Source organism: Streptomyces sp. NPDC111520 (assembly GCF_055635295.1).
The window spans coordinates 116,302-173,002 of sequence record NZ_JBVKBW010000013.1 but is presented as its reverse complement, the minus strand read 5'-3'; the positions used below and the strand labels follow the sequence as shown (position 1 = coordinate 173,002).

The window sequence follows — 56,701 nt, the reverse complement described above, 5'->3', positions numbered from 1 at the left end:
GACGGCCGCGGCGGTGTCGACCCAGAGCCAGGTGGACTCCTCGCGGGTGAGCAGCGCGGCGACGTCCTCGGGGTCCGCCCCCTCGTGCTCGGCGAGCCACAGCAGCGCGTAGGGCCGCAGGCCGGCCTCGTCGACGACGGCGCGGACGGACGGCTCCGCGGGGCCGCCGACGACGCGCAGCGCCTCGAAGGCCAGGGCGCGCAGCAGTGCGTCGTCACCGCGGGCCACGTCCAGGAACTCGCCCACGGCCTGGGCCACCGGGCGGGCGGCCAGCCAGGCCTTGTACTCGTCGCGGGCGGCGCCGGGCGGCATCCCGATGCAGGCCTTGAGCATCTCCTCGGCGGAGTGCTCGAAGTGCCCGGCGGGGCCCTGCGCGGCCACGCAGATCTGCTCCAGCTTCACCCACACCGCCCAGCTGCCGAGCGCGGTGATGGTGACCTCGCCGGGGCGGGCCGGGTCACGGGGCCGCAGGGCGCCGACGCGGGCGAGCGCGTCCAGCGTCCAGTCCAGCAGCGCGGGCAGCTCGTCGCGGCCCCCGCCGGCCGGGGGCTCGTGGCGCTCCGCGCGTAGCTCGGCCACACGCTGCCGCAACAGGTCCAGCAGTACGGCCACGGCGACCGGACCGGAGGAGAGGTGGAGCAGGGAGAGCAGTTGAGGAGCGGCCTCGACGACCTCGGCGACGAGCGAGGGGTCGGCGTCGGCGCACTCCGGCTCGAGCGCCGCGGGGTGCGCCAGCGACCAGGCGTCGAAGAGCGCGACCCAGCCGCGCAGCACGGCGGTGTCGTCGCGGTCCCAGGCGCGCAGTCGCCAGCCGGGCCGGGCGGCGCCTCCTTTGTGCAGCTCGATCAGGCCGGTCAGCCGGGCCCGGTCCCAGGCGGCGCGCACCTTCCGCTCCGTCAGGCCCAGGGCGGCGACGGCCCGCAGCACGTCGGGGTCCCGTAGTATCCCGGCGGTCCCGGGGGCGGCGGCGCCGGTCTCCGCCTCGGCCCAGCGGGCCAGCCGTACGGCGTCCGAGAGTTCGGTGCGCGCCCTGCGGGCGAGCTCGGGCAGTGCCGGGATTCCCTCCGGCGGCCGCGGCGGGCGGCTTCGCCGCGTGGTGGCGGCACGGCGCGCGGTGGCGAGTGGCCTGCGCGGGACAAGACGCAGCGGAGTGTCTCGCGGGATACGGGACGTCACGGGAGCAGTCTTGCGGGTGAGCACCCGGAAACCCAAACGAGCGTCCCCGTAGCGTGATGGACGGCGCCCGAATTGGGGGGAGAGATGCGCTTTTGTCGAGACATAAGGACCACGTAGGGAAGGCCTCAGAGGAGGGGGGTGAGGAAGCGCCGGAGGGCCTCCTCGTATGTTGAGGGGTTCGCGTTCCACATGGCCGCGTGCGAGGCGCCGCCGACGGCGTGCAGCGTGACCAGGTCCGGGCGCTCCCGGGCCAGTTGGCGGGACGGACCCCACGGCGCGAGCGAGTCGTCGGGCCCGTGGAAGACGAGCGCGGGCACGTCCAGCCGTTCCGGGTGGGCGGCCTCGGCGATCCGCTCCGCGTGCAGGCCCGTGCGGCCCTCGGTGGCGCGCACGCCCAGCGGCAGCAGCGCGCGGGGCACGCCCCGCGCGGTGGCGGCGGCGCGGACCGTGTCCTGCCAGTCGAGCACCGGGGAGTCCAGGACCATCCCGGACACCAGGGCGCGCAGCGGGGAGTGGCAGGCGGCCCGGAGCGCCATCGTCGCCCCGGTCGACCAGCCGTGCAGCACCAGCCGGCGCGCGCCGTGCCGGACCGCGTAGCGCATCGCCGCGTCGAGGTCGCGCCATTCGGAGTCGCCGAGGTGGCCGATGCCGTCCCAGGATGCGGGCGCCCCGGCGTCGTTGCGGTAGGAGAACGCCAGGACGGGCAGCCGCAGTTTGGCCAGGAACGCCATGAGGTTCATGCCGAGCTCGCGGGAGGTACCGAGGCCGTGCGCGAGCACCACCCAGGTGTCACGGGCGCCGGGCACGAACCAGGCGGGCAGCAAGCCGAGTTCGGCGGGGATCTCGGCGTCCCGGTACTCCAGGCCGAGGGCTGAGCCCGGGGTGCCGATGTGCACTTGCGGGGTGAGCCGCACCTGGTCGCCCGGCGCGACGCCGCCGCGGTTGATGCGCACCAGACGGCGGGTCACCGAGTCGGGGGCCGTGGAGAGCACCTCGCCGACGGTGACGTGCACCCCGGCGGCGATCAGGCCGTGCACACCGCGCCGGGCCGTGCCGAGGGTCCGGGTGAGGGTGATGTCCCGCCCGGTCACGGCGTGGACGGTGAGCGGGTCCGGGTCGATGCCGTAGGCGGTCGGCCGCAGGGCAAGCTCGGAGACGTGCCGCCCGGCCGCCACGGCGGCCGCCCCGGCACCGAACGCTGTCGTGGCGGCAAGGGCCGCCGCGGTGGTGAGGCGCATCCCCTCCAGTGTCCGCGCGCGCACCCGGGGCGGCCAGTGGGCGGGACCGTCCGGGCTCAGTCGCGCTCGTCCTCGTGGGCCTCGCGGGGCCGCGGGACGTCGGCGCGGGCGGCCCGGTGCCCGGCGCGCTCCCCCCGGGCCTCATGGGCGTCGTGCTCGTCCTGGAGCTCGTACGCGTCGCCGGCCCCGCGGACCCCGTGCCCCTCGGGCTCCTCCGCCGCCTCGTCCCCGGGCTGGCCGTACTGGCGCAGCCTCTCGGCGACGCGGGCGAGTTCGCGCTTGGAGAGCAGCGACGGCGAGAACCCGGCCACCGAGCGGGCGGCGAGCCAGACCTGGCACATCCACTCCAGCTGGGCGGTGCGGTCGTAGGCCTGCTCGAGGTCGTCGCCGTAGACGATGGTGCCGTGGTTGCGCAGCAGGCAGCCCGTACGGTCGCGGAGCGCGCGCAGGACGTTGGCGGCCAGTTCCTCGCTGCCGTAGGTCGCGTAGTCGGCGACGCGTATCCGGCCGCCCAGCGCCGCGGCCATGTAGTGGATGGCGGGCAGTTCGTAGAGGAGCGTGGAGACGGCGGTGGCGTGCACGGCGTGGGTGTGCACGACGGCGCCCGCGTCGGTGTGGCGGTAGATCGCCAGGTGCATCGCCAGCTCGCTGGTCGGGCGCAGCGCGCCGAGCACCTGCTTGCCGTCCAGGCCGACCCCGACCGTGTCCTCCGGGCCGAGGCGGTGGTAGGGCACCCCGCTGGGGGTGACGAGCACGAGGTCGTCGCCCACCCGCACCGAGACGTTGCCGGACGTGCCGACCACGAGGCCGTCGTCGACGGAGCGGCGGGCCGTGTCCACCAGCTCCGTCCAGGCCCGCGCCACCGTGTTCCGCACCGACATCCGTGCCACCTCCGAGCGCTGATCCTGACAGGTTGGCCGTTGCCGCCCGCTCTCGGGGCACAGTAACGTCCCGGCACACCCTTACGGACCGATCACGCATACGAATTGCAGGGGCACCATGACCACCGTCAACGGCGGCATCTCCTTCTGGTACGCGAAGTCAGGGCTCCCGGTGCCGCGTGAGCCGCTGCCCGGGGACACCACGGCCGACGTGTGCATCGTCGGGGGCGGCTACACGGGGCTGTGGACCGCCTACTACCTGAAGAAGGCCGTGCCCTTCCTGCGGATCGTCGTCCTGGAGCAGCGCTTCTGCGGCTACGGCGCCTCGGGGCGCAACGGCGGCTGGCTGTACAACGGCATCGCCGGCCGCGACCGCTACGCCGCGCTCCACGGCCGTGAGGCCGCCGTGGCGTTGCAGCGCGCGATGAACGGGACCGTGGACGAGGTGATCCGGGTCGCCGCCGAGGAGGGCATCGACGCGGACGTCCACAAGGGCGGGGTGCTGGAGGTCGCCCACTCCCCCGCGCAGTTGGCCCGGCTCAGGGCGTTCCACGAGACCGAGGTCGCGTTCGGCGAGAAGGACCGCGTGCTGCTGGGTGCGGCCGAGTCCGCCGCGCGGATCCGGGTCGCCGGGACAGCCGGCGGCACGTGGACGCCGCACGGGGCGCGCGTCCACCCCGTGAAGCTGGTGCAGGGGCTGGCCCGGACGGTGGAGGCGCTCGGTGTCGTCGTCCACGAGTCGACCCCGGTGACCGAGATCCGGCCGAAGCACGCGGTCACGCCGTTCGGGACCGTGCGCGCCCCCTACGTGCTGCGCTGCACGGAGGGCTTCACCGCCTCCATCAAGGGCCAGAAGCGGGCGTGGCTGCCGATGAACTCGTCGATGATCGTGACGGAGCCACTGCCCGCGGAGGTCTGGGACACCATCGGCTGGGAGGGCCGGGAGGCGCTCGGCGACATGGCGCACGCGTACATGTACGCGCAGCGCACCGCCGACGACCGGATCGCCATCGGCGGCCGGGGGGTGCCGTACCGCTTCGGTTCGCGCACGGACAACGACGGCCGCACACAGGCGGCGACGGTGGAGGCGCTGCGCGAGATCCTGGTGCGCTTCTTCCCGGCGACGGGACGGGTGGCGGTCGACCACGCCTGGTCCGGGGTGCTCGGCGTACCGCGCGACTGGTGTGCGACCGTCGAGCTGGACCGCTCGACGGGCCTCGGCTGGGCGGGCGGCTACGTCGGCAGCGGCGTCGCGACGGCGAACCTCGCGGCGCGGACGCTACGGGACCTCGTCCAGCTGGACTCCGGCCAGGCGCACGGCACGGAGCTGACGGCCCTGCCCTGGGTGCACCACCGCGTGCGCCGCTGGGAGCCCGAGCCCTTCCGGTGGATCGGGGTGCACGGGCTGTACGCGGCCTACCGCGCCGCCGACCGCCGCGAGCAGGCCGGGCGCAGCGCGGAGACCGACCGGGTGGCGCGTATCGCGGACCGCATCTCGGGCCGCCACTAAGGGGATTCGGCCGGTGGGTGCGGCGCCGGTGGGTGCGGCGCTGGTGAGTGGTGCGCCGGTTCTTAGGCTGTCCCGCCGTCTCGCGCCCTGCGGGCGCTGTGCGCCCGAAGGGCGCGAGACGAACCCGCACCCACCCACCCACCCACCGCGTCAGATCCCTCGTGACCAGGATCTCTTCCGCCGCACCGGGAAGGCGCGGCCAAAAGGTCACAGAAGCATCGATTACCGGACGAAGCACGGTCCGCCCCACACCCCCCGCACCCACCGGCACCGCCACGCCGTTCCGCGTTCACCTTCCGTTCATCCAGACTCCGTACGGTCGCCACCGCCACTGTCCGATCGAACGAATGCCTGGGTCAATGGAACACATCACGCTCCTGATCGGAATCGTGATCATTACCGCACTCGTGTTCGACTTCACGAACGGTTTCCACGACACCGCCAATGCGATGGCGACCACCATCTCCACTGGCGCACTCAAGCCCAAGACGGCGGTGGCCATGTCCGCCGTGCTCAACCTCGTCGGCGCCTTCCTCTCCGTCGAGGTGGCGAAGACGATCTCCGGCGGCATCCTCGACGAGAGCACGGGCATCAAGCCCGAGGTCATCTTCGCGGGGCTCGTCGGCGCGATCGTCTGGAACCTGCTGACCTGGCTGGCGGGTCTCCCCTCCAGCTCCTCCCACGCCCTCTTCGGCGGCCTCATCGGCGCCTCCGTCGCCTCGGCCGGGTTCGGCTCGATCAACGGCGACGCGGTCGTCATGAAGGTCCTGATCCCGGCCGTCTGCGCCCCGGTGGTCGCCGGTGTCGCCGCGATGCTGGCGACCCGCCTGACCTACCGCATCGGCCGCAACGCCGACCCGGCCGCCACCGCCAAGGGCTACCGGGCCGGGCAGATCGCCTCGGCCGGTCTGGTCTCCCTCGCGCACGGCACCAACGACGCGCAGAAGACCATGGGTGTCATCACCCTCGCCCTGATCGCCGGCAACGTCGTCGCCCCCGACTCCGACCCGCCGCTGTGGGTCATCGTCTCGGCCGGCCTCGCCATCGCGCTCGGCACCTTCATCGGTGGGTGGCGGATCATCCGCACCATGGGCAAGGGCATCACCGACATCCAGCCGCCGCAGGGCTTCGCCGCCCAGACCGGCGCCGCCACCGTCATCCTGGCCTCCTCGCACCTCGGCTTCTCGCTCTCCACCACGCAGGTCTGCTCCGGCTCCGTCATGGGCGCCGGCGTCGGCCGCAAGGGCGGCGTCGTCCGCTGGAGCACCGCGGGACGGATGTTCGCCGCGTGGGGGCTCACCCTGCCGGCCGCGGGACTGGTCGCCGCCGGCGCCGCGCTCCTGGCCGACCAGGGCGACTGGGGCGTCACGGCGGTCGCCGTCCTGGCGCTGGCCGCCTGCACCACGATCTGGATCGCCTCCCGCCGCAAGCCCGTCGACCACACCAACGTCAACGCCGCCCACGACGACCAGGAGCCGGGCGTCATCACGACGGCCATCGCCGCCGTGATCCCGCCGCCCGCGGGCCTGACCGCGACCGCCGCCGACACCGACCCCGCCAAGGCCTCCGCCTGACGGCGGCGCCGCACCGGCCCCGGAAGGAACCAGCACCATGCACATCGACTGGGCTGCCCTCGGCTCCGTCTTCGGCGTCAGCCTCGCCGTGACCGTCGGACTCGTCGGCCTGTTCACCCTCGGCATCGTCGGCCTGTCCAAGCAGGGCACGGCCGGCGGCGAGACGGGCACCTCCACCACGGGCGGCTCCACCGCCCTCGCCCGCACCGGCGCCTACCTGTGCTTCGCGCTCTGCGCGGCGGCGGTGGCGTACGGGATCCACCTGATCGTCGCCTGACCCGCACGTCACCGCGCACCGCGGTGTGAAGTTGACCTCAGCTCCCGGCTTTCCGGCCGTGAGCTGGGGTTTCTTCTTTTCCACAGGCAGTGGCGGTGAGTTGACGGGCCGGAGCGGCCCGTGGTGGTATCGGAACCGCCAAACGGCGGCAGGAGAGGAAGTCCGGTGCGAATCCGGCGCGGTCCCGCCACTGTCACCGGGGAGCGGACCCCCGCCCATGGCCACGGCCCGAGGAAGGGCTGGAAGGCCGGGGGTCCCGCCGATCCGGGAGCCAGGAGACTCTCGTCGCCGGTCACGTCGAACCAGGGCGCGGACCCTGAGTGAGGACTCCTGCGATGCGCGGCTCCGGCCGTTCACCCGACACCGGCGCCGCGGCGCCGTGCGTGTTCGCCGCCGGTGCGGCCCTCGGCTGGCTCGCCGACCTCGGTTTCGCCGACCCGCGGCGCGGTCACCCCGTGGCGGTGTTCGGGAGTGCCGCCGCCCGCCTGGAACGCGCGTTGTGGCGCGACCACCGCGGCCGCGGCGCCCTCCACACCGTCCTGTGCGCGGGTGGCGCCGTGGCGGCCGCGGCGGGGCTGCAGCGTGCGGTGCGCCGTTCCGGCCCCGCGTCCGTCGCCCTGACGGCGGCGGCGACCTGGGCCGTGCTCGGCGGGACCTCCCTGGTCCGGGAGGCGCGTGCCATCGGCGCCGCCCTGTCCGCCGGCGACACGGAGGCGGCACGCGAGCGGCTGCCCCATCTGTGCGGCCGCGACCCTCAGGCGCTGGACGAGGCGCAGTTGGCGCGGGCGGTCGTGGAGTCCGTCGCGGAGAACACCTCGGACGCCGTCGTCGGCGCGCTGGTGTGGGGCGCGCTGGGCGGCGTGCCCGGGCTGGTGGGCTTCCGGGCGGTGAACACCCTCGACGCGATGGTGGGTCACAAGTCGCTGCGTCACCGGAGTTTCGGCTGGGCCGCGGCCCGGCTGGACGACGTGGCCGGCTACCCCGGCGCCCGGCTGACCGCCGCGCTCGCGGTGCTCGCCGGGCCCGACCCGCGGGGGGCGTGGCGTACCTGGCGCAGGGACGGCTCCCGGCACCCCAGCCCGAACGCGGGGCCCGTGGAGGCGTCGTTCGCGGGGGCGTTGGGCGTACGCCTCGGGGGGACGCTTGCCTATGGCGGGCGGGTGGAGCACCGGCCCGTGCTCGGGGCGGGGAACCGGCCGGTGGAGGCAGGGGACATCGAACGGGCGGCGCGCCTGTCGCGGCGGGTCGGCGCGCTGGCGCTGGCGGTCGCGGTGGGCGGACGCCTGGCGTGGGGCGCGGTCGCCCGGAGTCGGAGGAGGCACGCATGAGGGGCGGGGGCCTGCTGGTCGCGGGGACCACGTCGGACGCCGGCAAGAGCGTCGTCACGGCGGGGATCTGCCGGTGGCTGGCGCGGCAGGGCGTGTCCGTGGCGCCGTTCAAGGCGCAGAACATGTCGCTGAACTCGTACGTCACCCGTGAGGGCGCAGAGATCGGCCGGGCCCAGGCGATGCAGGCGCAGGCGGCCCGCGTGGAGCCCACGGCCCTGATGAACCCGGTGCTGCTCAAACCCGGCGGGGACCGGACGAGCCAGGTCGTCCTGCTGGGGCGCGCGGTGGGCGAGATGAGCGCGCGCGGCTACCACAACGGGAGCCGCGCGGAGCTGCTGCGGACCGTCACGGACTGCCTGGAGGAGCTGCGCGGCCGGTACGACGCGGTGATCTGCGAGGGCGCCGGCAGCCCGGCCGAGATCAACCTGCGGCGGGGCGACATCGTCAACATGGGCCTGGCGCGGGCCGCCCGGCTCCCGGTGGTCGTGGTCGGCGACATCGACCGGGGCGGGGTGTTCGCCTCGTTCTTCGGGACGACGGCGCTGCTCGCCCCCGAGGACCAGGAGCTGGTCTGCGGCTACCTGGTGAACAAGTTCCGCGGTGACCTGTCGCTGCTGGAGCCGGGGCTCGACATGCTGCGCGGGCTGACCGGGCGGCCCTTCTACGGGGTGCTGCCCTTCCGGCACGGCCTCGGCATCGACGAGGAGGACGGGCTGCGGATGTCGCTGCGCGGCACCGTCCGGGAGTCGGCCACGGCGCCGCCGCACGGCGAGGACGTCCTGCGGGTCGCCGTGGCGGCGGTCCCGCTGATGTCGAACTTCACCGACGTGGACGCGCTCGCCGCCGAGCCCGGTGTCGTCGTCCGCTTCGTCGACCGGCCGGAGGAGCTCGCCGACGCCGACCTCGTGGTGCTGCCCGGCACCCGCGGCACCGTCAAGGCCCTCCAGTGGCTGCGGCAGCGGGGCCTGGCCGACGCGGTCGTCCGCAGGGCCGCGGAGGGCCGTCCGGTGCTGGGCGTCTGCGGCGGCTTCCAGATGCTCGCCGAGACGATCGAGGACGACGTCGAGTCGCGGGCGGGCACGGTCCCCGGGCTCGGGCTGCTGCCGGTGCGGGTCCGCTTCGCCGTGCAGAAGACCCTGGCCCGCCCCGCCGGCAAGGCGTACGGCGAGCCGGTCGAGGGGTACGAGATCCACCACGGCGTCGCCGACGTCCGCGGCGGCGACGAGCCCTTCCTGGACGGCTGCCGCAGCGGCGCCGTCTGGGGCACCCACTGGCACGGCTCGCTGGAGAGCGACAGCTTCCGCCGTGCCTTCCTGCGGCGCGTCGCCCGGGCGGCGGGGCGGCGTTTCGTCCCCGCCCCCGACACCGCCTTCGGCGCGCTCCGCGAGGAGCAACTGGACCGGCTGGGCGATCTGGTCGAGGAGCACGCCGACACCGGCGCCCTGCTCCGCCTGATCGAGCAGGGGCCCCCTGCCGGCCTGCCCTTCGTGCCCCCGGGGGCACCGTGAACACCCCGTCGCGGCCCGTGCGCCGGGCCCTCCACTACGACCGCCGCAACCGCAACGACCGCTCGACCCAGGAGGACGCGTGAGCACCCCTTATCCCTTCACGGCGATCGTCGGGATGGCGGACCTGCGGCTGGCGCTGCTGCTGAACGCGGTCAGCCCGGCGGTGGGCGGTGTGCTGGTCCGCGGCGAGAAGGGCACCGCCAAGTCGACTGCCGTACGGGCGCTGTCGGCCCTGCTGCCGCCCGTGCACGTCGTGCCCGGCTGCCGCTTCGGCTGCGACCCGGCGGCTCCCGACCCGGCGTGCCCGGACGGGCCGCACGGACCGGACGCCGGCGCGGAGAGCCGCCCGGCGCGCATGGTGGAGCTGCCGGTCGGCGCGTCCGAGGACCGGCTCGTCGGCGCCCTCGACATCGAACGGGCCCTGGCGGAGGGCGTGAAGGCCTTCGAGCCGGGTCTGCTGGCGGACGCGCACCGCGGCGTGCTCTACGTGGACGAGGTCAACCTGCTCCACGACCACCTGGTGGACCTGCTGCTGGACGCGGCCGCCATGGGCGCTTCCTACGTCGAGCGGGAGGGCGTCTCGGTGCGCCACGCCGCGCGCTTCCTGCTCGTCGGCACGATGAACCCCGAGGAGGGCGAGCTGCGGCCGCAGTTGCTGGACCGCTTCGGCCTCACCGTGGAGGTCGCGGCCTCCCGGGACACCGACGAGCGGGTGTCGGTCGTCCGGCGGCGTCTGGCCTACGACGCGGACCCGGCGGGGTTCGCCGGCGCCTGGCAGGGCGAGGAGCGGGAGGTGCGGGAGCGGATCGCGGCGGCCCGCGCGCTGCTCCCGTCGGTGCGGCTCGGTGACGGGGCGCTCCGGCAGATCGCCGCGACCTGCGCGGCCTTCGAGGTGGACGGGATGCGCGCGGACATCGTCATGGCGCGCACGGCGACCGCGCTGGCGGCCTGGGCCGGACGTACCGAGGTGACCGACGCCGACGTGCGGCAGGCCGCGCTGCTCGCGTTGCCGCACCGGCGCCGCCGCAACCCCTTCGACGCACCGGGCCTGGACGAGGACAAGCTCGACGAGACCCTGGAGCGCAACCGGGGCGAGGACGACGACCCCGACCCCGATCCGGATCCGGGCCCGGACGGCGGCCCCGGCGGGGGCCGTCCGCCGCAGGGTGACGACGGCGCCCCGGACACCGGGCCCGACATCGCGCCGCCCAGGGAGCCGGCCGAGTCGCAGCCGCGGGCGGAGGGCGCGGACGCCGTTCCGGGCGGCGGGGAGCGCGCCGCGGTGCCCGCGGCGGAGCCGTTCAAGGCCCGTGCCCTGACCGTGCCCGGCCTCGGCGAGGGCGCCGCCGGCCGCCGTTCCCGGGCCCGTACCGCGCACGGCAGGACGACCGGCGCCCGGCGCCCCCGCGGCACCCTGTCCAAGCTGCACCTGGCCGCCACCGTGCAGGCGGCCGCCCCGCACCAGCGGGCGCGCGGGCGCGGCGGACCGGGCCTGGTGATCCGCCGGGACGACCTGCGCGAGGCGGTACGGGAGGGCCGCGAGGGCAACCTGGTGCTCTTCGTCGTCGACGCCTCCGGGTCGATGGCCGCCCGGCAGCGCATGAGCGCGGTCAAGGGCGCGGTGCTGTCGCTGCTGCTCGACGCCTACCAGCGGCGCGACAAGGTCGGCCTGATCACCTTCCGCGGCGCGACGGCGGAACTGGCGCTGCCGCCGACCTCGTCGGTCGACGCCGGCGCGGCGCGCCTGGAGAAGCTGCCCACCGGCGGCCGCACCCCGCTGGCCGCGGGGCTGCTGAAGGCGCACGACGTGCTGCGCGTGGAGCGGCTGCGGGACGCCTCGCGCCGCCCGCTGCTGGTCGTGGTCACCGACGGGCGGGCGACCGGCGGGCCCGAGCCGGTGCGCACGGCCGCGCGCGCGGCACGGCTGCTGGCGGCCGGGGGCACCGCCTCGGTGGTCGTCGACTGCGAGTCCGGCCCGGTGCGGCTGGGGCTCGCGGGCGAGCTGGCACGCGAACTGCACGGCACTGCCGTGACGTTGGACGAGCTGCGCGCGGACAGCGTCGCGGCACTGGTACGGGATGTACGGAGGGCCGCGTAATGCCACAGGGACAGCCGAGCGTCGTGCCGCAGGACGGCCTCACGACGCGTCAGCGCCGCAACCGGCCGCTGGTGATGGTGCACACCGGCACCGGCAAGGGGAAGTCCACCGCCGCCTTCGGGCTGGCGCTGCGGGCCTGGAACCAGGGCTGGCCGGTCGGGGTGTTCCAGTTCGTCAAGTCGGCGAAGTGGAAGGTCGGGGAGGAGCGGGCGCTGCGGGTGCTCGGTGCCTCCGGCGAGGGCGGCACCGTCGCCTGGCACAAGATGGGCGAGGGCTGGTCCTGGGTGCAGCGGGACATCTCCGAGAGCGAGGACGCGGCACGCGAGGGCTGGGAGCAGGTCAAGCGGGACCTCGCCGCCGAGACCTACCGGCTGTACGTGCTCGACGAGTTCGCCTACCCCCTGCACTGGGGGTGGATCGACACAGACGAGGTGGTCTCGGTGCTCCGCGACCGGCCCGGGACGCAGCACGTCGTCATCACCGGCCGCAACGCCCCGCAGCCGCTGCTGGACTTCGCGGACCTGGTCACCGAGATGGGCAAGGTCAAGCACCCGATGGACGCCGGCCAGAAGGGCCAGAAGGGCATCGAGTGGTAGCCAGACTCGTCGTCGCGGCCCCCGCCTCGGGGAGCGGCAAGACCGCCGTCGCCACGGGGCTGATGGCCGCCTTCGCGGAGGCGGGGCTCGCGGTGTCCCCGCACAAGGTGGGGCCCGACTACATCGACCCGGGCTACCACGCCCTGGCCACCGGCCGTCCGGGCCGCAACCTGGACGCGTACATGTGCGGCCCGGAGCGGATCGCGCCGCTGTTCCTGCACGGTGCGCGCGGCGCCGATCTCGCGGTCGTCGAGGGCGTGATGGGGCTCTTCGACGGGGCCTCGGGGATGGGCGAGCTGGCGTCCACCGCGCACGTGGCGAAGCTGCTGCGGGCGCCGGTGGTGCTGGTGGTGGACGCCTCGTCGCAGTCCCGTTCGGTGGCCGCGCTGGTGCACGGCTTCGCCTCCTGGGACCCGGAGGTCCGGGTCGCCGGCGTCATCCTCAACAAGGTCGGCTCCGACCGCCACGAGGAACTGCTGCGCGACGCCCTGGACGGCGCGGGCGTGCCCGTGCTGGGTGCGCTGCGACGTGACACGGCGGTCGGCACGCCCTCCCGGCACCTGGGTCTCGTCCCGGTCGCGGAGCGGCGCGCGGACGCCGTCGACGCGGTGCGGGCGCTGGCCGCCCGGGTGCGCGAGGGCTGCGACATGGACGCGCTGCTGGCCCTGGCCCGCAGCGCCCCGCCGCTCGCGGACGAGCCCTGGGACCCGCGGGCCGCGGCCGGCCCCGCGGAACCGGGCGCCGCACGGCCCAGGGTCGCCGTGGCGGGCGGCGCGGCGTTCACCTTCTCGTACGCGGAGCACCTGGAACTGCTGACCGCGGCGGGGGCGGAGGTCGTCACCTTCGACCCGCTTCGCGACGAGCGGCTGCCGGACGGGGCGGCAGGGCTGGTCATCGGGGGCGGCTTCCCCGAGATGTACGCCCACGAACTGTCCGCCAACGAGCCGCTGCGCACGGCCGTCGCCGCCTTCTCCGGGCCCGTGACCGCGGAGTGCGCGGGCCTGCTCTACCTCGGGCGGGAACTGGACGGGCGGCCCATGTGCGGGGTGCTGGACACCACGGCCCGCATGTCGGACCGGCTCACGCTGGGCTACCGCGAGGCGGTCGCGATCGCCGACAACGCGCTGGCGGCCGCCGGGACCCGGGTGCGCGGCCACGAGTTCCACCGCACCGTCGTGGAACCCGCCGCCGGGGCCACGCCCGCGTGGGGCCTGGTCCGGCCGGAACGGCGCGCGGAGGGCTTCGTGCGGGGCGGCGTCCACGCCTCGTACCTGCACGTGCACTGGGCCGCCGAGCCGTCCCTGGCGCGTCGGTTCGTCGCCTCCTGCGCGGCCGGGGCGGGCGCGCCCTCGTGAGCGTCCCCGGGGGCGTCGGCGTCGTCGTCGGCGTCGGGGCGGGACGCGGTGTGGCGGCGGCCGAAGTGCTCGCGCTCGTACGGTCCGTGCTCGCCGAGGCCGGGGTGCCGGAGGCGTCCGTCACGGCGCTGGCGACCGTCGCCGGCAAGGCTGGTGAGCCGGGCCTCGTCGAGGCGGCGGAGCGGCTGGGCGTGCCCTTGGTGACGTACGACGCGCGTACGCTGGCCGCGGTCGCCGTGCCCACCCCCTCGGGCGCCGCGCTGGCCTCGGTCGGCACGCCCTCCGTGGCGGAGGCCGCGGCACTGACGGCGGCGCCCGGCGGCGAACTGCTGGTACGGAAGAGGAAGTCCGCCCCCGGGGACGGTGGTGCGGCGAGGGCGACCGCCGCGGTGGCGCGGCGGCGTACGCCCGGGCACGGCACGCACGGCACGACGGAGGAGACGGCACCGTGATCAACCCCCCGCCCGCGGACGTGCTGGAGCGGCGCGTCGACGCCGCGCTCGGCGGCGGCCGCCGTACACCGCTGGACCGGGCGGCGACCATGGTGCTGCTGGTCGGCGCCGGCTCCCCCGAGGCCGCGGACAACGCCGAAGTGGCCCGTACCGCACGGCTGCTGTGGGAGGGCCGGGGCTACGCGGGCGTGGAGACCGCCTTCCTGACGACGGCCGCGCCGGACGTCCCCGCGGGCCTGGAACGCTGCGCACGGCTCGGCGCCCGGCGGATCGTCGTGCTGACCTGCTTCCCCGCCGACGCCGCCTCGGAGGCGCGGGTCGGGCAGCAGACGGAGGGCTGGGCCGAGGCGCGCCCCGAGGTCGACGTACGGCACGCACCGCCCGGCCACGGGGCCGTGCGGCGGGAACCCGGCGGGGGCGACGTCGACGGCGGCCACGACCTGCGGCACCACGGCGACGCGGAGGTCCGCGACGGCGGCGGGGACCTGACCGACCTGGCCGTCAACGTGCGCGCCGGGACGCCCCCGCGGTGGCTCAAGGAACGCCTCGCGGCCACCCTCGACGGGCTGGCCGCCTACCCCGACGACCGCGCCGCCCACCGGGCGGTCGCCGCCCGGCACGGCCGCCCGGTGGAGGAGGTGCTGCTCACGGCGGGTGCGGCGGAGGCGTTCGTCCTGCTGGCCCGCACCATCAGGGCCCGCCACGCGGTCGTCGTGCACCCGCAGTTCACGGAACCGGAAGCGGCGCTGCGCGACGCCGGGCACCCCGTCCACCGCGTCGTGCTGCGGGCGGAGGACGGCTTCCGCCTCGACCCGTGGGCGGTGCCCGAGGCGGCCGACCTGGTCGTCGTCGGCAATCCGACCAACCCCACCTCCGTACTGCACCCCGCCGCGGACCTCGCCCGACTGGCCCGGCCGGGCCGCACCCTCGTCGTCGACGAGGCCTTCATGGACGCGGTGCCCGGCGAGCCGGAGAGCCTCGCCGCCCGCCGCGACCTGCCCGGCCTGGTGGTGCTGCGCAGCCTGACCAAGACCTGGGGCCTGGCGGGCCTGCGCGTCGGCTACGTCCTCGGCGACCGCGAGTGCGTGGCGGCGCTGCGCCGCGCCCAGCCCCTGTGGGCGGTCTCCGCGCCCGGTCTCACCGCCGCCGAGGCCTGCAGCGCCCCCGCGGCCCTCGCGGAGGCTGAGGAGGCGGCCCGCCGGACCACCGCCGACCGGGCCCACCTGCTGCGCCGGCTCGTCGAGTTCGACGACGTCGAGGTCGCCGGCCCCGCACACGGCCCCTTCGTCCTCCTGCGCCTCCCGGACGCGGCCGCCGTCCGCGAGCGTCTGCGCGACCTCGGCTTCGCCGTCCGCCGCGCCGACACCTTCCCCGGCCTCTCCTCGGACTGGCTCCGCATCGCCGTCCGCGACCCCGCCACGACCGACCGCTTCGCGACCGCCCTCTCGAAGGCCCTCTCCACCTGACACCGCACAGGCCGGACGGCCCGTCGCGCCGGGCTCAGCCCTTGACGCCCAGGGCCTGGATGTCGAGGCCGCCCAGGGCCGGGTGGACGTAGGCGTTGGTCAGGCGGTCGGAGCGGTAGTTGAGGCGGCGGTCGTAGAGGAAGGGCAGGAGCGTGCCGCGGTCCTGGGCGGTGGAGTCGACGGTGCGCCAGAGGTTGTCGGCGGCGTTGCGGTTGGTCTCGGAGTCGGCCTCGTCCATCAGGGAGTTGATCTCCCGGTCGTCCAGCCCCGCGTAGTTGCTGGGGCTGCGCGGCAACAGCAGCGGGCGCAGGAATCCGGCCGGGGAGGGCCAGTCGGACTGCCAGGTGGTCAGGACGATGCCCCAGCCCTTGTCCTTGATCTGCTGCTGGTCGGTGAGGGCGGCGTAGAAGTCGGCGGCGTCGGGCGTCTGCACGGTCGCCTTGATGCCCACCTCGGCGAGCTGGCCGGCCAGGGACTGCGCCACCTTGCGGGCGTTCGGGTCGCTGCCGGAGACGGCGACGACCGTGCTGAACCCCTTGGCGTGGCCGCATTCGCCGAGGAAGCGCCGGGCCTGTTCGGGGTAGGAGCCGCCGCTCACCGTGCCGTAGGTGTCCAGGTGCCGGTCGTGGCCGCCGATGGTCGGCGGGAGCATGCCGCCGGCGACGTCGCCCGCGTCCTCGCCGCCGATCGCGGCGCGCAGCAGGCTGCGGTCGGCGGCGTACTGGACGGCCCAGCGGCAGCGGTAGTCGTCGAGCGGCGCGACGGCGGTCTGCAGGGAGAAGTAGCGGACGGCGCCGGTCTGGACGAGGTCCGTACGGGACCTGAGCGTGTCGTCGGCGAGGATCCGGCTCCGGGTGGCCGGCTGGACGCCGGTCTGGGCGAGGTCGAGGTCGGCGGTGCCGTTCATCAGGGCGGTGTCCACGGCGGCGGTGTCCGTGGCGACGGTGAGCTCCACCTCGTCGGGCAGCGCGGTGCGTATCGCGTCGGTCGCCGGGTCCCACCGGTCGTTGCGCACCAGGCGCAGCCCGTTCGCGGTGTCCCAGGAGGCGATGCGGTAGGGACCGCTGGCGACGGGCCGGTCCTGGTAGCGCTCCTTGGTGTCCTTCGCCTTCGGGACGGGTGAGGACATGGGCAGTGCCAGGACGTGCGGGAAGTCCGCGAAGGGCGCGTCGAGGTGGAAGACGACGGTGCGGTCGTCGGGGGTCTCGACGCTCTTCAGGCCGAGCCCGTCGGGGTCGGTGTCCTTGTACGGGCCGGGGTAGTCCTGCCCCTGGTCGAGCAGGTCGAGCAGGTGGGTGGGGCCGCCGGGGTAGAGGTCCCTGGCGAAGGTGCGCTCGATGCCGTACTTGACGTCCCGGGAGGTGATCGGCGTGCCGTCCTCGAAGGTGACGCCCTCCTTGAGGGTGTACGTGTAGGTGCGGCCGCCGTCGGAGATCTCGCCGGTGCTGGTCGCGAGGTCGGGGGCGAGACGGGTGCCCGCGGCGCCGGGCTGCGGGGCGAAGTCGACGAGTTTGCGCAGGTAGAGGCGGCCCAGGTTCCACACGATCGGGGAGTAGGTGCGGGCCGGGTCGAGGGAGTCGGGGTTGTAGGCGGTGATGAGCCTGAGGGTGCCGCCCTTGGCGGCGGACGGGTTGACGGCGCCGGTGAGGGCGCCGTTGTAGCCGCCGGCGGGCCTGCGGGCGGCGATCAGGTCCTGTGCGGTGCGGTCGACCGGCTTCTCCGGGTCGTCGCCGAAGGGGTCCACGAGGACCGTCACGGTGACCAGGAGGGCCACGACGGCCGCGGTCACCGCGGCCACCACGCCCCGGCGGCTCCGCCGGGGCGCCGGGACGGGGGTGTCCCAGGCGGGCCGGGTGGGGTAGGACGGCGGGCCGAACGAGGGCGGGTTGTACGCCGGGTGGGGCAGCGCGGGCGGCCGGCTCGGCGGCGGGGGCAGGGTGGGCGGGCCCGCGGGCGGGGTCCGCGAGGCCAGCCAGCCGTTCAGCGCGCCGCGCATCTCCGCGGCGCCGCGCGGACGCAGCGCCGGGTTCTTCGACAGGGCGGACAGCACGATCGAGTCGAGTTCCGGCGGCACCAGCGGGTTGCGTGCGGAGGGCGGGGCCGGCGTCTGGTGGACGTGGGCGTACATCACCGACAGCGGGGTGGCCCCGGCGAAGGGCACGGTGCCGGTGAGGAGTTCGGTGAGCATGCAGGCGACCGCGTACAGGTCGCTGCGGGCGTCGACGGCGTCGCCGGCGCACTGCTCGGGGGCCATGTAGCCCGGGGTGCCGATGGCGGAGCCGGTGCCGGTGATGCGGGACAGCGAGTGGACGACCCGGGCGATGCCGAAGTCGGCGACCTTGACCGCGCCCCCGGCGGTGATCAGGACGTTGGAGGGCTTCACGTCGCGGTGGACGAGGCCGCGGGCGTGGGCGTGGGCGAGCGCGTCCAGGATGTCGCAGGTGATGCGGACGGCCCGCTCGATCTCCATCGGGGCCTGTTCGCGGGCGAGTTCGGCGAGGGTGCGGCCCTCTATGTGCTCCATCACCAGGTACGGCACGACCGCGTCGTCCGTCGTCACCTCGTCCTGGTCGTGGACGGTGACGATGCCGGGGTGGTTGAGCCCGGCCGCCGCACGCGCCTCGCGGGCGAAGCGGCGCCGCGCCTCGGGGTCGCGGGCGAGCTCGGGCAGGAGGGTCTTGACGGCCACGGTCCGGCCGAGCCGGGTGTCGTAGGCGAGATGGACGCGGGCCATGCCGCCGGAGCCGAGCAGCGCCCGCAACTCGTACCGTCCCCCGAACATGCGACCCCCCGGCCCCGTCCGCGACGGGCGCGCGAACACTCCCAACAGGGTAGTGGAATTTGCCCTTTTCGGACGGCCGTGGACGGCGGGAGGGACGCACCGCGGTGACGGACGAGCGCGTGGAGGGCGGCTCCGGACACTCCGCCGCCCTCCACGTCCCCCCTCACCCCTGGTCCGCCCCCTGGGGTCACCCGGGTTCGTCAGTCCCGGGCGCTCTCGGCCGCCGGCTTGCGGCGGGTCTTGCGGATCACGAGGAATCCGGCGGCGAACAGCAGCACCGAACCGCCCGCGAGGTACGGGGTCATGGAGCTGCTGCCGGTCTCGGCGAGGTCACCGGTGGCCGCGGGAGCGGCCTGCGGCGACTGGTCGGCGCGCGCGGATTCCGAGGGCGCGGTCGACGGCGTGGGCTCCGCGGACTGAGAAGGCTGCTCGGACTCGCCGCCGGTCTGCGGCTCCTCGCCGCTGCCGTCGCCGCCGTCGTCGCCGCCGTCACCGTTTCCGCCGCCGTGGTGGCCACCGCCACCGCCGTGCCCGCCGCCGTCGTGCCCGCCCCGGCGGGGCGTCTCGCAGGTGGCCCCCGCGAGGGTGACGGTGCCGCTCACCTCGGCGACGCCGAGCTTGAGCGGGTTCACCTCCACCGACAGTTCCAGGGCGGTGGCGGCGGCGCCGCGCGAGGTGACGGTCCGCTCGGCGAGGTCGAGGCGGACCTCGCCCACGCCGGGCACCTTCACCTGCGTCGTGCCGCCGGCCGAGACGGCGACACGCTTGCCGAGGACGACGACGTGGCCGGGCATCTCGACCTCGGCGACCGGCTTCCGGCCGGCCACGCACGTGGCGCGGGCGGAGATCACGTCGGCCTTGATGAGCCCGAGGAGCGGCAGTCCCGGCAGGTTGACGCGGGCCTTGACGAGCTTGGCGTAGCCCTCCGCCTTGTGGCGGTCGGCGGTGGCCCGGGCGGTGGCGGCGTCGGCGCGCAGGACGCTGAACGGCTTGCCGTGGTCGACCCCGTCGAGGGTGGCGGTGAGCGCGGTCTCGTCGGCGCGGGCCGGTGCGTGGACCTCGTTGAGCGTCAGGTTCAGCGGCACGTCGACGGACTTGCGCAGGAGCGAGACCTCCAGGCCGGTCCGCAGGACGACCGCGCCGGCCTTGCCGGACGAGCCGTGGGTCCCCCCGGTCGCGGCGGCCGGGGTCGCGGGCCCCAGCGCGAGGGCGCCCGCCGCCAGCGCGACGGCGGCGCCCAGCGCGGCGGCGGGACGGCGCGCGGGCATGCTGAAGGGAGAGCTGGACACAGTGGAAAACCCCCAAATGGTCATGGAGTCGCCACGGCGCCGCTGAAGGGGACAGCGCGCTCGCCGGGCGACCTCGACCCCGTAATGATTTACGTACGGAGAGTGAACCGGCACCCGCCTGGGCCCGGTTCACTCCAAAGGGTGGTTTTCGTCCCCGTATTCGAAACCTGCGGCACATGCGTTCCCGTGCGTCACACCTGCGATCGCGTGTATTCGAGCAACTTGGCGAAGTCGAGGGCCCCGGGGTCCCCGTGGGAGTTCTCCGGCACGTGCTGGTGGCCGCAGACCCCCCGGAAGGCGTTCCACTCCCGTCCGGTCATCCGCTGGCCGCCCGCGTTCCCGTAAGAGCGGGGGTACGGCAGCCAGAGCTTCGGCCCCTTCAGCGGCACGCCGTGGTGGGTGTGCATCCAGGCCAGGAACTCGGCGAGTTCGCGCAGCGCCCACTGCGGGGCCTTGGGCCAGTAGAGGTGCCGGTTGGCGGTGCCCCAGTCCTCGTGCCGGTCGGGGTCGCAGGTGCCCACCAGCTCCACCTGGCACACGTTGAGGGTGTTGGTCTCCACCCCGCCGGCCCGGTTGACCAGGGCGCGCGAGGAGATGTCGATGTCGAAGTGCTGGTACCAGACCAGCTTCTCGTCCTCGAAGTCGGGTTTCGCCGTCAGGTTGGGCGCGCTGCTCCCGCCCCCGTACGTCGGCACGCTGCGGCCCTCGGTGGTGTGCAGCACGACGGCGTTGACCTCCATCGCGTCGCCGCCGTAGTCGTCCTGGTACCAGTACCTGCGCGAGGCCCCCGGGTACTTCTGCGGTCCCTGCCTGGTCATGGTGCTCCCCGTCCCGTTGTGGTGTCGGCCCGTAGGACCGATCGCAGCACGACGGAAAGGGATGGATCGACTCTTCCCGTACAGGATCACCCGAATCGGTGCTCCGGGATCATTCCGGGCGCACTGGTGGCGGCCCTCCGCTACGGTGGCTCCCCCGCGGCCGCCGGGTCACCCCACCACGCGACCGCGCAGCACGATGCGCCGGGGCGCGGACAGCACGCGGACGTCGACGCGCGGGTCCTCCGGGTAGACGACGAGGTCGGCGGAGGCCCCCTCGGTGAGGCCGTCGCGGCCGAGCCACTCACGGGCGGACCAGGTCGCGGCGGAGAGCGCGTCGAGCACGGGCAGGCCGGCGGTGACGAGTTCGGCGACCTCGCCGGCGACGAGCCCGTGGGCGAGGGAGCCGCCGGCGTCGGTGCCGGCGAAGATCCGGACGCCGGCCTCGTGGGCGGCGCGGACGGTGTCGTAGCGGCGGGCGTGCAGCCGGCGCATGTGGTCGGCCCAGCGCGGGAACCTGGCCTGGCCGCCGTCGGCGAGGTCCGGGAAGGTCGCGATGTTGACCAGCGTGGGGACGATGGCCACCCCGTGCTCGGCGAAGAGCGGGATGGTGTCCTCGGTGAGCCCGGTGGCGTGCTCGACGCAGTCGATCCCGGCCTCGACCAGGTCCCGCAGGGAGTCCTCCGCGAAGCAGTGGGCGGTGACGCGGGCGCCCTCCTCGTGTGCGGCGGCGATGGCGGCCTCGACGGCGCCGCGCGGCCAGCACGCGGTGAGGTCGCCGGCCTCGCGGTCGATCCAGTCGCCGACCAGCTTGACCCAGCCGTCGCCGCGGCGGGCCTCCCGGCGGACGTAGGCGACCAGGTCCTCGGGCTCGATCTCCCAGGCGTAGTTGCGGATGTAGCGGCGGGTGCGGGCGATGTGCCGGCCGGCCCTGATGATCCGCGGCAGGTCCTCGCGGTCGTCGATCCACCGGGTGTCGGAGGGCGAACCGGCGTCGCGGAGCAGCAGGGTGCCCGTGTCGCGGTCGGTGAGCGCCTGCTTCTCGGAGGTGCCCGGGTCAACGGGGCCGTGCTGGTCGAGGCCGACGTGGCAGTGGGCGTCCACCAGTCCGGGCAGCACCCAGCCCTCGACGGTGGTGACGTCGCGGAGGCCGGCGGGGCGCTCGTAGGTGACGCGTCCGCCGACCACCCAGAGCTCGTCCCGTACGTCCCGCGGCCCGGCCAGGATGCGGCCCTTGACGTGCAGTGCCTGCGGCGCCTCGCGATCAGCCATGTCTGCACTCTACGAGCCGCCGGTTACCCTCGGGCGGTACACCCCCCGACGAAGGAAGCAGCGCCGCCGTGTCCCACCCCCTGCTCGACCTGCCCCCGCTGACCGCCGAACGCTTCGCCGCGATCGAGCGGAGAGTCGCCGCGCTGCTGTACACCGGGCAGGACGTCGTGATCATGCAGGGCGAGGCCTTGCTGCCGCTGGAGGGCTGCATCCGCGGTGGCGCGCGCCCGGGTTCGACGGCGCTGAACATCGTCACCGGGCCGTACGGCCAGACCTTCGGCAACTGGCTGCGGGACGCGGGCGCCACCGTGGTCGACCTGGAGGTGCCCTTCCACGCCGCGGTGGACCCGGACGACGTCGCGCGGGCGCTGTCCGGGCACCCGGAGACCGACTTCGTGTCGCTGGTGCACGCGGAGGCGGCCACCGGCAACACCAACCCGGTCGCGGAGATCGGCGAGGTGGTCCGGGCGCACGGCGCGCTGTTCATGGTCGACGCGGTCGCGTCGGTGGCGGCCGAACCGCTGCTGGTGGACGCGTGGGGCGTGGACCTGTGCGTGATCGGCGCCCAGAAGGCGATGGGCGGGCCCGCGGGAGTGTCGGCGGTGTCCGTGAGCGAGCGCGCGTGGCGGCGCCTGGCGGACAACCCCGCCGCGCCGCGCCGCTCCTACCTGTCGTTGCTGGACTGGAAGGAGCGCTGGATCGACGCCGGGCGCAGGGCGCTGCCGCACGCGCCCGCGCAGCTGGAGATGCTGGCGCTGGAGGCCTGCCTGGAGCGTATCGAGGAGGCCGGGCCCGGCACGGTGGCCGCCCGGCACCGCGCCGCCGCGGCGGCGACCCGGGCCGGTGCGGCCGCGCTGGGCGCCGCCGTCGAGCCGTACGTGTACCGGGACGAGGACGCCGCGCCGGTCGCGACGACGCTGCGCACCCTGGACGGCCTCGCCGCCGACGAACTGGTCGCCCGCGCCCTGGCGCTGGAGCCGGGGCTCCCGCTGGTCGCCGGGGGCGGGGCGCTCGCCAAGGAGATGGTCCGGGTCAACCACTACGGCCGGGACGCGGACCCGGCCGTGGTCGTCCGTACGCTGCGCGCGCTGGCCGGCGCGCTGGGCACCGCCCCCGAGCCCGCCGTCGCGGCGGCGGAGGCCGCCCTGCGGGCCTGACGCCACCGCGCCCCGAGGGCCGCCCGGACCGTCGTGAACGGTGCGGGCGGCCCTTTCCGTTTCGGCACCCGGAATTTCGCACGCCTTGACCGCGGACAAATATCGGGGAATTATCCGGGACTTCGGCCGGGGTATTCCGCATTCAACTCCTGCCCCGCGAGAACGGCTTCAAACGCCAAGATTTCATCGACACGACGTGATGATTCCGAGGATGTGACCGAGCCCACAACCTCGCCCTTTCGCCCGGAATTATCCGGATAGGCCCCCCCTTTCCCGCGGCCTCCGCGCGCCTGATATCAGTGGCGTCCGCACGCCACAAGGCCCGCGCGGCATGCAGTCGAGAATTCCGCCCGCTACGTTCTTTCCGCATGACCGCCGCCAGTGAATTGCTGCTCGACACCCCGAGAATCGAGGACGGCGCCGCACTGTGGCGCATTGCCCGGGATTCCCGGACCCTGGACCTGAACTCCCCGTACAGCTACCTCCTGTGGTGCCGGGACTTCGCCGGCACCTCCGTGGTGGCGCGTACGGAGCGCGGCGAACCGATCGGCTTCGTGACCGGCTACGTCCGCCCGGAACGCCCTCGCACCCTCGTCGTCTGGCAGGTCGCCGTGGACGAGGCGCACCGCGGCCGGGGGCTCGCGGCCGCGATGCTCGACGACCTCGCGCAACGGGCCGCCGCGGCCGGCGTGCGGGAGGTCGAGACCACGATCACCCCGGACAACGAGGCCTCGCACCGCCTGTTCACGTCCTTCGGTGCCCGCCACGGAGCACGGACCGAGCGCGAGGTGCTGTTCGACGCGGCGCTGTTCCCCGACGGCCACCAGCCCGAAGTCCTGTACCGCATCGGTCCCCTCGTCTGACCCCGCATGACTCCTCCTCCCCCACAGAAGGAATGCACGGTGACCCTCTCCCCGCCCGCCACGTCCGTCTTCGAGACCCTCGAGTCCGAGGTCCGCAGCTACTGCCGCGGCTGGCCCGCCGTCTTCGACCGCGCGCAGGGCAGCCGCCTGTTCGACGAGGACGGCCACGACTACCTCGACTTCTTCTCCGGCGCCGGCGCCCTCAACTACGGGCACAACAACCCCGTCCTCAAACGCGCCCTGCTGGACTACCTGGAGCGCGACGGCATCACGCACGGCCTCGACATGAGCACCACCGCCAAGCGCGCCTTCCTGGAACGCTTCCAGGACGTCGTGCTGCGCCCGCGCGGGCTGGACCACAAGGTGATGTTCCCCGGCCCCACCGGCACCAACGCCGTCGAGGCGGCGCTGAAACTGGCCCGCAAGGTCAAGGGCCGCGAGTCGGTCGTCTCCTTCACCAACGCCTTCCACGGCATGTCGCTGGGCTCGCTCGCGGTCACCGGCAACTCGATGAAGCGGGCCGGCGCCGGCATCCCCCTGGTGCACGGCACCCCGATGCCCTTCGACAACTACCTCGACGGCCGCGTCCCCGACTTCCTGTGGTTCGAGCGGCTGCTGGAGGACCAGGGCTCCGGCCTCAACCAGCCCGCCGCCGTGATCGTCGAGACCATCCAGGGCGAGGGCGGCATCAACGTCGCCCGCCCGGAGTGGCTGCGCGGGCTCGCCGACCTGTGCCGGCGCCGCGACATGCTGCTGATCGTCGACGACATCCAGATGGGCTGCGGCCGCACCGGCCCGTTCTTCTCCTTCGAGGAGGCGGGCATCGTGCCGGACATCGTCACCCTCTCCAAGTCGATCGGCGGCTACGGCATGCCGATGGCGCTGACCCTCTTCCGGCCCGAACTCGACATCTGGGAGCCGGGCGAGCACAACGGCACCTTCCGCGGCCACAACCCCGCCTTCGTCACCGCCACCGCCGCCCTCGACACCTACTGGGCGGACGGCGGGAGCATGGAGAAGCAGACGCTGGCGCGCGGCGAGCAGACCGAGGCCGTGCTGCGCGAGATCCGCACCGAGCACGCGCGCTCCGGCGCCCGCCACCGGGGCCGCGGCCTCGTGTGGGGCCTGGAGTTCACCGACCCCGGCCGGGCCTCCCGGGTGTGCGCCCGCGCCTTCGAACTGGGCCTGCTGCTGGAGACCTCCGGCCCGCGCGGCGAGGTCGTCAAGCTGCTGCCCGCCCTGACCATCACGCCCGAGGAACTGGACGAGGGGCTGCGCACCCTCGCCCGCTCGGTCCGCGAGACCGCCTGACGAAAGGAACCGTCCCACCGTGATCGTGCGATCCCTGAAGGACATCGAGGGCACCGCCCGCGACGTCACCGCCGAGACCGGCACCTGGCGCAGCAAGCGCATCGTCCTGGCCGACGACCGCGTGGGCTTCTCGCTGCACGAGACCGTGATGTACGCGGGGACCGAGACCTCCATGTGGTACGCCCACCACGTCGAGGCGGTGCTGTGCGTCGAGGGCGAGGGCGAACTCACCGACGACGAGACCGGCGAGAAGCACCGGATCTCCCCCGGCACCCTCTACCTGCTCGACGGCCACGAACGGCACACCGTGCGCCCCGAGACCGACCTGCGCTTCGTCTGCGTCTTCAACCCGCCCGTCACCGGGCGCGAGGTGCACGACGAGAACGGCGTCTACCCCCTGCTCACCGAGGGAGCGTGACCACGATGACCACCGCGACGACGCACGACCCCAGGACCGACCTCTACCCCACCCGCGGCACGGCCGAGGTGCTGACCCCGCGCCAGGACCCGGTCGTCTGGGGCGCACCCGGCACGTCCGGCCCGCTCCGGCCGTCCGAACTGGGCGACTTCGACCGCGACGGCTTCCTCCCCGTGGACGCGATCATCGGGCCCGAGGACGTGGCCCGCTACCGCGCCGAACTGGAGCGGCTGTGCGCCGACCCGGCGGTGCGCGCGGACGAACGGTCCATCGTGGAGGCGAAGTCCCAGGACATCCGCTCGGTCTTCGAGGTGCACAAGATCAGCCCGGTCTTCGCCGAGCTGGTCCGCGACCCCCGGGTCGTCGGCCGCGCCCGGCAGATCCTCGGCTCCGACGTCTACGTCCACCAGAGCCGGATCAACGTCAAACCGGGCTTCGGCGCCTCCGGCTTCTACTGGCACTCCGACTTCGAGACCTGGCACGCCGAGGACGGGATGGCCCGCATGCGCGCGGTCTCGGTCTCGATCGCGCTGACCGAGAACCACGCCACCAACGGCGGCCTGATGATCATGCCGGGCTCGCACCGGACGTTCCTCGGCTGCGCGGGCGCGACACCGGAGGACAACTACAAGAAGTCCCTCCAGATGCAGGACGCGGGGACGCCCTCCGACGCGGCCCTCACCGAACTGGCGGGCCAGCACGGGATCCGGCTCTTCACCGGGCCGCCCGGGTCCGCGGTGTGGTTCGACTGCAACTGCATGCACGGCTCCGGGGACAACATCACCCCGTATCCGCGGAGCAACGTGTTCATCGTCTTCAACAGCGTGGAGAACGCGGCGCAAGAGCCGTTCGCGGCGCCCGTCCGCCGTCCGGAGTTCATCGGGGCACGGGACTTCACGCCCGTGCGCTGACCCTCCGGGACGCCCGTCGTTGTCTGCGGCGCCGTTGTGGTTTCTGTTGGGGTTTCTCCCCCACCCTCCCGCCCGATCGCCCAGCATGATTGGTGCGGGCCTGCGCACTGTGCATGGGTGGGCCGGGGGCGGGGCCTCCGGGGTGGGCATTCTGTACCGCATATTTATGTGCATGGCGGGCAGCACTCGTTCTTGCCGTCGCTGCCGCACATCAAATACACGTCAGCGTCCAGAACGCCCACCCCTACGACCCCACCCCCTCCGTATCGACAGCGACCAACGGCCGGTGGAGGGTTCGAAGGCGGTCCGGGGGCACCGCACCTGTCCCACGCACCCCCGTCATGCACCTGCGCAAGGGGAAGAGGATGTACGGGGGTGCTCCCCCTGGCCGACGGCTGGGGAAGACACTCGGGAAACCCGGCGCCGAACGACCGGGCTCAGACCGCGTGGCCGTATGGGGCACACCGCGGTCCGAGGTCAACCCGGTTGCCTTACTGACCCCCGACCGGCCGTCATGCGCCCACACGAGAGGAGGGGGTGTGGCGGGATGCTCCTCCTGGACGAAGACTGAGGAAGACGAGCGGCATACGCGGTGCCGAATGATGCGGGCTTGCACCGTGGGGCCGTGGGGTCAGAGGGCGGTCCGGGGCAACCCCGGGCTACCTCCACACCCCCCACCGGCCGTTGTGCGCCCATACGACGGGAGGGGGTGTGTCGGGGTGCGCCCGGAAACGACGAGCGGCGGACCCGGGCACCGAATGATGTCGGGCCAAACCGCGAGCGTTGAGGACGTGCGCCGGCGCGGCCCCGACCCAGCCACACGGTGCGAGGCGGTCACTTACCGCGCCGGGCAATCGGGCGGGAGGGTGGGAGAACAGCCCGCCGCAGGCGCAAACAACCCGCACACAACGACGGACCGCAACCACAACCACCCAGCGCAAGCCTCAGACTTCGCGACGCCCGTCATACCTCCGCGGCAACCCCAACGGGTTCCCGTCACGCAGCTCCGCCGGCAGCACCCCCTCGGGCGCGTCCTGGTACACGACCGGCCGCAGCCACCGCTCGATCGCCGTCCCGCCCACCGAGGTGGACGTCGACGTCGTGGCCGGGTACGGGCCGCCGTGGTGCATGGCGGGGGCCACCGCGACCCCGGTGGGCCAGCCGTTCACCACGACGCGCCCCGCCAGCGGCGTGAGCCGGCGCAGCAGTTCCGCGCCGGAGCCGTCGCCGCCGGACGCCTCGGCCTCGCTCAGGTGCGCCGTCGCCGTGAGGTTCCCGGGGAGCCGTCCGAGCACCCCCTCGACCTCCTCCTCGCTGCCGTACCGCGCGACGACCGTGACCGGCCCGAAGTGCTCCTCCAGCAGCGCGTCGTGCTCGCCGTCCTCCGCGAGCCGGGCGGCCGGGACGGAGACGAAGCCTGCGCGCACCAGGTGCTCGCCGCCGTCGCCGGGCTCGACCGGCGCCTCCACCTCCGGGAGCGCCGTCAGTTCGCGCACGCCCGCGATGAAGTTGTCCCGCATGCGGGCGTCGAGCAGCGTGCCGGGGGCGACGTCGCCCACCGCGGCGGCCAGGGACTTGAGGAGGCGGTCGCCCGCCTCCCCCGCCGGGGCCAGCACGAGGCCGGGCTTGACGCAGAACTGGCCGACGCCGAGCGTCACGGACCCGGCGAGTCCGGCGCCGATCTGCTCGGCGCGCTCCTCCGCGGCGGCCCGCGTGATGACCACCGGGTTGAGGCTGCCGAGTTCGCCGTGGAAGGGGATCGGCACCGGACGTGCCGCGGCGGCGTCGAAGAGGGCGCGCCCGCCCCGCACGGAGCCGGTGAAGCCGGCGGCGGAGACCAGCGGGTGCTTGATGAGGTCGATGCCGGCCTGGAAGCCGTGGACCACCGAGACGACGTCGGCGGGCAGCCCGACCTCGACGGCCGCGCGGCGCAGCGCGTCCGCGCACAGCTCGCTCGTCGCGGGGTGGTCGGGGTGGGCCTTGACGACGACGGGGCAGCCGGCCGCGAGGGCGCTGGCGGTGTCGCCGCCCGGCACGGAGAACGCGAGCGGGAAGTTGCTGGCGGAGTAGACGGCCACGACGCCGAGCGGGATCTTGTAGCGCCGCAGGTCGGGCCGGGGCGGGGCGAGCGTCGCGTCGGCGTGGTCGATGATGACGTCGAGGAAGGCGCCCTCCTCGACGATCTCGGCGAAGGCCCGCAGCTGGTAGGCGGTGCGGCCGAGTTCACCGGTGAGGCGGGCCGGCCCGAGGGCGGTCTCGGCGTCGGCGGCCTCCAGGATGCGGGGGCCGGCCTCCTCCAGGAAGTCGGCCGCGGTACGCAGCAGACGGACCCGCACCTCGCGGTCGGCCAGTGCCGGGAGGGCCTCGGCTGCGGCGCGTACCGCGGCGTCGACCTCCTCGGCGGTGGCTTCCACGGCGACCTGCTCCCGCTGCTTCCCGGTTCGGGGATCGACGCTCCACACTGGTACGGCCACCGCGGGTACCTCCAGGCCTTCCGTTCGATATGCTGAACAGCATCCGCAACTGTGAATCTGTTCGGGAGCCTACTTGCGCGGGTCCCGGCCGAACAAGAGGGGTCCACTCCAGATGGCTGCAGGTGAGGGCGGGGCGCAGGTCAAATCCGCGGTGCGGACGGTGGAGCTGCTGGAGTTCTTCGCCGGGCAGCCCGGCATGCACAGCCTGGCCGCCGTGCAGGAGGCCGTCGGCTACCCCAAGTCCAGCCTGTACATGCTGCTGCGCACGCTCGTCGAGCTGGGCTGGATCGAGACCGACGCCACCGGCACACGCTACGGCATCGGCGTGCGCGCCCTGCTGGTGGGCACCTCGTACATCGACGGCGACGAGGTCGTCGCTGCGGCCCGCCCGACCCTGGACCGGCTCTCGGACGACACCAGCGAGACGATCCACCTGGCCCGGCTGGACGGCACCAGCGTCGTCTACCTGGCGACCCGTCAGTCCTCGCACTACCTGCGGCCGTTCACCCGGGTCGGGCGCCGGCTGCCGGCCCACTCCACCTCGCTCGGCAAGGCCCTGCTCGCCACGTACACCGACGAGCAGGTCCGCAAGCTGCTGCCGGAGACGCTGGAGCCGCTCACCGAGCACACCCACACCGACCGCGAGAAGCTGATCGAGGAGCTGCACCAGATCCGCGAGCAGGGCTACGCCGTCGACCGTGAGGAGAACACGCTCGGCCTGCGCTGCTTCGGGGTGACCATCCCCTACCGCACGCCCGCGCGCGACGCGATCAGCTGCTCGGTGCCGGTGGCCCGGCTGACCCCGGCCCACGAGCAGCTGATCAAGGACGCCCTCTTCGACGCGCGCGACCGCCTCACCCTGGCGACCCGGCGTCTGTGACCGTCCCGGTCAGGACTCCTCGCGCAGCACCCTAACGGCGCCCGGTGGCACGCTGAGCCGCCCGATGACCCGCTCCCCGGTGAGCAGTTCCGTGCCGGCCACGTCGAGGGGCACCTTCGCCTCGGCCCCGGTGTGGTTGATCACGAAGAGGTACGTGCCCTGCTCGCCGGCGCGGCGGACGACCTCGACGTCCCTCGGCAGTTCGGCCCGCTCCGGCAGTCCCGCGTCCTCCGCGGCGGCGGCCAGGACCGCGTTCAGCCCCGTGGGGCCGAGCCGGGTCGAGACGTACCAGGCCGTGCCGTCGCCCAAGGCGTGCCGGGTGACGGCGGGGCGGCCCGCGGCGGGTCCGTCGGCGTACGTCCAGACCGGCTCGGCGCCGCGGGGCACGACGACCTCGGTCCACAGGTCGCCGGTGAGCGCGGGGCCTTCGAGGCCGATGGGGCCTCCGGGACCTTCGGGACCTTCGGGACCGGCAGGGCCTTCGAGCCGGACCCTCTCCCCGTCGAGCAAGGGCGCGAACTCCTCGACCGTCAGGCCGAGTACGTCCCGCAGGGCGCCGGGCACCGGGCCCGGGTGGACGGTGTCGTACTCGTCGACGACGCCGGAGAAGTAGGAGACCAGCAGCGTGCCGCCGCCCTCGACGTAGGCGCGCAGGTTCCGTCCGGCGGCCTCGGTGGTGAGGTAGAGCGCGGGGACGACGACAAGGGGATACGCCGACAAGTCGGCATCGGGCCGGGCGAAGTCGACGGTCAGGTGCCGGTCGAACAGGGCCTCGTAGAAGCCGTCGGCGCGTTCGCGCGCGTCGTGGTCCTGACTGGGCCGCCACTCCAGCTTCTGCGCCCACCAGGACTGCCAGTCCCACAGCACCGCGGCATCCGCGACGGTCCGGGTCCCGGCCACCTCGGCGAGGGCCGCGACGTCGGCGCCCAGCCGGACGACCTCCCGCCAGACGCGGCTGTCGGTGCCCGCGTGCGGCAGCATCGCGGAGTGGAACTTCTCGGCGCCGTAGCGGGACTGCCGCCACTGGAAGAACAGGGCGCCCTCCGAGCCGCGGGCCACGTGGGCGAGGCTGTTGCGGGCCATCTGGCCGGGCGCCTTGGCGGGGTTGCGGCGCTGCCAGTTGACGCCGCTGGTGGAGTGCTCCAGCAGCAGCCAGGGGGCGCCGCCGGCGACGGAGCGGGTGAGGTCGGCGGCCATCGCCAGGTTGACGTGGGTGCGGCGGCCGTCGGTGATCAGGTAGTGGTCGTTGGTGACCAGGTCGACCTCGCGGCCCCAGGCCCAGTAGTCCATGGAGTCGCACTGGCTGAGCGCGGTCATGAAGTTGGTGGTGACGGGGACGCCCGGTGACAGCCGGTGCAGGATGTCGCGCTCGGCGGTGAAGTTGCCGCGGACGGTCTCGTCGGTGAAGCGGGCGTAGTCGAGTTGCTGGGCCGGGTTGACGACCGTGGGGGTCAGCCGGGGGGCGTCGACGTGCGCCCAGTCGCCGTAGGCCTGGCCCCAGAAGGCGGTGCCCCAGGCGGTGTTGAGGGCGTCGAGGGTCCCGTAGCGGGCCCGCAGCCACTGCCGGAACTCCTCTGCGGACGCCTCGCAGTAGCAGGCGCCGACGGGCACGCCGTACTCGTTGTGGACGTGCCACAGGGCGAGCGCGGGATGCCGGCCGTAGCGCTCGGCCAGCCGCTCGGTGATCCCGGCGGCGGCCGCACGGTAGGCGGCGGAGCTGTGGCAGATGGCGCCGCGCGAGCCGAAGCCGTAGCGGACGCCCTCGCGGCTGACCGGCAGCGCCTCGGGATGGGCCGCGTAGAACCAGGCGGGCGGTACGACGGTGGGGGTGCCGAGGTCGGCGCGGATGCCGTGCTCGTGCAGCAGGTCCAGCAGCCGGTCGAGCCAGCCGAAGTCGTGGCGGCCGGGCTCGGGCTCCAGCTTCGACCAGGCGAAGATGCCGACGCTGACCATGGTCACACCGGCCTCGCGCATCAGCCGGACGTCCTCCTGCCAGACCTCCTCGGGCCACTGCTCGGGGTTGTAGTCGCCGCCGTAGGCGAGGCGCGCCATGGGATCTCCTGGGTCAACTCTGGGAACGTGCACAGCTGCCCGAGGGGCGGCTCGGCCAAGGTAACCGCAGGGCCACAAGCATTGACAAGTGTCGGAGATGTTTCTCTACTGTGAACGCTCACAGCGCCCCGCACACCCTCGTCAGGGGAGGAACCCATGAACAAGCGCCTCGTCGCCGCCTTCGCGGCGGCCGCGCTCTCCACCACGCTGTCGGCCGGCTGCGGTTCGTCGGACGACGGCGGGGACGGAGGCAAGGCGGAGTCCGGACCGGTCAGCCTCACCTACTGGGCCTGGGCCCCGGGCCTGGACAAGGTCGCGGAGGTCTGGAACGCGGGCCCCGGCAAGGAGGCCGGGATCACGGTCACGGTGAAGAAGCAGGCGTCGGGCGACGACCTGGTCACCAAGATCATCACCGCGTCGAAGGCGCACAAGGCCCCCGACCTCGTGCAGGCCGAGTTCCAGGCCCTCCCCACCCTGGTGAGCAACGACGTCCTGGCCGACATATCCGGGCAGGCGGGCGACGCGAAGAAGGACTTCGCCGACGGTGTGTGGCAGCAGGTGACCCTCGGCTCGGACGCGGTGTACGCGATCCCGCAGGACACCGGGCCGCTGATGTTCTACTACCGCCAGGACCTGTTCACGAAGTACGGCCTGAGCGTGCCCACGACGTGGGACGAGTTCGCGCGGACGGCCCGCGCCCTGAAGAAGAAGGACGCCACGAAGTCGCTGACCACCTTCTCGGCGACCGACCCCGGCCTGTTCGCCGGCCTGTCGCAGCAGGCGGGCGCGAAGTGGTGGACCACGAGCGGGGACACGTGGGACGTCGCCATCGACGACGCCGCGTCCACCAAGGTCGCCGACTTCTGGGGCGGCCTGGTGAAGGAGGGCGTCATCGACAACCAGCCGATGTACACCCCCGCCTGGAACAAGGCGCTCAACACCGGCACCCAGATCGCCTGGGTCAGCGCCGTCTGGGCACCGGGCGTGCTGACGACGGCCGCGCCCGACACCAAGGGCAAGTGGGCCATGGCACCGCTGCCGCAGTGGAACGCGGGCGAGGCCCTCACCGGCAGCTGGGGCGGCTCCACGACCGGCGTGAGCAACGACTCCCGGCACAAGGACGCGGCCGTGAAGTTCGCGACCTGGCTCAACACCGACCCGGAGGCCGTGACGGCCCTGGTGAAGAACGGCGGCATCTACCCGGCGGCCACGGCCGCGCAGAGCGGGGACGCGCTCGCGCAGGCGCCGGAGTTCTTCTCCAACCAGCCGGACTTCTACACCAAGGCCGCCGAGATCGCGAAGACCACCGCCCCCGGGGCCTGGGGCCCGAACGTGAACGTCGCCTACAGCGCGTTCAAGGACGCCTTCGGCAAGGCGGCGCAGGACAAGGCCGGCTTCGGCCCGGCGCTGGGCGCGGTGCAGTCGGCGACGGTCGCCGACATGAAGAAGCAGGGCTTCTCCGTCGCGGAGTGACGCGCGGCAGCCCCTCGAGGCCGACCGGGGGCACCACGCGCCCCCGGTCCCCCGCTCGCCCGGTGCTCCACCCGCCGCCCGCCGCCCGCTGACTGGTCGCCCGCCGTCCGCCGCCCGAAACGAGCCGCCCATGCCGCCCACGCCCGCCGCCCGGCGCACCCGACGCCTCGCCCCCTACGGCTTCCTCCTCCCCGCCCTCGTCCTGTTCGCCGCGACCTTCGCACTCCCCATCGGCTACGCCGTCTACCTGAGCTTCCGCAAGATCGAGGTCAAGGGCCTGGGCCTGGGCCGGGGCGCACGCGGCGAGGCCTGGGCGGGGCTGTCCAACTACACCTCCGTCCTGTCCGACGCCGAACTCCTGCACGGCGCCGCCCGCATCCTCGGCTACGGCGCCGTCGTGGTGCCGGTGATGCTGGGCCTCGCCCTGCTGTTCGCCCTGATGCTGGACGCGCAGCGGACCCGTCTGCGCGGCTTCTCCCGGCTGGCGATCTTCCTGCCGTACGCCGTGCCCGGAGTGGTCGCCGCCCTGCTGTGGGGCTTCCTCTACCTGCCCTCGCTCAGCCCGCTTCACTACGCGCTGGGCGCGCTGGGCCTGCCCGAGCCGGACCTGCTGACCGGTGGCGCGCTGTTCGGCGCCCTGGCGAACGTCGCCGTGTGGGGCGGCACGGGCTTCAACATGATCGTGATCTACACGTCGCTGCGGGCGGTGCCTGCCGAGATCTACGAGGCCGCGCGCATCGACGGCTGCTCGGAACTGCAGATCGCGCTGCGGGTCAAGATCCCCACGGTGGCGCCGGCGCTCGTGCTGACCTTCTTCTTCTCCATGATCGCGACCTTCCAGGTCTTCGGCGAGCCGATGACCCTGAAGGGGATGACCAACTCCATCTCCACGACCTGGAGCCCGCTGATGAAGGTCTACCAGGACGCCTTCGTCCGCGGCGACCTCCATTCGGCGGCCGCGACCTCCGTGGTCATCGCCCTCGTCACCCTCGTCCTGTCCTTCGGCTTCCTGCGGGCGGCCAACTCCCGTACCCGGCAGGGAGCCTCCTGATGAGCGTTACGGCAACCCCCCTCGACCGGCGGGCCGCCGCCACCACCGCGGCCCGCGCCACCACACCGCGGCGGCGCCGCGGCGCCGGTCTCGTCCCGACCGTCGTACTGCTGCTCGGCGCGGCCTACTGCCTGCTCCCGGTGGCGTGGGTGCTGGTCGCGTCGACGAAGAGCAGCCGCGAGCTCTTCGCGACGTTCACCTTCCTGCCCGGCACCGGCCTGGCCGGCAACGTCTCCGCGCTCACGGCGTACCGCGACGGCGTCTACTGGCGGTGGATGCTCAACTCCCTCTTCTACGCGGGCTTCGGCGCGCTGCTGTCGACGGCTGTGTCCGCGGTGAGCGGCTACGCGCTGGCGAAGTACCGCTTCCGGGGCCGCGAGGCGATCTTCAACGTCCTGCTGACCGGGGTGCTGATGCCGCCGGTCATCCTGGCGATCCCGCAGTACCTGCTGATGGCCAAGGCGGGTCTGGCCGACAGCTACCTGTCGGTGCTGCTGCCGAGCGTCCTGGCGCCGTACGGCATCTACCTGGCGCGGATCTACGCCTCCGCCGCCGTGCCGGACGAGGTGGTGGAGGCGGCCCGGGTGGACGGGGCGCGCGAGTGGCGGATCTTCCGCACGATCGCGCTGCCGGTGATGCTCCCCGGACTGGTGACCGTCTTCCTCTTCCAGTTCGTGGCGATCTGGAACAACTTCCTGCTGCCGTTCATCATGCTGGGCGACGACGAGAAGTTCCCGGTGACGCTCGGCCTGTTCACCCTGCTCCAGCAGGGCGCCTCGGCGCCCGCCCTCTACACGCTGGTGATCACCGGTGCAATGCTGGCGATCATGCCGCTGATCGCACTGTTCCTGGTGATCCAGCGGTTCTGGAGCCTGGACCTGCTCTCCGGGGCCGTAAAGTCCTGAGGAGCCCCGAAGGAAGAACGGTATGAGCCGCACAGAACGACGCCGTCCCCCGACGATCCACGACGTGGCCCGCGAGGCGGGCGTGTCGCGGGGCACGGTGTCGCGCGTCCTCAACGGCGGGCACAACGTGAGCCCGGCCGCGCTGGAGGCGGTCAACGCCGCCATCCGCCGTACCGGCTACGTGGTGAACCGGCACGCCCGCAGCCTGATCACCGGGCGGTCGGACTCGGTGGGCTTCCTGCTCACCGAACCGCAGGAGCGCTTCTTCGAGGACCCGAACTTCAACGTGCTGCTCAGCGGCTGCACCCAGGCGCTGGCCGCGCACGACATACCGCTGCTGCTGATGATCGCCGGCGACGAGCCCGAGCGGCGGCGGATAACCCGCTACATCACCGCCGGGCACGTCGACGGCGTGCTGCTGGTGTCCAGCCACTCGGGCAACCCGGTCGCCGAGCGGCTGGAGAAGGCCGGGGTGCCGGTCGTCGCGTGCGGTGAGCCGCTCGGGCAGGGCGGCCGGGTCGCGTACGTGGCGGCCGACGAGCGGGGCGGCGCGCACCGGATGGTGCGGCACCTCGTGGCGTCCGGGCGGCGCAGGATCGCCATGATCACCGGCCCGCTGGACACCCCCGGCGGTGTGCAGCGCCTGGCGGGTTACCGCGAGGAGCTGGCCGCCTCGGGGCTGCCCGCCGACGGGACGCTGGTCGCCGAGGGCGACTACAGCCGGGCCAGCGGGGAGGCCGCGATGACCGCCCTGCTGGGCCGCTCCCCCGGCCTGGACGCGGTCTTCGTCGCCTCCGACCTGATGGCGCAGGGCGCGCTGGCGGCGCTGGAGCGGGCCGGGCGGCGGGTCCCGGAGGACGTCGCGGTCGGCGGCTTCGACGACTCCCCGGCGGCGCTGGCCACGCTGCCGCCGCTGACCACCATCCGCCAGCCCTGGGACCGGATCAGCGCCGAGATGGTGCGGCTGCTGCTCGCCCGCATCGCCGGGGACGAGCCGTCCGGGGTGATCCTCCCGACGGAGCTCGTGCGGCGGGAGTCGACCTGAACATCCCATAGGATCATGGGAGTTGGGGCGCCGAAGCCGTCGCCCCCGGACTTGGAGGACCGGTGCGTCTCCCCCGCTCCCTTTCCGGCTGGACCATGGCCGTCTTCGGTCTGCTCGCCGCCGCGCTCGGCATCGTCGGGATCGTCTCGCCGGCCGTCCAGCTCTCCCTGCTCGGCTTCGCCCGGCCGGACCACCGCGCGGCCGGCGACCACACCCTGGTCTTCCTCACGGCTTCCTCGATGGCGGCGCTGAACATGGGCGTGTACTACGTCCTGGCGGCCCTCGCCGACTGGCGCGCCTTCTTCCGCTGGACGGTCCCGTTCCGGCTGCTGACCTTCGCCGTGTTCACCACGGCCGTGGTGATCGGCCGGGCGCCGTCCGGCTTCCTCGGGGTCGGCGTGTGGGAGGGCGTGGGCGCGCTGGTGACGGGGGCGGCCCTCTGGTACGAGGGCCGCGGGGCCCGGGCCGCGACCCCCGGGGGCACCGCGGCCGCGTGACCCGCCCGCCGCCGGTCAGGACGTGCGGAGCGGGACCGCGCCCCGTCCGGGGCGGGCGCGGCCGCAGGGGACGTCCCCGGTCTCACCTCCGCAGGGCGCACTGCGCGCGGTCCCAGAGCCGGTCCGCGGCGAGCGGGTCCACGGCGTGGGGGGCGACGCCGGCGGGGCGCCCCTCGTTCGCCTCGAGGACCGGGGCCTCCTGGTTGTGCTCGAAGTAGCGCCCGGTGACCCCGTCGAGCAGCGGGGAGGCCGCGAGCAGCACCGATGTGGAGGCGCCCTGCTCGACGGTCTTGTGGTACGGCTGGGGGATGACGGCGCCGTCCTCGTCCGTCACGCCCATCGCCCGCATGGTGGCGTCGTCGATGTGGCGCTGGAGGTTGGTGCTGAGGATCCATCCCGGGTTGAGCGTGTTCGCCGTGATGCCGTCGGCGGCCCACCGGCGGGCGGCGCCGACCGTGAACAGGACGTCGGCGGTCTTGGACTGCGCGTACGCCGTCCAGGGGTCGTAGGGACGGTGCTCGAAGTGCGGGTCCTCGAAGTCGAACGCGGCGCTCTTGTGCGCTCCGGAGCTGACGACGACCAGGCGCGCCGAGCCGGCCGCCCGCAGTTCGGGGTGGAGCGCCGTGGCGAGGGCGAAGTGGCCGAGGTGGTTGACGGCGAGCTGCAGCTCCCATCCCCGGTCGCTGACCTGGCGGGTGGGGAGGGCCATGACCCCGGCGTTGGCGACGAGGATGTCGAGCGGGCCGCTCCACTCGCGGGCGAAGCGCGCGACGGAGTCGAGGTCGGCCAGGTCGAGGGGGCGTACGTCGACCGAGCCGGCCGGGACGGTGGCCTCGAGCCCGCGGAGTGCGGGCGCCGCTGCGGCGGGGTCGCGCGTGGCGATGGTGACGTCCGCGCCGGCCGCGGCCAGGACCCGGACCGTTTCGAGGCCGATGCCGGAGGCGCCGCCGGTGACGAGGGCGCGCCGGCCGGTGAGGTCGACCCCGCTGATGACCTCGGAGGCCGTGGCGTGGAAGGGGAAGGGGGTCTGCAGGAGGGGGTGGTCGAGCACGGTGACCTTCTCTGAAAAGGGAGGAACGGCTGGTACTCGATCCAGGCTAGGAAGGGCGTCGCGTATCCTCCATAACGAAAACTCCGGAAAACTTCATCCATCGTCCAGCCACCCCAGGAGGCTCCCATGGATCCGCTCGAGGACGTGCTGGCCCTGCTGGAGACCAGGGCCCATCTCTCGACGGGCCTCGTGGCGGGCGGCGAGTGGGCCGTGCGCTTCGGGGCCCCGTCCGGGGTGAAGTTCAACTCGGTCCGGCGCGGCCGGTGCCTGCTGGAGGTCGAGGGGACGGACCGGCCGGTGGAGCTGGCCACGGGCGACTGCTTCCTGCTGACCCAGGCCCGGCCCTTCGTGCTGCGCAGCGGCCCCGGCGTGGCCGCGGTCGACGCGGCGCCGGTGTTCGCGGCGGCGGAGGGCGGCTTCGCCAGGCTCGGCCGGGGGGACGACGTCCTGCTCGTCGGCGGCCGCTTCTCCTTCGGCGACCGCGCGCGGGCCCTGCTGCTGGACGCGCTGCCGCCGGTCATCCACGTGCCCGCGGAGACCGCGCAGGCCGAGACCGTGCGCTGGGCGCTGGAACAGATCGGTCAGGAACTGCTGGGACGGCCCGTGGCCGCCACGCTCGTGGCGGAGCACCTGGCCGTCGTCATGCTGGTCCACGTGCTGCGCCTGCACCTGGCGCGCGAGGCGCACGGCGCGTCGGGCTGGCCGGCGGGCCTGGCCGACCCCGTCGTGGCGCCCGCCCTGGCGGCGCTGCACAGCGCCCCGGCGTACGGCTGGACGGTCGCCGAACTCGCCCGCGCCAGCGGGGTGTCCCGGTCCACGCTCGCCGCGCGGTTCAAGCGGACCGTGGGCTGCCCGCCGCTGGACTACCTCAGGCGGTGGCGCATCGAACTCGCCTCGCAGCGGCTGCGCACGGGCACCGACACCCTGGCCGTCATCGCCCGCGCGGTCGGCTACGGCTCGGAGAGCGCGCTCAGCACGGCCTTCAAGGAGGTGACGGGGAGTTCACCGCGTGAATACCGCAGCGGCCCCGCGGCCTGACGGGCGGATCGGGGACGGCCGGCGGCGCACGGCGCGGTGTGGGCGCCGCCGGACGTCCCGTTCCCGGGCGCGCGGATCAGGAGTTGTGCTTCTTCCAGTCCGCCTGGGCGGCGTTGAGCTTCCCGGCGAAGGCGTCGAGGAAGTCCTTGGCGCTCAGCCGGCCGAGGACGACCTTCTGGAACTCCGGTTCGCTGTCGGCCTTGCTGAGGGTGTTCCAGTCCGGCAGGTAGTACGGCAGCTGGACGATCCTGGTGTCGGGGTCGGTGAGCGCGTCGATGGCGGTCTTGGTGGCACCGGCGGAGGCGATCCAGTCGTCGTCCTGCGCCTCGGTGTTGGACGGGACGGCCCCGGCCGACTCGTTCCACAGGCTGTTGGCCTCCGCGGAGGCGGCGAACTCGATGAACTTCCAGGCCGCCTCCTTGTTCCCGGAGCTCTTGAACAGGCCGAGCCCGTCCACCGGGTTGGAGACCGTGGTGCGCACGCCCGACGCGTCGACCGGCATGGCCACACCCGCGAACTTGTCCTTGCCGAGGGCGTCCAGGTGGTTCTGGTAGGAGCCCAGGTTGTGCTGGAGGATGCCGATCTTCCCGTTGTCGAACTCGGCGACCATCTTGGTGAAGTCGTTGTTGAGGTCGGCTTCCGGCGTGGTCTTCTTGTAGAGCGCCACGTACTTCTCCAGCGCAGCCACGTTCTTCGGGTCGTTGACGGTGGTCGAGTCGCCGTTCCAGAAGCTGTCGATGCCCGACTGCCCGTACATCATGTCCAGCGCCTGGGCGATCGAGCCGGCGCCGCCGCGGAAGGTGAAGCCGAACTCGTTCTTCTTCCGGTCGGTCAGCTTCTCCGTCGCCGTGAAGAAGGCGTCCCAGGTGGTGGGCGCGGGCACGCCCGCGGCCTCGAAGAGGTCCGTGCGGTACCACAGGACGCCCATGTTCGCGGAGGTCGGCACCGAGAACAGCTCCTCGCCGCCGCCCGCCACCTGCACGCTCTCGACCAGGTCGGGGTCGAACCTGCCCTTGAGGGAGCTGTCGTCGATGCGGTCGGTCACCGGGTCCAGGGCGCCCTGCGCCACCAGGCTCGCGAGCATCGCGGTGCCCACGCCGCCCACGTCGGGCAGGCCCTTGCCGCCCGCTATGGCGGTGTCGTACTTGGACTGCACGTCGGCGGCGGCGACCCCGACGTACTTCACCTTGACGTCCGGGTTCTTCTTCTCGAAGCGCGAGATGATCTCCTTCCACACCTCGGTGCGGACACCGCCGTTGTTGTCCCAGAAGGTGACGGTGCCCTTGCCGCTGCCCTCGCTGCCCGAGCCGCCCTTGCCGTCGGTGCCGCAGGCGGACGCGGTCAGCGCCAGTGCGGAGACGGCCGCGACGGCGGCGGCGAGGCGCGCTCCGCGACCCATCGGTGCTCTCATGGTGACTCTCCTGTCGGGGTGTGTGCGGGTGGTGGGGACGTACGGGGCGGCCGGGGGTCCGGCGCGGGTCCCGGGGCGGACGGGCCGGCCGTGCCCGCCGTGATCCGGAAGTGGGTGAAGTCCGCGGTCCCGGCGGGGCCGCCGGGACCGGTGGGTCCGGTCGGCGGGGTGGGCGCCGCGGCGAAGAGCCCGAGCTGGGCACCCACCCAGCGCCACGGCGTGGCGGCGAAGACCGGGCCCGAGGGGCGCGGGCCGTCACCGGTGTCCGCGGCGAAACGGCAGCGGGCGCCCGGGGTCACCTCGACGCGCAGCGAGGCGCGGCCCTCCGGTGCCGGCCGGGCGTACGCCGCGTCGCGCTCGGCCCCGGCGGCGGACTCGGCGAAGCGGTGCACCAGGTGGACGCCGTCCGCGGAGCGCTCCAGGCCGATCCAGCAGAAGGCGTCGCCGACGACGCCCAGCCCGGCCCTCGCGCCCTCGGCGCCGGCGTCCAGCGCGAGGTCGACGGTGACCGTGAAGGACTCGGCGGGCAGCCGCTGCACCAGGACGTTGGGCAGCCGCCGCAGGTCGTGGGCGTCGGCGGTGCGCACGCAGGTCAGGCGCAGCGCGTCGGCGCCGTGCGCGGTGGTCCAGCCGGGCCGTGGGGCCGCCGTCCAGGACCACTGCCGGCCGAACCGTCCGCCGGGGAAGTCGTCGTCGGTGGCCGGGGCCTCGGGCGGCTGCGGCCCGGCAGCCCGCGGCTTGGCGTGGCGGGCGACGGGTTCGCCCGCCTCACCCGCCAGGGGCCAGCCGTCCGCGGTCCAGCGCAGCGGCTGCAGGTGCACCACGCGGCCGTACGCGCCGCGCTGCTGGAAGTGCAGGAACCAGTCCTCGCCCCGCGCGGTGCGCACCCACGCGCCCTGGTGGGGGCCGTTGACCGCGGTGCGCCCCTGTTCGAGCACGACGGCCGCCTCGTAGGGGCCGAAGAAGTCGCGGGCACGGAACGCGCCCTGCCAGCCGGTCCCCACCCCGCCGGCCGGGGCGAGGATCCAGTACCAGCCGTCGTGGCGGTGCAGCTTGGGGCCCTCGAGGGTGAACCAGCCCGGGACGCGGTCGCCGTCCACGACCACCCGGCCCTCGTCGAGCAGTTCCCGGCCGTCCGCGCTCATCCGGTGCCCGCTGAGCCGGTTCTTCACCCCGGAGCGGGACTTGGCCCAGGCGTGCACCAGGTAGGCGGTGCCGTCCTCGTCCCAGAGCGGGCAGGGGTCGATCAGGCCCTTGCCGGCCTTCAGCAGGTGCGGACGGGTCCACGGGCCGCGCGGATCGGGCGCGTTGACCTGGAACAGCCCGGCGTCGGGGTCGCCCCAGAAGATCCAGAAGCGGCCGTCGTGGTGCCGCAGCGACGGCGCCCACACCCCGCAGTCGTGCCGCGGCACGGCGGACGCCCGTACGGGACGGTCCAGCGCGTGCCCGATGATCCGCCAGTTGACGAGGTCGCGGGAGTGCAGGAGGGGCAGTCCGGGGACCCGGCCGAAGCTGGAGGCCGTGAGGTAGTGGTCGTCGCCGACGGAGATGACGTCGGGGTCGGACCAGTCGGCGTGGAGCACCGGGTTGCGGTAGGTGCCGTCGCCGAGGTCGGCGGTCCAGGGGCGCATCGTCAGCCGCTCCCCTCGACGAGGCGGCGGGCGAGCGCGCCGGCCTCCGCGGGGCCGAGCCGCCCGTCGGCGACGGCGGTGGCGATCCGCCGGCTCACGGTGCCGCCCGCGGGGACGGGCAGCCGCCGGTCCCACGCGAGGGAGGAGCCGACGCCCGGGTACTCGGCCGTGCGCACGAACCAGGGGTCGCGGCGGGTCACGGCGGTCATCCCGGCGAAGACGAGCGTCCAGTCCTCGCCGGACAGCGCCAGCCAGCCGGCCGCCCGGCCGTGCACGGCCTCCTCGCCCTCCGCCTCGGCGGTGAACACCCGCGCGCGCTCCGGGCCGGCGGGCGCGCGCCAGAAGAAGCCGCCGTAACCGGCGCCGGGGCGGCCGTTGGTGGCGGGGCTGCCGATGGTCAGCTCCCGGTCGCCGGGGTTGGTGAGCGCGAAGGTGACGTCGAGCGCCCAGCGGTCCGGGCCGAGCGCGCGAACCGCGACCGTCCGGTGCTCGCGGAGCAGTTCGCGCTCCCCGCGGCGCCAGGACAGCTCCTCGGTGAAGCCGTCCGGGCCGCTGCGGAGCAGTCCCCGGTGTTCCTGGACCCCGTGGTCGTCGAGTTCCGTCGGGCCGCGGCCGCGGACGAAGGTACGGCCGCCCCAGAAGTTGTGTCCGCCGACGTCCGGGACGGCGACGCTCACCCCGAGGTGGTGGAGGTGGTCGGCGGGCATGAACGCGGTGACGGGCACCCCGGCCAGGGTCGTCATCGGGTGCAGGTACGGGCGCGGGGAGAGCCGCCCGGGCAGCTCGGGGCGGTGGACGTACCGTCCCACGGGGCGTCCGGCGGCGTGCAGGGTCGTGGTCGTCATCGCGGCACCGTCCCGCCGGCGTGGGCCCAGGGGGCGCCCAGCTCGGAGAAGAGGGCGAGGCGCTCGGCGCCCGCGGTGACCATCGCGTCGATCCCGGTGACGACCCGCCTGCGGGACCGTTCGCCGGGTTCGGTGCGCCAGGCGCCCTCGGGCAGCGGCACCGGTTCCGGTGCCGTGCGCACGGCCTCGACGACCTTCATGAAGGCGCCCGTCGCGCGCGGCGGCACGAGCAGTTCCTCGCCGTGCCGCACGTGCGCGAGGAGGTTCTCCAGCAGGTGCGTGCGCCCGTAGCGCCGCTCCCGCGGGCCGTGCCCGGCGCGTTGCAGCAGGACGCGGTCCTGCTTGTACCAGAGGGTCACCCGGCCGCGGTCGCCGTGGACGACCACGTACGGCTCGCTGTTCCGCTCGGCGCACAGGGTGGCGGTGACCGTGACGACCGTGCCCCGCGCGGTGCGCAGCCGCAGCGCGGAGGTGTCGTCGGCCTCGATGGCGTTGGCCCGGAAGAGCTCGAGCTCGATCGCCCCGACGTCCTCGGCGCGGTCGCTGCCGTCCAGGGCGAGCGCGGTGGCCACGGCGTGGGCGAGCGGGTTGGTGAGCACCCCGTCGACGACGTCCGTGCCGCCGGTCCTGCGCCGCCCCGACCAGGCGGCCCGGCGGAAGTAGTGCTCCTCGCGCACCCAGTTGCCGGCCGCGCCGATGCCGCGCACCTCACCGATCGCACCGTCGGCGACGAGTGCCCGTACGGCGGCCAGGGCGTGCGAGCCCAGTGACTGGAAGCCGATCTGGCAGGCGCGTCCGCTCGCCTCCGTCCCGGCGACCAGCCGCTCGTAGGCGGCGTAGGAGGGTGCCGGCGGCTTCTCCAGCAGCACGTGGGCGCCCTGCGCAGCCGCGGCCAGCGCCAGGTCGGTGTGCGTGTGGATGGGGGTGCAGACGATGGCGATCCGGGCGCCGGTCCGCGCGGTCAGCTCGCCGAGGTCGGTGCCGTGGACGGCCCCGGGGAACCCGGCCGGCTCGCCCGCCGCCGGCGGCACGGTGTCGCAGACCCCGGCGAGCCGTACCAGGCCGGCGGCCGACAGCCGCCGCAGGTTCGCCAGGTGCCAGGCGCCGTGGCCGCGGAACCCGGCCAGGACGACGGGCACCGGCACCGCGCCGCCGGGGGGCGCTGGGGATGGATCACGCACGTTCGGACCTCCTCGTCCACGGGGGAACCGCGGGTGACCGGCCGGGCCTCAGCCCTTGACGGCACCCGCGCTGAAGCCGGTGACCAGCCACTTCTGGATGAACGCGAAGACGATGACGACGGGCACGGCGGCCACGACGCCGCCCGCTGCGAGCGTCCCGAGCTCGACGCTCTCGCCGGAGCCGATGGTGTAGCTGAGGCCGACGGGGATCGTGTACTTCTCCTGCGTGCTGAGGAACATCAGCGAGAAGAGGAAGTGGTTCCAGCTGTGCACGAAGGCGAAGGAGCCCACCGCGATCAGCCCCGGGCGCAGCAGCGGCAGCACCACCGCGCAGAAGGCGCGGATCCTGCCGCAGCCGTCGACCCAGGCGGCCTCCTCCAGCGACACGGGCACGTTCTTGATGAAGCCGCTGATGAGGATGATCGACAGGGGCAGCTGGAAGACCGTCTCGGCGACGATGACGCTCCACAGCGAGTCGATCATGCGTAGTTCGCTGAAGATCTGGAACAGCGGCACCAGCATCAGCGCCCCCGGGATGAACTGCGAGCACAGCAGGGCCAGCAGGAAGGCGCGCTTGGCGCGGAAGTCGAAGCGGGCCAGCGCGTAGCCGCCGAGCAGGGCGATCACGGTGGTCATCAGGAGCGTGGCGATGCCGATGAGCAGGCTGTTCTTGAAGAACACGGCGAAGCCGAGGTCGTTCCACACCTTCGAGAAGTGCGCCGTGGTGGCCGGCCACGGCACCAGTGAGGTGGACCCCGAGGGGCGCAGCGCGAACAGCAGCATCCAGTAGAAGGGGACGAGCGTGAACAGCAGGTACAGGCCCAGCGGCAGGTAGATCTGCCAGCGGGGCGCGCCCGCGGTGAGCGCCCGGCGTCCGCGGCGCGGCCCGGTGCCGCCACCGCCGCCGTCGGGCCGCGCGGCGGGGGCCACGCGGGGCAGGGGGACGCCGTTGGTCTCCGGCACGGTGGTGGTCATGCGCGGTCGCCCCCGAACTTGCTGAGCCGCAGGTAGACGATGGAGCAGAACAGGAGGATCACGAAGGCGACCGTGGTGAGGGCGGACGCGTAGCCGAAGTCGTGGCCGTCGATGCCGGTGTTGGCGACGTACAGCGGCAGCGTGGTCGTCGACCCGGCGGGACCGCCGCCGGTGAGCGTGTAGAGCAGGTCGACGTTGTTGAACTCCCACACCCCGCGCAGCAGCGTGGACAGCACGATGGCGTCCCGCAGGTGGGGCAGCGTGATGTGGCGGAAGCGCCGGAAGCGGCCCGCGCCGTCGACCGCGGCCGCCTCGTACAGCTCGTCCGGGATCGACTGCAGGTCGGCGAGGATGAGGATGGCGAAGAACGGTACGCCGCGCCACAGTTCGGCCAGGACGGCGGCCGGGAAGACGGTGCCGGGGTCGGACAGCACCGAGGTGCCGTACTCGCCGATGCCGGCGTCCGCGAGGTAGCGGCTGATGCCGGTGGCGGGGTTGTACAGCAGCATCCAGATCGTGGTGGTCAGCACGCCGGAGACGGCCCACGGCGAGAAGACCAGGGCGCGCGAGAGGCCGCGCCCGACGAAGGTCTGGTTGACGACCAGGGCCAGCGCCAGCCCGAGGGCGAGCTGCAGTCCCACCTCCGCGGCGACCCACTTGAGGCTGAAGAGCAGGCTCTGCCAGAACAGCGGGTCGTCGAAGAGGATCCGGCGGAAGTTGCCGAGGCCGGCGAAGCCGTTCCGCCAGGGCTTGGTGACGTTGTGGTCCCGGAGGCTGTAGTAGAGGACGCTCACCATCGGGTAGGCGATGAAGCCCAGCATCAGCAGCACGGCAGGGGCGATCAGCAGGTACGGGGTGCGCCGGGCCGCGCCGGACGGCCGGCGCCGCGGGGGCCGGGGTGGTTTCGCCACGGCTGTGGCCATGACCGGTACTCCTTCGTACGGGTACGGGGAAAGCGCTTGCCGAGTGGTGCGGGGCCGCCACGGGCGCGGTGGCGGTGAGGGCGGTGCGGGGTGGTGCGCGGCGGGGCGTCAGCCCGCGTAGGGCTCCGGCACTTCTCCGGGCCGGGCCAGGAAGCGGAAGTCGCAGCCGGTGTCGGCCTGGGTGATCTGGTCCTGGTACAGCGCGCCGTACCCGCGTCCGTAGCGGGGCGGGGGTGCCTGCCACTGCGCGCGGCGGCGTTCGAGTTCGGCGTCGTCGACCTCCAGGCGCAGGGTGCGCGCGTGGACGTCCAGGGTGATCGGGTCGCCGGTGCGGACGAGGGCGAGCGGGCCGCCCACGTGCGACTCGGGCGCCACGTGCAGCACGCACGCGCCGTAACTCGTGCCGCTCATCCGGGCGTCGGAGATCCGCACCATGTCCCGCACCCCCTTCTTCAGGAGATGGCCGGGCAGCGGCAGCATCCCGTACTCGGGCATGCCCGGTCCGCCGAGCGGGCCGGAGCCGCGCAGCACCAGGACGCTGTCCTCGGTGATGCCGAGTCCCGGGTCGTCGATGGTGCGCTGCAGCGTCCGGTAGTCGTCGAACACCACGGCCGGACCGGTGTGCTTGAGCAGGTGCGGCTCCGCGGCGATGTGCTTGATGACCGCGCCGTCCGGGCACAGGTTGCCGCGCAGGACGGCGACGCCGCCCTCGGCCGCGAGCGGGTTCTCCAGCGGGCGGATCACGTCGTCGTCGTGGACGAGCGCCGCGGCCAGCTGCTCGCGCAGGGTCGCGTGCGCGACGGTGGGCCGGTCGAGGTGGAGGACGCCCGCGTCCCGCAGCCGGGTCAGGAACCCGGGGAGGCCGCCCGCGAAGTGGAAGTCCTCCATCAGGTACCGCCCGCCGGGCCGGAGGTTCGCCAGCACCGGCACCGTGCGGGCGACGCGGTCGAAGTCGTCCAGCGTCAGCGGCACACCGCTGCGGCCCGCCATCGCGATCAGGTGGATCACGGCGTTGGTCGAACCGCCGAGCGCGAGCACCGTCGCCACCGCGTCCTCGTACGCCTCCCGGGTCAGGATCGCCGAGGGGCGCAGGTCCTCGCGCACCATACCGACGATCCGCCTCCCGGAGGCCGCCGCCATGCGGTCGTGCCCGGAGTCGACGGCGGGGATCGACGAGGCGCCGGGCATCGTCATCCCCAGCGCCTCCGCCGCCGCGGTCAGCGTGGAGGCGGTGCCCATGGTCATGCAGTGACCGGGCGAACGGGCCAGCCCGCTCTCCAGTTCGGCCATCTCGCAGTCGCCGATGAGCCCGGCCCGCTTGTCGTCCCAGTACTTCCACATGTCCGTGCCGGAACCCAGCACCTCGGTGCGCCAGTGCCCGGGCAGCATGGGCCCGGCCGGCACGAACACCGCCGGCAGGCCGGCGCTCGCGGCCCCCATGAGCAGCGCGGGCGTGGACTTGTCGCAGCCGCCCATCAGGACCGCCCCGTCCACGGGGTAGGAACGCAGCAGCTCCTCGGTCTCCATCGCGAGCAGGTTGCGGTAGAGCATCGGCGTCGGCTTCTGGAACGTCTCCGACAGCGTCGCGACGGGGAACTCCAGGGGGAAGCCGCCCGCCTGCCACACCCCGCGCTTGACCGCCTGGGCCCGGTCGCGCAGGTGCACGTGGCAGGGGTTGATGTCGCTCCAGGTGTTGAGGACCGCGATCACCGGCTTGCCCAGGTGCTCCTCGGGCAGGTAGCCCAGCTGCCGGGTGCGGGCCCGGTGGCTGAACGAGCGCAGGCCCTCTGTCCCGTACCACTGGTGGCTGCGGAGCTCTTCCGGCTTCTTCATGGCGGCCCTCCGTCCCCTCCCGACTCACACGTCCCAGCCGGCGACGAGCGCGGCCACCCGCTCACGCCGGTCCGCGCTCAGCGCCCGGCTGGGCGGCCGCACCTCGCGGCGGCACAGCCCCAGCGCCGCGAGCGCCTCCTTCACCACCGACACGTTGTCGGCGGAACCCTGCTCGGCCCGCAGTTCCTCGAACTCCCTGATCTGCTCCCACACCTTCATCGCCGCCGCGTAGTCGCCGTCGCGCAGCGCGCGCAGCATCTCCAGCGACACCCGGGGCGCGACGTTGACCAGGCCCGAGGTGAAGCCGGACGCGCCGACCGCCCAGTACGCGGGGGCGTACAGCTCGGCGAGGCCCGCGACCCACGTGAAGCGGTCCAGCCCCGCGTCCCGCGCCACCGCCGCGAAACGGGCGGCGTCGGGCACCGCGTACTTCACCCCGATGACGTTCGGGCACAGCTCGCCGAGGCGTGCGATCAGTCCGCCGCCCAGCCCCGGGTTGCGGACGTACGGCACGACCCCGGTCTCCGGGACGGCCTCCGCGATCGCGCGGTGGTAGTCCACCCAGCCCTCCGGCGACACGTACGGGTGGACCGGCTGGTGCACCATCACCATCCGCGCCCCGGCGTCCCGCGCGTGCCGCGCGGCGGCCACCGCGGTCGGCACGTCGTGGCCGACGCCCACCACGACCTGGGTGCCCGGGTCCGCCTCCGCCATCGTCAGCTCGACGACCAGCCGCCGCTCGGCCGGGTCGAGGGCGTAGAACTCCCCGGTGTTGCCGTTCGGCGTCACCGTCCGCACCCCGCTGTCGAGCAGCCGGCGCAGCAACGCCCGGTACGCGGCGCGCTCCACGCCCCCGTCCGCGCCGAACGGGGTCACCGGGATCGCCACCACGTCGGCGAGCGCCGACGACTGCTCTGCGAATGACATGCGGTTGCCCTTCAACTCGGGTGACTGCGGGGTCGGGACGGGGCGGAAGCGGACGCGCGGGGGGCCGTCCCCTCACCCCCGCGCGCCCGCGGCTCAGCGGGCCGGCCCGTCGTCGCCGCCGGGGAACGCACGGGCCACGAAGCTCGCGATGTGGTCGTGGAGCAGCCGCGCCGCGCCGTCCGCGTCCCCGTCCACGGCCCGCGCCAGGATCTCCCGGTGCTCGCGGGCCTCCTGCTCCCACGACGGCGTCTCCTGCCAGACCACCGCGGAGACCAGGGCCGCCTGGTCCCGTACGTCGTCCAGCATCCGCGCCAGCAGGGGGTTGCCGCACGGCGTGTACAGCGCCCGGTGGAACTCCCGGTTGGCGAGCGACCGGTCGGCCCGGTCCGCCGCCTCGTCGGCCCGCGACAGCGCGTCCCGCGCGGCGTCCAGCGGGGCGCGGTGCGTGACCGTACGGCGCAGGGCCTCCGGCTCCAGCAGCAGCCGCACGTCGTACACCTGACGCGCCATCTCCGCGTCCACGGTCCGCACGGTCACGCCCTTGTACTGGCTCATCACGACCAGCCCGGTCCCCGCGAGCGTCTTCAGCGCCTCCCGCACGGGCGTCTTCGACACCCCGAACTGCGCGGCCAGCTCGGCCTCCACGAGTGCCTGACCGGGCTTCAGGCGCCCGGTCAGGATCCCGTGCTTGATCGTTTCCAGCACGACCTGGGTACGGGACGGAATCGGCGTCGGCGCGGCGCCGGCGAGCAGGTCCATGGGGGCTCTTTCGGGTCTCGCGTATGGCGTCTCATATATGACGTACGAAGTACGACGCGACGAAGGTAGGGCTGGGGGCGGGGTTCGTCAATGGGTCGCGCCGGGGGCGCCTGCACCGGGTTGTGCTTGCGTGCGGGTGCGTCGTGGTTTCTGTTGGGGTTTCTCCCCCACCCTCCCGCCCTCCCCCAGCCTTCGGCCGGGGGGACCCCCATCCGGCGCGATTGGTGCGGGCTTGCGCACTGTGGCTGGGTGGGCCGGGGCGGGGCCTCCGGGGTGGGCATTCTGTACCGCATATTTATGTGCATGACGGGCACCACTCGTTCTTGCCGTCTCTGCCGCACATCACATACACGTCAGCGTCCAGAACGCCCACCCTCCCCCAGCCTTCGGCCGGGGGTGCCCCCAACTCCCCCACCCCCTCCCTATCGACAGCGACCAACGGCCGGTGGGAGGTCAGAAGGCGGTCCGGAGCAACCCGGTTGCCCAGCTGACCCCCACCGGGGAGACGAGCAACGAGGCCATGCCGCAGGTGCCTGGCGCATCCCGCATCGGCCGTCACGCGCCCGCACAAGCTGGGAGGTGTTGCGGGGCCCCCTTTTCGAAGGCTGGGGAAGATCGAGCGGCGGACCCGATGTTGTGGGCTTGCACCGTGGCGTCGTGGGTTCAGAGGGCGGTTCGGGGCGCCCTGGACCGCCTCCATACCCCCCACCGGCCGTTGTGCGCCCATACGACGGGAGGGGGTGTGGCGGGGTGCTCCCCCTGGCCGAAGGCTGGGGGAGACGAGCGGTCAAGTGCGGCGCCCGACGATGTTGGGGTAAACCGCGAGCGTTCTGGGGGTCCCCCCGGCCGAAGGCTGGGGGAGTGCGCCGGCGCAGCGCCGACCCCACAACGAGGTGCGCAGGCCCGCACCAACCGCGCCGGATGGGGGTCCCCCCGGCCGAAGGCTGGGGGAGGGCGGGAGGGCGGGCGAACAGCCCGCCGCAGGCGCAACGGACCCGCACACGACAACCGGCGCTGCACGGCGCAGCCGCAACAGACCCGCACCCAGACACCGGGCAGGCGGGGACGAAACCGCAACCGCAACCACGACGGCGCCGCAGACAACCACGCACCGGGCACACAACGCCCCCGGCACAGAAGGCGCAAGCCTCAGCCCGCGCCCGCCAAAAACGCCCGCACCGCCGCCAGATCCGCCGCGGACGCGAGCCCCGCGTGGTAGAGCCGCAGCTCCGTCGCCCCCGCCGCGGCGGCCCGGGCCGCGTCCGCGGCCAGCGTGCCGGGGCTGCCCCCCATCCCGGCGACCACGGGGAAATTGGCCGCCAGCACGGTCCCCGGCCGCGCGTGCGGCGCACAGGCCGCGACCAGGTCCACCCCGGGCAGCACGAGCCCGTCCGCGTGCCCCAGGACGTACCCCGGGTCGACACCCACATTGGCCCCGCAGCGATGCGCGTTCGGGTCCGCGTGCAGCAGCACCCGGAACCCCGGTGCCGCGGCCGCTGCCGCGGCGGCCCGTACCGCCTCCACCGCCGCCCGCTGCAACTCCCGCGCGACGGGGCCCCGCCACGCCATCGTGAGCCCCGCGAGGTCCGCCCCGAGCAGCTTCTCGACGTCGGCCCACTCGTCGGCCCCGGGGGTCCACTCCCCCGCCCAGACCGGCGCCAGGGCGCCCCGCACGGCCGCCCGCAGCGCGTCCGGGTCCGCGCCGAGCCCGGCGTACCCCGCCTCGCACGCGGCGCAGAAGCACAGGGACATCAGGTACTGCGCGGCCCCGGGCAGCGGGACCCCGCCGACCTTGTCGTGGGCGTGCAGGTGCGCGAAGCCGTACCAGCCGCAGGACTCCAGTTCCGTGCCGCCCGTCCCGGTCCCCGGCCGCACCGCGGCCTCCACCGCCAGGTCGACGAGGTACTCGCGCACCTCCGGCTGGGCGATGCACGGCGCCCAGGGGTAGCGGTCGCCGTAGGCGTTGCGCACGCTCACCCGGGGATGCTCGTCCCCGAGGCGGGAGTTGTGGGCGAGCACGACCCAGGAGTGCACGTCCAGTCCGGCCGCCCGCAGGGCCCGGGCGGCCTCGCCGTAGGCGTCCTCGGCGCCCGCCCAGTCCTGGGTGTACGGCCGCAGGGCGCGCCCCGCCCAGCGGCGCTCGCCCGGCGGGTAGAGCACGGCTGCGTGGCGCGCGGTGACGACGCGGTGCCCGGGGTGGCGGGGGGTCAGCGCGCGCGTGGAGTGGTAGGCGGAGGCGAGGGTGACCTGCTGGACGCCGAGGCCGGCTATGCGGTCCGCCGCCTCCGGGTCGCCGATGACGTCCCACGGGTAGACGAAGGTGGAGGCTCTCAACGCGGCTCCTGGTGAAGGGGGTTGACGCGGGTCACGGTACGTCAGTCCTCGCCGAGCAGGGCGAGGCCGCGATCGATGAGTTCGGCGAGTTCCTTGATGTGCGCGGGTGAGGGCTCGGACAACGGCGGGCGCACCTCGCCGGCGTCGAGCCCGCGCAGCCGGACACCGGCCTTGACCAGGGAGACGGCGTAGCCGCGGCCCTGCTGGCGCAGTTCCACCAGAGGCCGGTAGAAGCCGTCGAGGAGGGCGTTGACGGTGGCGTCGTCGCCGCCGGTCAGGGCGCGGTGGAAGGCGAGGGCGATCTCGGGCGCGAAGCAGAAGACGGCGGAGGAGTAGAGGGTGACGCCGATGCCGCGGTAGGCGAGGCCGGTGAGTTCGGCGGTGGGGAGGCCGTTGAAGTAGCGGAAGTCGCGGTCGGGGACGGTACTGCGGACGGCGCTGATGATGCGCTGCATCAGGTCGAGGTCGCCGACGCCGTCCTTGAGGCCGATGACGCGCGGGATGCGGGCGAGTTCGGCGACGGTCGCGGGGGTGAGGACGGCGTTGTCGCGCTGGTAGACGATGACGTCGAGGGAGGTGCCCGCGGCGAGCGCCGCGTAGTGCCGCAGCAGTCCGGCCTGGTCGGCGACGACGAGGTAGGGGGGCATGGCGAGCAGTCCGTCGGCGCCCGCGTCCTCGGCGAGACGCGCGAACTGCAGGGCCAGTGCGGTGCCGTAGCCGGCGCCGGCGACGACGGGGACGCGGCCCGCGGACTCCTCGACGGCCGCGCCGACGCAGGCGCGGAACTCCTCGGGCGTCAGCGCGTGGAACTCGCCGGTGCCGCAGCAGGCGAAGACCGCTCCGGCCCCGGCCTCGATCCCGCGGCGCACGTGCGCGCGGAAGACCTCCAGGTCGACGGCGCCGTCCGGGCCGAAGGGCGTCACGGGGAAGAACAGCAGGCCGTCGAGGCGCGCGGACAGTGAGGCGGCATCGGTCATCGGGTTCTCCCTGAGGACTGGCGTCTGTGCGCTCATCTGATCGATGTCCATATTCATGAACGCGTTCACGCTAAAGCAGCACAGGAGGAAGGGTCAAGGAAGACAGCCGCAGGTGGTGGAGTCTTGACGCTTCGACAAGCGCTCTTTAGCGTGTCCATGAATATGAATAACGTCCATGAACGTGGACGCCCTATCGAGGAGACCCGCGCATGCCCGCTCCCCGCACCGTCCTGCTGACCGGCGCCGCAGGCGGCCTGGGCACCCTGATGCGCGAGCTGCTGCCGGCTCACGGCTACGAGCTGCGCCTCCTCGACATGCTGCCCGTCGAGGGCGCGCCCGACGCGATCACCGCGGACCTGGCCGACCGCGCCGCTCTGCGCGAGGCCGTGCGCGGGGTCGACGCGATCATCCACCTCGCGGGCATCTCCCTGGAAGCCCCCTTCGAGAAGATCCTGCGCGCCAACGTCGAGGGCACGTACAACCTCTACGAGGCCGCCCGCGAGGAGGGCGTGCCGCGGATCGTCTTCGCCTCCAGCAACCACGCCGTCGGCTTCACCCCGCGCCCGGTCGGGGACGACCCGCTGATCCCGGTCGACACCCCGCGGCGCCCCGACACCTTCTACGGCCTGTCCAAGGGATTCGGCGAGGACCTGGCCCAGCTCTACTGGGACCTGCACGGCCTGGAGACCGTCTCCGTCCGCATCGGCTCCTGCTTCCGGGAGCCGACGTCCGTGCGCATGCTCTCGGTCTGGATGAGCCCCGAGGACGGCGCACGGCTCTTCCACGCCGCCCTCACCGCCGAGGGCGTCGGGCACACCGTGGTCTACGGCAGCAGCGCCAACACCCGGCTGTGGTGGGACCTGTCCTCCGCGCGGGCGCTGGGCTACGAGCCGCAGGACGACTCCGAGCCCTTCGCCGCGAAGCTCGTCGCCGAGCAGGGCGAACTCGACCCGGCAAACCCCGACCACGCCCACCTCGGCGGCCACTTCACCACGCACCCGCCCATCTGGCCGCACTGACCGGGGCCACCCTCGGAGGATCCGCGCGGTGACGTGGCCGGCGCCCGGGGAGGCGAGCCGGTGCGCGAGCGCGACGTCCCCGCCCGCGTTGTCGGCCGGCACGGCCACCCGGCCGAACCGCTCCGCCACGACATCGCGCATCCCGGCCGCCTCCGCCTTCGTCGGCCAGGTCCGCCGGGACCGTCGGGACCGCCACCCGCCGACCACCGCGATGCGTGACACGTGAAAAGCCCGTTCGGTAATGGAACCGTAAACCCGTAACGATCGTTAAGCGGAACATGACCGCAATGACACCCGGCTCGAACATCCCGCTCTCCGCGGCGCGCGTGACAGTGGAGGTATCCGCGCCCGTGCGGCTGGACGTCTCGGGCCTCCTGATCGCCGCCGACGGCAAGGTGCGATCCGACGACGACTTCGTCTTCTACAACCAGCCCGCGGGGCCGGGTGTGACCTACCGGTCCGGTGGCGGCACCTCCCCCGACGCCATCACGGTCGACACCGCGGCCGTGCCCGCCGGCATCGAGAAGATCGTCGTGACGGCGAGCCCCGACGCGCCCGGGGCCACCTTCGCCGGCACCGAGCCGACGGCGACGCTGCGGGACGCCGACAGCGGCACCGTCCTCGCCACCTTCACCCCGTCCGGGCTGAGCAGCGAGACCGCGCTCGTGGTGGTGGAGGTCTACCGCCGCTCCGGCGCCTGGAAGGCCCGCGCGGTCGGCCAGGGGTACGCGAACGGTCTTGCGGGCATCGCCACCGACTTCGGCGTCTCCGTCGACGAGCCCGCGGCCGCCGCGCCGCAGGCACCGCCCCAGGCGCCGCCCATGGCTCCCCCGCCGCCCGCCCCGGCGGCGGCCGCCGTGACGCCGCCCCCCGCACCCCCGGCCGCGCCCCCGGCCCCGCCCGCCCCGCCGGCCGGCACGGGCAAGATCAACCTGGACAAGGGCCGCGTCAACCTCCAGAAGCACCAGACGGTCTCCCTGGTCAAGGGCGGCAAGCCGCTGATGGCCTCGGTCCGCATGGGCCTGGGCTGGGAGCCCGCCTACCGCGGCAAGGACATCGACCTGGACGCCTCGGTCATCGCGTACGGGCCGCAGCGCAACCACATCGAGTCCTGCTACTTCGGCCGGCTCACGATCCTGAACGGCGCGGTCCAGCACTCCGGCGACAACCTCACCGGCGAGGGCGCGGGCGACGACGAGGTCATCACCGTCCACCTCGGCGGGCTGCCGCCCGAGGTCACCGGGCTGGTCTTCACCGTGAACTCCTTCTCCGGCCAGAAGTTCAACCAGGTGGCCAAGGCCTACTGCCGGCTGATGGACGGCACGACGGGCGAGGAGCTGGTGCGCTTCGACCTCACCGGCGCCGAGCCGCGCACGGGCGTGATGATGGCCAAGTTCATCCGCCAGTTCTCCGGCGAGTGGGAGATGACGGCGATGGGCGACTTCGTCGACTCCCGCACCGTCAAGGGCATGGTCAAGCCCGCCGCGCAGGCGCTCTGAGCGACGCGGGCGCGCCCGGTGGTCCGTGCGGGGCACGGACCACCGGGCGCGGGTGACGCGGTCGGGTCTCAGCAGGCTCCGCCGTGGCCCTGGCGGCGCCACGGGCCGGTGATGGCCAGCATGATGCCCGGGTCCTGGATGTTGGCGAACAGCGTCCTGCCGTCGGGCGAGAAGGTCACCCCGGTGAACTCGCTGTACTCCGGCTCCTCCGCGGTGCCGATGTTGAGCTCGTTGCGGGCGATCGGGTAGGTACGGCCGTCGCCGAGCGCGCCGAACAGGTGCTGCACGCCCTCGCCGTCCTCGGCGATGACCAGGCCGCCGTAGGGCGAGACGGTGATGTTGTCGGGGCCGTCGAAGGCGCCGTCGGCCGACGGGTCGGGGTTGACGCCCAGCAGGACCTTGAGGGTCAGGGTGCGGCGCTTGGGGTCGTAGAACCACACGGCACCGTCGTGGGACGCGCCCGGGCTCTCCTCGCGGGCGTAGGAGGAGACGACGTACACGCCGCCGTCGCCCCACCACATGCCCTCCAGCTTGCGGGCCCGGGTGACCTCGCCGGCCGCGAACTGCTTGCGGACGGAGGTCGTCTTCGCGTCGCGGTCCGGGACGTCCACCCAGTCCACGCCGTAGACCACGCCGATCTTCGTGGCGCGGGACAGGTCGTCCACGAACCTGCCGCCCGAGTCGTAGCACTTGAAGGCCTGCAGCACGCCCGCGTCCTCGGGCAGCGCGCGCAGCCTGCCGCGGCCGTGGTGGAAGCCGGCCGGCGGGGTCCAGCGGAAGAACAGGCCGTTGGGGTTGGAGGCGTCCTCGGTGAGGAAGAGGTGGCCGCGCTTGGGGTCGACGACGACCGCCTCGTGCGCGTAGCGGCCCAGGGCCTTGATCGGCTTGGGGTCGCGGTTGGCCCTGCGGTCGTACGGGTCGACCTCGAAGACGTAGCCGTGGTCCTTCAGGAAGCCGTTCTTGCCGGCCTTGTCCTCGGTCTCCTCGCAGGTCAGCCAGGTGCCCCAAGGAGTGCGGCCGCCCGCGCAGTTGGTGGCGGTGCCGGCCACGCCGACCCACTCCACGACGTGGCCGCCGTGCTGGGCGACCTCGACGATGGTCACACCGCCCGCCGCGCCGGAGTCGTAGACCAGGCCCTCGGTCAGCGGGACGGGGTGCGGCCAGTCGGCGCGGGCGCCGGCCAGCTCGTGGTTGTTGGCGAGCAGCGTGGCACCGCGCAGGCCCTCGAAGGTGGCGGTGCCGTCGTGGTTGGAGGGGGTCGACTCGCCGGACTCCAGCTTGGTGACGCCGGTCCGGGTGATGACCCGGTAGGAGAAGCCCTTGGGCAGGGCGAGGATGCCCTTGGGGTCCGGCACCAGCTCGCCGTAGCCCAGCCCGCCGTGGTGCCGGGAGGCGCCGGCCTCGGCGGCGGTGGCCGGTGCCTCGGCGGCGAGGGCGCCGGGTGCGGTCGCGAGGACGTCGACGGTTCCGGCCAGCGCGACTCCGGCGCCGGTGATCGCCGTACGCTTGGCGAAGTCTCTGCGGGTGAGAGGCATCGTTCTCTCCTGAGGCCACAAGGTCGGTGCTCTGCCGCAGTCACGCTCCCGTCCCGCGGCGAACGGGAGTTGAACTGAGCGGGACATTCCGGCGCCCATTCCCTGCAGC

Annotated in this window: 45 protein-coding genes, 2 pseudogenes and 1 riboswitch (1 of these 48 cut by a window edge); of the genes and pseudogenes, 25 read left to right on the top strand and 22 right to left on the bottom strand. The window is 73.9% G+C overall.

Going from position 1 to position 56,701, the window contains the following annotated elements; all coding sequences use genetic code 11:
* The 3 genes and pseudogenes from ACZ7MY_RS28990 to ACZ7MY_RS28980 form a co-directional block, all read right to left on the bottom strand.
* Positions 1-1,176 carry the 5' portion of a hypothetical protein gene (locus ACZ7MY_RS28990; protein ID WP_499606208.1) on the bottom strand. It extends 207 nt beyond the left edge of the window, so the window shows 1,176 of its 1,383 coding nt (coding positions 1-1,176); it begins with the start codon at positions 1,174-1,176; the stop codon falls past the left edge of the window.
* A gap of 125 nt (positions 1,177-1,301) precedes the next feature.
* The gene (locus ACZ7MY_RS28985) at positions 1,302-2,414 is read right to left on the bottom strand and encodes an alpha/beta hydrolase family protein (RefSeq protein ID WP_499606207.1); all 1,113 of its coding nucleotides are present in this window, start codon (positions 2,412-2,414) and stop codon (positions 1,302-1,304) included.
* Between the two features lie 230 nt (positions 2,415-2,644).
* Positions 2,645-3,295: pseudogene (locus ACZ7MY_RS28980) on the bottom strand (class II aldolase/adducin family protein); the annotation flags it as partial.
* Between the two features lie 118 nt (positions 3,296-3,413).
* Between ACZ7MY_RS28980 and ACZ7MY_RS28975 the strand changes: the two are divergent.
* The 11 genes and pseudogenes from ACZ7MY_RS28975 to cobC all read left to right on the top strand — a co-directional run bounded on the left by ACZ7MY_RS28975 (position 3,414) and on the right by cobC (position 15,459).
* The gene (locus tag ACZ7MY_RS28975; protein WP_499606206.1) at positions 3,414-4,805 is read left to right on the top strand and encodes an NAD(P)/FAD-dependent oxidoreductase; all 1,392 of its coding nucleotides are present in this window, start codon (positions 3,414-3,416) and stop codon (positions 4,803-4,805) included.
* Between the two features lie 359 nt (positions 4,806-5,164).
* Positions 5,165-6,379: an inorganic phosphate transporter gene (locus tag ACZ7MY_RS28970; protein WP_499606205.1), complete on the top strand. Its 1,215-nt coding sequence runs from the start codon at positions 5,165-5,167 to the stop codon at positions 6,377-6,379.
* Positions 6,380-6,416: 37 nt separating this feature from the next.
* On the top strand, positions 6,417-6,656 hold the full coding sequence (locus ACZ7MY_RS28965; protein ID WP_499606204.1) for a hypothetical protein: 240 nt from the start codon (positions 6,417-6,419) through the stop codon (positions 6,654-6,656).
* Positions 6,657-6,811: 155 nt separating this feature from the next.
* Positions 6,812-6,937, top strand: a riboswitch (cobalamin riboswitch).
* 54 nt (positions 6,938-6,991) lie between these two features.
* Positions 6,992-7,984, top strand: a complete 993-nt coding sequence (locus ACZ7MY_RS28960) for a cobalamin biosynthesis protein (protein ID WP_499606203.1) — start codon at positions 6,992-6,994, stop codon at positions 7,982-7,984.
* A complete protein-coding gene (locus ACZ7MY_RS28955) occupies positions 7,981-9,492 on the top strand; it encodes a cobyric acid synthase (RefSeq protein ID WP_499606202.1) in 1,512 nt (503 codons plus the stop codon). Before ACZ7MY_RS28960 ends, ACZ7MY_RS28955 begins: the two co-directional genes overlap by 4 nt.
* Positions 9,493-9,571: 79 nt before the next feature.
* On the top strand, positions 9,572-11,590 hold the full coding sequence (locus ACZ7MY_RS28950; RefSeq protein WP_499606201.1) for a putative cobaltochelatase: 2,019 nt from the start codon (positions 9,572-9,574) through the stop codon (positions 11,588-11,590).
* The gene (gene cobO / locus ACZ7MY_RS28945) at positions 11,590-12,186 is read left to right on the top strand and encodes a cob(I)yrinic acid a,c-diamide adenosyltransferase (RefSeq protein WP_499511157.1); all 597 of its coding nucleotides are present in this window, start codon (positions 11,590-11,592) and stop codon (positions 12,184-12,186) included. The genes ACZ7MY_RS28950 and cobO overlap by 1 nt, the downstream gene beginning before the upstream one ends.
* Positions 12,180-13,541, top strand: coding sequence for a cobyrinic acid a,c-diamide synthase CobB (locus ACZ7MY_RS28940; protein ID WP_499606200.1), 1,362 nt, complete (start codon positions 12,180-12,182; stop codon positions 13,539-13,541). The genes cobO and ACZ7MY_RS28940 overlap by 7 nt, the downstream gene beginning before the upstream one ends.
* Positions 13,538-13,993 carry a cobalamin biosynthesis protein gene (locus ACZ7MY_RS28935; protein ID WP_499606199.1) on the top strand — a complete coding sequence of 152 codons (456 nt, stop codon included), beginning with the start codon at positions 13,538-13,540 and terminating at the stop codon, positions 13,991-13,993. Before ACZ7MY_RS28940 ends, ACZ7MY_RS28935 begins: the two co-directional genes overlap by 4 nt.
* A gap of 89 nt (positions 13,994-14,082) precedes the next feature.
* Positions 14,083-14,316 (top strand): annotated as a pseudogene (locus tag ACZ7MY_RS28930) (CbiX/SirB N-terminal domain-containing protein); the annotation flags it as partial.
* A 72-nt stretch (positions 14,317-14,388) separates the two neighbouring features.
* Positions 14,389-15,459 (top strand): Rv2231c family histidinol phosphate aminotransferase CobC, encoded by a 1,071-nt coding sequence (gene cobC, locus ACZ7MY_RS28925; protein ID WP_499606279.1) that lies wholly within the window; start codon positions 14,389-14,391, stop codon positions 15,457-15,459.
* 34 nt (positions 15,460-15,493) lie between these two features.
* Here cobC and ACZ7MY_RS28920 read toward each other — a convergent pair whose 3' ends face one another.
* The 4 genes from ACZ7MY_RS28920 to ACZ7MY_RS28905 all read right to left on the bottom strand — a co-directional run bounded on the left by ACZ7MY_RS28920 (position 15,494) and on the right by ACZ7MY_RS28905 (position 21,617).
* Entirely contained in the window at positions 15,494-18,241 is a 2,748-nt protein-coding gene (locus ACZ7MY_RS28920; RefSeq protein WP_499606198.1) for an ABC transporter substrate-binding protein, read from the bottom strand.
* A 200-nt stretch (positions 18,242-18,441) separates the two neighbouring features.
* Positions 18,442-19,509, bottom strand: a complete 1,068-nt coding sequence (locus ACZ7MY_RS28915) for an SCO1860 family LAETG-anchored protein (protein ID WP_499606278.1) — start codon at positions 19,507-19,509, stop codon at positions 18,442-18,444.
* Between the two features lie 212 nt (positions 19,510-19,721).
* On the bottom strand, positions 19,722-20,348 hold the full coding sequence (locus tag ACZ7MY_RS28910; RefSeq protein ID WP_499606197.1) for a hypothetical protein: 627 nt from the start codon (positions 20,346-20,348) through the stop codon (positions 19,722-19,724).
* A gap of 168 nt (positions 20,349-20,516) precedes the next feature.
* Complete coding sequence (locus tag ACZ7MY_RS28905) at positions 20,517-21,617, bottom strand: amidohydrolase family protein (RefSeq protein WP_499606196.1); 1,101 nt, start codon at positions 21,615-21,617, stop codon at positions 20,517-20,519.
* A gap of 68 nt (positions 21,618-21,685) precedes the next feature.
* Between ACZ7MY_RS28905 and ACZ7MY_RS28900 the strand changes: the two genes are divergently transcribed.
* From ACZ7MY_RS28900 to thpD, 5 genes are all read left to right on the top strand, one after another.
* On the top strand, positions 21,686-22,774 hold the full coding sequence (locus tag ACZ7MY_RS28900; protein ID WP_499606195.1) for a pyridoxal-phosphate-dependent aminotransferase family protein: 1,089 nt from the start codon (positions 21,686-21,688) through the stop codon (positions 22,772-22,774).
* A gap of 368 nt (positions 22,775-23,142) precedes the next feature.
* Entirely contained in the window at positions 23,143-23,637 is a 495-nt protein-coding gene (ectA, locus tag ACZ7MY_RS28895) for a diaminobutyrate acetyltransferase (protein WP_499606194.1), read from the top strand.
* A gap of 39 nt (positions 23,638-23,676) precedes the next feature.
* Entirely contained in the window at positions 23,677-24,948 is a 1,272-nt protein-coding gene (gene ectB / locus ACZ7MY_RS28890) for a diaminobutyrate--2-oxoglutarate transaminase (protein ID WP_499606193.1), read from the top strand.
* Positions 24,949-24,967: 19 nt separating this feature from the next.
* A complete protein-coding gene (locus ACZ7MY_RS28885; RefSeq protein WP_499606192.1) occupies positions 24,968-25,366 on the top strand; it encodes an ectoine synthase in 399 nt (132 codons plus the stop codon).
* A 5-nt stretch (positions 25,367-25,371) separates the two neighbouring features.
* Positions 25,372-26,277 (top strand): ectoine hydroxylase, encoded by a 906-nt coding sequence (gene thpD / locus ACZ7MY_RS28880; RefSeq protein WP_499606191.1) that lies wholly within the window; start codon positions 25,372-25,374, stop codon positions 26,275-26,277.
* Positions 26,278-27,221: 944 nt separating this feature from the next.
* Here thpD and ACZ7MY_RS28875 read toward each other — a convergent pair.
* Positions 27,222-28,751, bottom strand: a complete 1,530-nt coding sequence (locus ACZ7MY_RS28875) for an aldehyde dehydrogenase (NADP(+)) (protein ID WP_499606190.1) — start codon at positions 28,749-28,751, stop codon at positions 27,222-27,224.
* A gap of 112 nt (positions 28,752-28,863) precedes the next feature.
* Here ACZ7MY_RS28875 and ACZ7MY_RS28870 point away from each other — a divergent pair, with 112 nt between their 5' ends.
* Positions 28,864-29,631, top strand: coding sequence for an IclR family transcriptional regulator (locus ACZ7MY_RS28870; protein ID WP_499606189.1), 768 nt, complete (start codon positions 28,864-28,866; stop codon positions 29,629-29,631).
* A gap of 9 nt (positions 29,632-29,640) precedes the next feature.
* Here the strand turns inward: ACZ7MY_RS28870 and ACZ7MY_RS28865 are convergent, their stop codons facing one another.
* Positions 29,641-31,683, bottom strand: a complete 2,043-nt coding sequence (locus tag ACZ7MY_RS28865; protein ID WP_499606188.1) for a beta-galactosidase — start codon at positions 31,681-31,683, stop codon at positions 29,641-29,643.
* A 156-nt stretch (positions 31,684-31,839) separates the two neighbouring features.
* Here ACZ7MY_RS28865 and ACZ7MY_RS28860 point away from each other — a divergent pair, with 156 nt between their 5' ends.
* The 5 genes from ACZ7MY_RS28860 to ACZ7MY_RS28840 all read left to right on the top strand — a co-directional run bounded on the left by ACZ7MY_RS28860 (position 31,840) and on the right by ACZ7MY_RS28840 (position 36,654).
* A complete protein-coding gene (locus ACZ7MY_RS28860; RefSeq protein ID WP_499606187.1) occupies positions 31,840-33,156 on the top strand; it encodes an ABC transporter substrate-binding protein in 1,317 nt (438 codons plus the stop codon).
* A gap of 130 nt (positions 33,157-33,286) precedes the next feature.
* A complete protein-coding gene (locus ACZ7MY_RS28855; RefSeq protein ID WP_499606186.1) occupies positions 33,287-34,207 on the top strand; it encodes a carbohydrate ABC transporter permease in 921 nt (306 codons plus the stop codon).
* A complete protein-coding gene (locus ACZ7MY_RS28850; protein WP_499606185.1) occupies positions 34,207-35,112 on the top strand; it encodes a carbohydrate ABC transporter permease in 906 nt (301 codons plus the stop codon). The genes ACZ7MY_RS28855 and ACZ7MY_RS28850 overlap by 1 nt, the downstream gene beginning before the upstream one ends.
* 22 nt (positions 35,113-35,134) lie before the next feature.
* Entirely contained in the window at positions 35,135-36,157 is a 1,023-nt protein-coding gene (locus ACZ7MY_RS28845) for a LacI family DNA-binding transcriptional regulator (protein WP_499606184.1), read from the top strand.
* 95 nt (positions 36,158-36,252) lie between these two features.
* Entirely contained in the window at positions 36,253-36,654 is a 402-nt protein-coding gene (locus tag ACZ7MY_RS28840) for a hypothetical protein (RefSeq protein ID WP_499606277.1), read from the top strand.
* A gap of 82 nt (positions 36,655-36,736) precedes the next feature.
* Here ACZ7MY_RS28840 and ACZ7MY_RS28835 read toward each other — a convergent pair whose 3' ends face one another.
* Positions 36,737-37,705: an SDR family NAD(P)-dependent oxidoreductase gene (locus tag ACZ7MY_RS28835; protein WP_499606183.1), complete on the bottom strand. Its 969-nt coding sequence runs from the start codon at positions 37,703-37,705 to the stop codon at positions 36,737-36,739.
* A 126-nt stretch (positions 37,706-37,831) separates the two neighbouring features.
* Here ACZ7MY_RS28835 and ACZ7MY_RS28830 point away from each other — a divergent pair, with 126 nt between their 5' ends.
* The gene (locus ACZ7MY_RS28830; RefSeq protein WP_499606182.1) at positions 37,832-38,743 is read left to right on the top strand and encodes an AraC family transcriptional regulator; all 912 of its coding nucleotides are present in this window, start codon (positions 37,832-37,834) and stop codon (positions 38,741-38,743) included.
* A gap of 76 nt (positions 38,744-38,819) precedes the next feature.
* On the opposite strand, the gene ACZ7MY_RS28825 is transcribed toward ACZ7MY_RS28830, so the two are convergent.
* The 11 genes from ACZ7MY_RS28825 to ACZ7MY_RS28775 all read right to left on the bottom strand — a co-directional run bounded on the left by ACZ7MY_RS28825 (position 38,820) and on the right by ACZ7MY_RS28775 (position 52,539).
* Positions 38,820-40,154 (bottom strand): ABC transporter substrate-binding protein, encoded by a 1,335-nt coding sequence (locus ACZ7MY_RS28825; RefSeq protein WP_499606180.1) that lies wholly within the window; start codon positions 40,152-40,154, stop codon positions 38,820-38,822.
* Positions 40,151-41,785, bottom strand: a complete 1,635-nt coding sequence (locus ACZ7MY_RS28820) for a glycoside hydrolase family 43 protein (RefSeq protein ID WP_499606178.1) — start codon at positions 41,783-41,785, stop codon at positions 40,151-40,153. Before ACZ7MY_RS28820 ends, ACZ7MY_RS28825 begins: the two co-directional genes overlap by 4 nt.
* 2 nt (positions 41,786-41,787) lie before the next feature.
* Positions 41,788-42,630: a DUF6807 domain-containing protein gene (locus ACZ7MY_RS28815; RefSeq protein WP_499606177.1), complete on the bottom strand. Its 843-nt coding sequence runs from the start codon at positions 42,628-42,630 to the stop codon at positions 41,788-41,790.
* On the bottom strand, positions 42,627-43,811 hold the full coding sequence (locus ACZ7MY_RS28810; protein WP_499606176.1) for a Gfo/Idh/MocA family protein: 1,185 nt from the start codon (positions 43,809-43,811) through the stop codon (positions 42,627-42,629). The genes ACZ7MY_RS28815 and ACZ7MY_RS28810 overlap by 4 nt, the downstream gene beginning before the upstream one ends.
* 48 nt (positions 43,812-43,859) lie before the next feature.
* Positions 43,860-44,786: a carbohydrate ABC transporter permease gene (locus ACZ7MY_RS28805; RefSeq protein WP_499606175.1), complete on the bottom strand. Its 927-nt coding sequence runs from the start codon at positions 44,784-44,786 to the stop codon at positions 43,860-43,862.
* Positions 44,783-45,709: a carbohydrate ABC transporter permease gene (locus tag ACZ7MY_RS28800; protein ID WP_499606174.1), complete on the bottom strand. Its 927-nt coding sequence runs from the start codon at positions 45,707-45,709 to the stop codon at positions 44,783-44,785. Before ACZ7MY_RS28800 ends, ACZ7MY_RS28805 begins: the two co-directional genes overlap by 4 nt.
* 108 nt (positions 45,710-45,817) lie before the next feature.
* Complete coding sequence (gene araD / locus ACZ7MY_RS28795) at positions 45,818-47,542, bottom strand: L-arabinonate dehydratase (RefSeq protein ID WP_499606172.1); 1,725 nt, start codon at positions 47,540-47,542, stop codon at positions 45,818-45,820.
* Between the two features lie 24 nt (positions 47,543-47,566).
* Positions 47,567-48,469, bottom strand: a complete 903-nt coding sequence (locus ACZ7MY_RS28790; RefSeq protein WP_499606171.1) for a dihydrodipicolinate synthase family protein — start codon at positions 48,467-48,469, stop codon at positions 47,567-47,569.
* 93 nt (positions 48,470-48,562) lie between these two features.
* The gene (locus ACZ7MY_RS28785) at positions 48,563-49,228 is read right to left on the bottom strand and encodes a GntR family transcriptional regulator (protein ID WP_499606170.1); all 666 of its coding nucleotides are present in this window, start codon (positions 49,226-49,228) and stop codon (positions 48,563-48,565) included.
* Between the two features lie 1,149 nt (positions 49,229-50,377).
* Positions 50,378-51,562: a hypothetical protein gene (locus ACZ7MY_RS28780; RefSeq protein ID WP_499606169.1), complete on the bottom strand. Its 1,185-nt coding sequence runs from the start codon at positions 51,560-51,562 to the stop codon at positions 50,378-50,380.
* Positions 51,563-51,603: 41 nt separating this feature from the next.
* Positions 51,604-52,539 carry a 5-dehydro-4-deoxyglucarate dehydratase gene (locus tag ACZ7MY_RS28775; RefSeq protein WP_499606168.1) on the bottom strand — a complete coding sequence of 312 codons (936 nt, stop codon included), beginning with the start codon at positions 52,537-52,539 and terminating at the stop codon, positions 51,604-51,606.
* A 209-nt stretch (positions 52,540-52,748) separates the two neighbouring features.
* On the opposite strand from ACZ7MY_RS28775, the gene ACZ7MY_RS28770 reads away from it, so the two are divergent.
* Both ACZ7MY_RS28770 and ACZ7MY_RS28765 read left to right on the top strand, forming a co-directional pair.
* On the top strand, positions 52,749-53,558 hold the full coding sequence (locus ACZ7MY_RS28770; protein ID WP_499606167.1) for an NAD-dependent epimerase/dehydratase family protein: 810 nt from the start codon (positions 52,749-52,751) through the stop codon (positions 53,556-53,558).
* 287 nt (positions 53,559-53,845) lie between these two features.
* Positions 53,846-55,057: a TerD family protein gene (locus ACZ7MY_RS28765; protein WP_499606276.1), complete on the top strand. Its 1,212-nt coding sequence runs from the start codon at positions 53,846-53,848 to the stop codon at positions 55,055-55,057.
* A gap of 68 nt (positions 55,058-55,125) precedes the next feature.
* Here the strand turns inward: ACZ7MY_RS28765 and ACZ7MY_RS28760 are convergent, their stop codons facing one another.
* Positions 55,126-56,592, bottom strand: coding sequence for an alkaline phosphatase PhoX (locus tag ACZ7MY_RS28760; protein ID WP_499606166.1), 1,467 nt, complete (start codon positions 56,590-56,592; stop codon positions 55,126-55,128).
* Positions 56,593-56,701 lie beyond the last annotated feature (109 nt).

What these genes read in the sequence shown, in the direction of transcription:
- ACZ7MY_RS28825 (WP_499606180.1), bottom strand. Translation starts at nt 40,154, where the DNA reads ATGAGAGCACCGATGGGTCGCGGAGCGCGCCTCGCCGCCGCCGTCGCG.
- ACZ7MY_RS28955 (WP_499606202.1), top strand. Translation starts at nt 7,981, where the DNA reads ATGAGGGGCGGGGGCCTGCTGGTCGCGGGGACCACGTCGGACGCCGGC.
- ACZ7MY_RS28785 (WP_499606170.1), bottom strand. Translation starts at nt 49,228, where the DNA reads ATGGACCTGCTCGCCGGCGCCGCGCCGACGCCGATTCCGTCCCGTACC.
- ACZ7MY_RS28860 (WP_499606187.1), top strand. Translation starts at nt 31,840, where the DNA reads ATGAACAAGCGCCTCGTCGCCGCCTTCGCGGCGGCCGCGCTCTCCACC.
- ACZ7MY_RS28840 (WP_499606277.1), top strand. Translation starts at nt 36,253, where the DNA reads ATGGCCGTCTTCGGTCTGCTCGCCGCCGCGCTCGGCATCGTCGGGATC.
- ACZ7MY_RS28815 (WP_499606177.1), bottom strand. Translation starts at nt 42,630, where the DNA reads ATGACGACCACGACCCTGCACGCCGCCGGACGCCCCGTGGGACGGTAC.
- ACZ7MY_RS28855 (WP_499606186.1), top strand. Translation starts at nt 33,287, where the DNA reads ATGCCGCCCACGCCCGCCGCCCGGCGCACCCGACGCCTCGCCCCCTAC.
- ACZ7MY_RS28770 (WP_499606167.1), top strand. Translation starts at nt 52,749, where the DNA reads ATGCCCGCTCCCCGCACCGTCCTGCTGACCGGCGCCGCAGGCGGCCTG.
- ACZ7MY_RS28765 (WP_499606276.1), top strand. Translation starts at nt 53,846, where the DNA reads ATGACACCCGGCTCGAACATCCCGCTCTCCGCGGCGCGCGTGACAGTG.
- ACZ7MY_RS28960 (WP_499606203.1), top strand. Translation starts at nt 6,992, where the DNA reads ATGCGCGGCTCCGGCCGTTCACCCGACACCGGCGCCGCGGCGCCGTGC.
- ACZ7MY_RS28910 (WP_499606197.1), bottom strand. Translation starts at nt 20,348, where the DNA reads ATGACCAGGCAGGGACCGCAGAAGTACCCGGGGGCCTCGCGCAGGTAC.
- ACZ7MY_RS28805 (WP_499606175.1), bottom strand. Translation starts at nt 44,786, where the DNA reads ATGACCACCACCGTGCCGGAGACCAACGGCGTCCCCCTGCCCCGCGTG.
- ACZ7MY_RS28820 (WP_499606178.1), bottom strand. Translation starts at nt 41,785, where the DNA reads ATGCGCCCCTGGACCGCCGACCTCGGCGACGGCACCTACCGCAACCCG.
- ACZ7MY_RS28830 (WP_499606182.1), top strand. Translation starts at nt 37,832, where the DNA reads ATGGATCCGCTCGAGGACGTGCTGGCCCTGCTGGAGACCAGGGCCCAT.
- cobO (WP_499511157.1), top strand. Translation starts at nt 11,590, where the DNA reads ATGCCACAGGGACAGCCGAGCGTCGTGCCGCAGGACGGCCTCACGACG.
- ACZ7MY_RS28760 (WP_499606166.1), bottom strand. Translation starts at nt 56,592, where the DNA reads ATGCCTCTCACCCGCAGAGACTTCGCCAAGCGTACGGCGATCACCGGC.
- ACZ7MY_RS28845 (WP_499606184.1), top strand. Translation starts at nt 35,135, where the DNA reads ATGAGCCGCACAGAACGACGCCGTCCCCCGACGATCCACGACGTGGCC.
- araD (WP_499606172.1), bottom strand. Translation starts at nt 47,542, where the DNA reads ATGAAGAAGCCGGAAGAGCTCCGCAGCCACCAGTGGTACGGGACAGAG.
- ectA (WP_499606194.1), top strand. Translation starts at nt 23,143, where the DNA reads ATGACCGCCGCCAGTGAATTGCTGCTCGACACCCCGAGAATCGAGGAC.
- ACZ7MY_RS28970 (WP_499606205.1), top strand. Translation starts at nt 5,165, where the DNA reads ATGGAACACATCACGCTCCTGATCGGAATCGTGATCATTACCGCACTC.
- ACZ7MY_RS28915 (WP_499606278.1), bottom strand. Translation starts at nt 19,509, where the DNA reads ATGCCCGCGCGCCGTCCCGCCGCCGCGCTGGGCGCCGCCGTCGCGCTG.
- thpD (WP_499606191.1), top strand. Translation starts at nt 25,372, where the DNA reads ATGACCACCGCGACGACGCACGACCCCAGGACCGACCTCTACCCCACC.
- ACZ7MY_RS28905 (WP_499606196.1), bottom strand. Translation starts at nt 21,617, where the DNA reads ATGGCTGATCGCGAGGCGCCGCAGGCACTGCACGTCAAGGGCCGCATC.
- ACZ7MY_RS28965 (WP_499606204.1), top strand. Translation starts at nt 6,417, where the DNA reads ATGCACATCGACTGGGCTGCCCTCGGCTCCGTCTTCGGCGTCAGCCTC.
- ACZ7MY_RS28975 (WP_499606206.1), top strand. Translation starts at nt 3,414, where the DNA reads ATGACCACCGTCAACGGCGGCATCTCCTTCTGGTACGCGAAGTCAGGG.
- ACZ7MY_RS28850 (WP_499606185.1), top strand. Translation starts at nt 34,207, where the DNA reads ATGAGCGTTACGGCAACCCCCCTCGACCGGCGGGCCGCCGCCACCACC.
- ACZ7MY_RS28790 (WP_499606171.1), bottom strand. Translation starts at nt 48,469, where the DNA reads ATGTCATTCGCAGAGCAGTCGTCGGCGCTCGCCGACGTGGTGGCGATC.
- ACZ7MY_RS28920 (WP_499606198.1), bottom strand. Translation starts at nt 18,241, where the DNA reads ATGTTCGGGGGACGGTACGAGTTGCGGGCGCTGCTCGGCTCCGGCGGC.
- ACZ7MY_RS28870 (WP_499606189.1), top strand. Translation starts at nt 28,864, where the DNA reads ATGGCTGCAGGTGAGGGCGGGGCGCAGGTCAAATCCGCGGTGCGGACG.
- ACZ7MY_RS28775 (WP_499606168.1), bottom strand. Translation starts at nt 52,539, where the DNA reads ATGACCGATGCCGCCTCACTGTCCGCGCGCCTCGACGGCCTGCTGTTC.
- ACZ7MY_RS28800 (WP_499606174.1), bottom strand. Translation starts at nt 45,709, where the DNA reads ATGGCCACAGCCGTGGCGAAACCACCCCGGCCCCCGCGGCGCCGGCCG.
- ACZ7MY_RS28865 (WP_499606188.1), bottom strand. Translation starts at nt 31,683, where the DNA reads ATGGCGCGCCTCGCCTACGGCGGCGACTACAACCCCGAGCAGTGGCCC.
- ACZ7MY_RS28985 (WP_499606207.1), bottom strand. Translation starts at nt 2,414, where the DNA reads ATGCGCCTCACCACCGCGGCGGCCCTTGCCGCCACGACAGCGTTCGGT.